At 69.8% G+C, this 57,671-nt stretch carries 14 protein-coding genes (1 of these 14 running past the window's edge); 6 read left to right on the top strand and 8 right to left on the bottom strand.

Going from position 1 to position 57,671, the window contains the following annotated elements:
- The 3 genes from HQ306_RS12560 to HQ306_RS12550 all read left to right on the top strand — a co-directional run.
- Nucleotides 1-393, top strand: partial view of an amidohydrolase gene (locus tag HQ306_RS12560; protein ID WP_222631735.1) — the 3' end only. Its footprint begins 1,113 nt before the window's first position; only the last 393 of its 1,506 coding nucleotides appear in the window; its start codon lies off the left edge, out of view; its stop codon occupies nt 391-393.
- Between the two features lie 625 nt (nt 394-1,018).
- Nucleotides 1,019-9,694, top strand: coding sequence for an amino acid adenylation domain-containing protein (locus HQ306_RS12555; protein ID WP_222631733.1), 8,676 nt, complete (start codon nt 1,019-1,021; stop codon nt 9,692-9,694).
- A 211-nt stretch (nt 9,695-9,905) separates the two neighbouring features.
- Complete coding sequence (locus HQ306_RS12550; RefSeq protein ID WP_222631731.1) at nt 9,906-36,413, top strand: non-ribosomal peptide synthase/polyketide synthase; 26,508 nt, start codon at nt 9,906-9,908, stop codon at nt 36,411-36,413.
- A 51-nt stretch (nt 36,414-36,464) separates the two neighbouring features.
- On the opposite strand, the gene HQ306_RS12545 is transcribed toward HQ306_RS12550, so the two are convergent.
- Nucleotides 36,465-37,844 (bottom strand): wax ester/triacylglycerol synthase domain-containing protein, encoded by a 1,380-nt coding sequence (locus HQ306_RS12545; protein WP_222631729.1) that lies wholly within the window; start codon nt 37,842-37,844, stop codon nt 36,465-36,467.
- A 409-nt stretch (nt 37,845-38,253) separates the two neighbouring features.
- Between HQ306_RS12545 and HQ306_RS12540 the strand changes: the two genes are divergently transcribed.
- Nucleotides 38,254-46,752, top strand: coding sequence for a non-ribosomal peptide synthetase (locus tag HQ306_RS12540; protein WP_222631722.1), 8,499 nt, complete (start codon nt 38,254-38,256; stop codon nt 46,750-46,752).
- On the opposite strand, the gene HQ306_RS12535 is transcribed toward HQ306_RS12540, so the two are convergent.
- The 7 genes from HQ306_RS12535 to HQ306_RS12505 form a co-directional block, all read right to left on the bottom strand.
- The gene (locus HQ306_RS12535; protein ID WP_222631720.1) at nt 46,749-48,191 is read right to left on the bottom strand and encodes a wax ester/triacylglycerol synthase domain-containing protein; all 1,443 of its coding nucleotides are present in this window, start codon (nt 48,189-48,191) and stop codon (nt 46,749-46,751) included. The two genes, HQ306_RS12540 and HQ306_RS12535, sit on opposite strands and share 4 nt — an antisense overlap.
- 144 nt (nt 48,192-48,335) lie before the next feature.
- Nucleotides 48,336-49,181, bottom strand: a complete 846-nt coding sequence (locus tag HQ306_RS12530) for an ABC transporter permease (RefSeq protein ID WP_222631717.1) — start codon at nt 49,179-49,181, stop codon at nt 48,336-48,338.
- Complete coding sequence (locus HQ306_RS12525; protein ID WP_037184733.1) at nt 49,178-49,978, bottom strand: ABC transporter permease; 801 nt, start codon at nt 49,976-49,978, stop codon at nt 49,178-49,180. The genes HQ306_RS12530 and HQ306_RS12525 overlap by 4 nt, the downstream gene beginning before the upstream one ends.
- Complete coding sequence (locus tag HQ306_RS12520) at nt 49,975-50,973, bottom strand: daunorubicin resistance protein DrrA family ABC transporter ATP-binding protein (protein WP_027504640.1); 999 nt, start codon at nt 50,971-50,973, stop codon at nt 49,975-49,977. Before HQ306_RS12520 ends, HQ306_RS12525 begins: the two co-directional genes overlap by 4 nt.
- A gap of 230 nt (nt 50,974-51,203) precedes the next feature.
- On the bottom strand, nt 51,204-52,169 hold the full coding sequence (locus HQ306_RS12515; protein ID WP_222631715.1) for a hypothetical protein: 966 nt from the start codon (nt 52,167-52,169) through the stop codon (nt 51,204-51,206).
- A gap of 50 nt (nt 52,170-52,219) precedes the next feature.
- Nucleotides 52,220-53,680, bottom strand: a complete 1,461-nt coding sequence (locus tag HQ306_RS12510) for a wax ester/triacylglycerol synthase domain-containing protein (protein WP_222631708.1) — start codon at nt 53,678-53,680, stop codon at nt 52,220-52,222.
- Between the two features lie 103 nt (nt 53,681-53,783).
- Nucleotides 53,784-55,232 carry a wax ester/triacylglycerol synthase domain-containing protein gene (locus HQ306_RS12505; RefSeq protein ID WP_222631706.1) on the bottom strand — a complete coding sequence of 483 codons (1,449 nt, stop codon included), beginning with the start codon at nt 55,230-55,232 and terminating at the stop codon, nt 53,784-53,786.
- 246 nt (nt 55,233-55,478) lie between these two features.
- Here HQ306_RS12505 and HQ306_RS12500 point away from each other — a divergent pair, with 246 nt between their 5' ends.
- Entirely contained in the window at nt 55,479-56,513 is a 1,035-nt protein-coding gene (locus HQ306_RS12500) for an alpha/beta hydrolase family protein (protein WP_222631704.1), read from the top strand.
- A gap of 87 nt (nt 56,514-56,600) precedes the next feature.
- Nucleotides 56,601-57,491, top strand: a complete 891-nt coding sequence (locus tag HQ306_RS12495) for a glycosyltransferase (RefSeq protein WP_051613102.1) — start codon at nt 56,601-56,603, stop codon at nt 57,489-57,491.
- Nucleotides 57,492-57,671: the final 180 nt, after the last annotated feature.

Genomic DNA, 57,671 nt, shown 5'->3' with positions numbered 1-57,671 from the left:
CAGCCTCAGCACGCGGTGACCGACCGCGACGTCGCCGACGTGCTGTGGTCCGGCCGACGATCGATCGCGTACGGCTACCACTCGCTGCACCGCCACGGCGCGCTGCTGCAGTTCGGGTCCGACGCTCCCGTCTCCCCGCCCGATCCGCGGTCGGCCGTCGCCGCCGCCGTGTTCCGCACCGACGACGAGCGACCGTCCTGGCATCCGGGCGAGGCGGTGCCGATGGACGTCGCACTGCGGGCGGCATCGGGTGGGCGCGCAGGTGTCGACGTCGGATCCGCCGCCGATCTCGTCGTGCTCGCCGAGTCCCCGTACGTCCTGTCGAACGCCGACCTGCGGTCCGTTCCGGTGATCGCCACGATCAGCGGTGGGCGCGCGACCCACGTGTCCTGAGCCTTCGCCACCGTGTCGGAGACACACGCGGTGGCCGAGCAACCCGACCAGTGTCGCTACCCGGCGGTAGTGTCGATGTGTGACAACAGTCTCGCGGTATGGGTGCATGTTCCACGCCCGGTCGACGCCGCCGGGAGCGTCGCGGGCGGCATTCGGCGCGTCGGTGGGCCACGGGCGGCGCCTGTTCGGTGGAAAGTCCGACAATCCCTCCGGAAACGGGATCGTCGACCGTTTTCGTGCCATTCCTCGTGACGGGGGTGGGGACCGTGTTCCGAGGGCGTCGTCCCTGCTCACACACCCTTTTCTCGCGTTGCGCGGCGAGCGCGTTGGGTCGTACCCGACGTGGTCGACTAGCATGGAGGGCTGCTTGCCAACGAAAGGACTGTCATCGACCACGTCGATTCATCGTCACTGATCAGCGACGTAACGAGTGGCGCCCGCATTCCGGTAAGGAATGAGGTGGAAGTGGAGCACGACGCCCACGGGCGAATCGACGGGCACAGCGCCGGGTACGGATCGCGAATCGGGGGAATCGCTGTCCTGCCACCGTTCACGACGGTGGGCTCGGTCGGCCGGGGCGCGGTGCGCGAGCACGGTGTCGCGAGAGATCACGGGGAGTAGACGAGTGGATGACGGTGCACGGTTCGACGGCGGACCGGCTGACGACGACCGCTCCGACGAGACGGTGACGAGCGAGACGCAGGTGAGCTCGGCGGGAGTGCTGCCCGAGGGCGCGTTCCCGCTGTCGGGAGCACAGCGCGGCATCTGGTTCGCGCAGCAGTTGGCCGGGGACGTGCCGATCGCGATCGCGCACTACGTCGAGCTGAACGGAAGCCTCGACCTCGACCGTCTCGAGTACGCGCTGGACCGGGCGGGCCGCGAGTTCGGATCGGGATATCTGCGTCTGGCCGAGGTGGACGGCGAGCCGTTCCAGTACGTGGACCTCAGCATGCGTGATCACATCTCCTACTTCGACCTGCGCTCCGAGTCCGACCCGGAAGCCGCGGCGATGGACTGGATGACGCGCGAGTACAGCACGCCGGTGGACATGCTCGTCGACCGTCTCGTGGTGTCCCACGTGCTGCAGTTGAGCGACGAGCGGTGGTTCTGGTACTCCCGCATCCATCACGTCGCGCTCGACGGTTTCGGCGCGATGACGATGATCCAGCGCACCGCTGCGCTGTACACGGCAGCGGTGGAGGGCAGGGAGCCCGAACCCTCCAAGGCCGTCGATCTGAACGATCTCTATGTCGACGACGCCAAGTACCGGTCGTCGGACCGCTTCGAGAAGGACGCCGCGTACTGGGCGGAGAGAGTGCGCAGCCTCCCGGATCCGCCGTCCCTCTCGGCCGTCACCGCTCCGCCGACGTCGCCCGCGCTCATCGCCGGTGGCTTCGTCTCCACCGACCTCGCCGAGCGCCTCGACCGGCGGGTCACCGATCTCGGCACCGCGTCGGCACCGTTCGTGGTCGCCGCCTTCGCCGCGTTCGTCTCCCGCATGACGGGGGCCGAGGACACGGTCCTGAGCCTGCCGGTCTCGGCGCGCACGACGGCGGCCATGCGTCGCTCGGGCGGCATGGTCTCCAACGTGGTCCCGCTGCGTCTCGCACTCCCGCCGAGCTGCACGGTCGCCGAGTCCGCGTCCCGCGCCCAGCTCGAACTCACCGGCGCCCTGCGCCGGCAGCGCTACCGCCACGAGGACATTCGTCGCGACAGCGGCGAGTCGGCGACCCAACGCGGACTGTTCGGCCCGTCGATCAACATCATGCTGTTCCACGACGAGCTGCGGCTCGGCGACCTCAACGGCTCGTACAACGTCCTGACCACGGGTCCGGTCGAGGACCTGGCGCTGAACATCTATCCCGGTGCGGACAGCCGCGAACTGCGGATCGACTTCGAGGCGAACCCGCTGCGGTACACGCAGGACCAGCTGAACGCGCATCGTGCCCGCTTCGTGCGCTTCCTCGATGCGCTGATCGATGCCGAGCCCGACGCACCGCTCGGATCGCTCGAGGTGCTGACCGACGACGAGCGGCGGCGTTTCGTCCCCGCGCTGGGCGGCGAGAGCTTCCCGCAGGTCACTTTCGGCGACATCATCGCCCGCGCCGTCGACGCCGCTCCGGACACGGTGGCCGTCACGTGCGGGTCGGAATCGGTCACGTACGAAGAGCTCGACGCGCGCTCCAACCGTCTGGCCCGGCTGCTGATCTCGCGGGGCGTCGGACCGGAGAGCGTCGTCGCGGTCGCACTCGGTCGATCGGTCGAGATGATCCACGCGACGTGGTCGATCGTGGCGTCGGGCGGCGCCTTCCTGCCCATCGACCCGGCGTATCCGCTCGAGCGCATCGTGCACATGCTCGGGGACTCGGGCGCCCGGATCGGCGTGACCACCCGACGACACGTCGCGGACCTGCCGGACACGATCGACTGGCTCGTCGTCGACGACGACGAGCTGTGCGGCGACCTCGAGGTCTGCTCGCCCGCCCGCATCACCGACGCCGAGCGATCGGCTCCGGTCCGACCGTTCACCGCTGCGTGGATGATCTACACCTCGGGATCCACCGGCTTGCCGAAGGGCGTCACCGTCGGCCACGACGGACTGTCGAACATCATCGGCGAGATGACCGTCTCGTACGGGGTGTCGACGAAGTCGGTCGTCCTCGGTGTCGCGTCGCCGAGTTTCGACGCGTCCATCTTCGAGCAGCTGATGGCGCTCTCGTCGGCGACGACTCTGGCTCTCGCTCCGTCGGGGGTGTTCGGCGGAGAGGAACTCGCGGACTACATCCGCGAGAAGAACGTCACGCACGTCGTCATCACGCCGGCCGCGTTGGGATCGTTGGACCCGGACGGTCTCGAGCAGATCGAGTCGATCATCAGCGCCGGTGAGGCACTGCCGTCCGAGGTGGCGGCACGCTGGGCTCCGCGCACCGCGCTGCGGAACGCCTACGGCCCCACCGAGACCACGATGATCGGATCGATCTCCGATCCACTGGTGCCCGGTGCTCCCGTGACCATCGGGTCGCCCATCCGAGGAACGCGACAGGTGGTGTTGGACAACAGGCTCCGGCCCGTTCCCGTGGGTGTCGTGGGTGAGCTGTATCTCGCCGGTGTGGACCTCGCCCGCGGGTACGCCAATCGCTTCGCGCTCACCGCCACGCGCTTCGTGGCCGGACCGTGGGCCGAGCCGGGCGGGCGCATGTACCGCACCGGTGACCTGGTCCGGTGGACCGAGGACGGCGACATCGTCTACGTCGGTCGCGCCGACTCGCAGGTGAAGATCCGCGGCTTCCGCATCGAACTGGGCGAGATCGACGCGGTGCTCGCCGAGCATCCCAGCGTCCGTACCGCCGTCACCGTGGCGCACCGGCAGTCGTCCGGGGCCACGGTGCTCGCGGCGTACGTCGTGCTGCGTCCGGACACGACGCTCGAGCACACCGAACTGCTACGCCATGCCGCGCAACATCTTCCGTCGCACATGATCCCTGCCGCCGTCGTGGTCCTGGACCGCCTGCCCGTCACCGTCAACGGCAAGATCGACCACCGGCGGCTGCCCGAGCCGGTGCTCGCGACGCGCGAGTTCCGCGCCCCGACCACCGTGGTCGAGGAGATCGTGGCATCCGTCTTCACGCAACTGATGGGTGTCGACCGGGTTGGACTCGACGACGACTTCTTCGCTCTCGGCGGCAACTCGCTCATCGCGACGCGCGCCGTCTCCCGTCTGGGTGCCGCACTGGGGACACAGGTCTCGGTGCGCACGTTGTTCGAGGCACCCACCGTCGAGTCGCTCGCGTCCCGACTGCAGCAGGGTGGCCACGGCGAGACCCGCACGCCGCTGGTGCCCCGCGAGCGGACCGGGCCGGTGCCGCTGTCGCTCGCGCAGCGCCGCATGTGGTTCCTCAATCAGTTCGACCCGTCGTCGGTCGCCTACAACATCCCGTTGGCCCTGCGCCTCGAGGGTGATCTGGACATCGCCGCGCTGCAGGTCGCGATCATGGACGTCGTCGACCGCCACGAGGCGCTGCGGACGTCCTACCCGGACACCGAGAACGGACCGGTCCAGGTCGTCCACGATCCCGAGGCCGTGGTGCCGGACCTGACACCCGTGCCGGTCGACGCGGGGGATCTGCACGGCGTGCTGATCTCCTTCGCGATGACCACCTTCCAGGTCACGGAGCACGTCCCGCTGGTCGGTCGCCTGTTCCAGATCAGCGAGACCGACCACGTGCTGGCCATCGTGGTGCATCACATCTCCGCCGACGGTGCATCCCTGACACCCCTCGCGCGCGACCTGATGGCGGCCTACAGCGCCCGCATCGCGTTCTACGCGCCCACGTGGACCCCACTGCCCGTGCAGTACGTCGACTACACGTTGTGGCAGCGGGAGGTGCTGGGGTCCGAGGACGATCCCACGTCGCTCATCGCGCAGCAGGAGCGCTACTGGGTCGAGACCCTGCGCGACGCACCGGATCTGCTGCCGCTCCCGATCGACCGGGCCCGTCCGTCCCGGTCGTCGCTCAGCGGCGGAGCGCACGCGTTCGAGATCGACGCCGAGCTCCACGCGAAGATGATCGACCTGGCCGGGCGCCACCGCACCACGCTCTTCATGGTGGTGCACGCGGCGCTGGCCGTGACGCTCGCCAAGATCAGCTCGACCGACGACATCGTCATCGGTACCCCGGTCGCGGGACGCGGCGACGCGGCGATCGACGACCTCGTCGGCATGTTCGTCAACACGTTGGCGCTGCGCACCACCGTGGGCAGTCGCCAGCCGTTCGACGCGCTGCTGGACCACGTCCGCGAACGCGACCTGCAGGCGTTCGCCAACAGTGACGTGCCGTTCGAGCGTCTCGTGGAGGTGCTGTCCCCGGCGCGGTCGGAGTCGCGTCACCCGATCTTCCAGGTGATGCTGGCGTTCGAGAACATGGGTCACTCGACGGTGGAACTCACCGGACTGCGCCTGTCCACGGTCGATCTCGACCTGCAGGTGGTCAAGTTCGATCTGCAGCTGACCATGACCGACCGCACCGACGACGCGGGCCGTCCGGCCGGTATGCCGGCCACGTTCTCGTACGCGTCTACACTGTTCGACGCCTCGACCATCGACGCGATCACACGCCGGTTCGTGCAGGTGCTGACCACCATCGTCGACGATCCCAGTGTGTCGGTCGCCGACATCGACGTGCTCGACGCCAGCGACCGCGTGGTCGCCGAGAGGTCGATCCAGCGCGTGTCCGAGGGCCGTCCCGTGGGCGACGACACCATCGTCTCGCGGGTGCTCGATCACGCGGCGAGTCACCCCGAGGCGAGTGCGGTGCGGTTCGGTGAGGTCTCGATCACGTACGGGGAGTTGGACTCTCGTTCGCGCGCTGCTGCAGCGAGGCTGTACGCGATGGGGGTGCGGTCCGGCGATCGGGTCGCGGTGGTGTGCGACCGATCGGTGGATCTGGTCGCCGTGCTGTTCTCCGTCATGCGGGCCGGCGCGACCTACGTGCCGATCGACCCGGAGTATCCCGGTGACCGTGTCGACTACGTCGTCGCCGACTCCCGTGCGCGCTTCGCCGTGGTCTCCGCTCGGCTCGAGGACCAGGTGCGCCGCGACGGCCTGACCGTCGTCGTGGACACCGATGTCGTGGCGCCGGAATCGGATTCGGAGGCGGGGTCCACCGCGCTGCTTCCCATGGCACGGCCGGACGACGTCGCGTACATCATCTACACCTCCGGATCCACCGGGAACCCGAAGGGTGTCGCGATCCCGCACACCAACGTGGTGACATTGCTGACGAACACCGAGCAGTACTTCGGCTTCGGACCCGACGACGTCTGGACGATGTTCCACTCCTACGCGTTCGACTTCTCGGTGTGGGAGTTGTGGGGCGCGCTCACCACGGGCGGCAGCGTCGTCGTGGTGGACCACTGGACCGCGCGCTCGCCGGGCGACTTCCTGGACATGCTCGCCGACCGGGGCGTGACGGTGCTCAACCAGACACCGTCGGCGTTCTACCAACTCGCCGAGGCCGAGCGCGATCGGGCGGGCACCGAGCTGTCCCTGCGCCACGTCGTCTTCGGCGGTGAGGCGCTGGATCTGTCGCAGCTGCAGCGCTGGTACGCGCGGCACGCGGACGACAGTCCCCGCCTCGTGAACATGTACGGCATCACCGAGACGACGGTGCACGTCACCTACCAGGAGCTGACGGCGGCATTCGCGGCCGCGGCCCAGGGCAGTGTGATCGGCGTTCCCGTCCCGGGGCTCGGCGGCATCGTGCTCGACGACGCCCTGCGGCCCGTGCCCGTCGGCGTTCCCGGTGAGCTATACGTCCTGGGTGATCAGTTGGCACAGGGCTACGTCGGTCGCCCCGACCTGAACGCCACCCGGTTCGTGGCCAACCCGTACCTGGCCGGTCAGCGGATGTACCGATCCGGTGACGTCGTGCGGTGGAACCGCGACGGTGCACTGGAGTACCTCGCACGTGCGGACGCCCAGGTCCAGATTCGCGGGTTCCGCGTGGAACTGGGCGAGATCGAGACCGTGGTGGCGTCCACGCCCGGCGTCGCGGGGGCCGCGGCGTCGGTGGTGCGGCGTCCGGCCGGCGACGTCCTGGTCGCGTTCGTGGTGCCCGAATCGGGCTCCACGGTCGACGCGGCGGCAGTCACCGAACACGTCGCCTCGCTGTTGCCGGCGTACATGGTTCCCGCGCGCATCGTCGAGCTGGACCGTCTGCCGCTGACCGTGAACGGCAAGCTCGACCGCAAGGCGCTGCCCGAGGTCACCGAGGACTCCGATCGCACGTACCGCGCACCCGAGACGCGGGTGGAGAAGGCGATCGCGGGGGTCTTCGAGGACATCCTCGACGTCACGCCCGTCGGCCTGGACGACGACTTCTTCGGGCTCGGCGGCAACTCGCTCGTCGCGACGCAGGTCGCGTCCCGCATCGGTACCGAACTGGGCGTGCACGTTCCGGTCCGCGCGGTGTTCGACGCGACCACCGTCGCCCGACTCGCGGCGGTCGTCGCCGAGCTCGGCGCGTCCGATCGACCCGCGCTCGTCGCCGGTCCCCGTCCCGACGTGATCCCGCTGGCACTCGCGCAGCAGCGCATGTGGCTGAGCAACCGGCTCGACCCGTCGTCGCCGATGTACAACCTGCCGTTGGGCATCCGACTCGAGGGCCGTCTCGATCTCGACGCCCTGCGCCGGGCCGTGCACGACCTCGTGACGCGGCACGAGATCCTCCGCACCGTCTATCCCCACACGGACGGCGTACCGCGGCAGGAGATCCTCACGGTCGACGAGGCGGGCGTCGAGCTCGCGGTCGAGGACGTTCCGTCCGCGCGCTGGATCGACGAGTTCGTCGCTCTCGCGACGAGCGGCTTCGACGTCACCACGGCGGTCCCGCTGCGGCTCGCGGTCTTCCGTGACCCTGAGGTCTCCACCGAGGCCGTGCTCGCGATCGTCGTGCACCACATCGCCGCGGACGGCGTGAGCCGCGTGGCGCTGACCCGCGACCTCGTCACCGCCTACCTCGCACGCACCGAGGGCGTCGACCCCGCGTGGGCTCCGCTCCCCGTCCAGTACGCGGACTACGCGGTGTGGCAGCGCGACGTCATCGGCTCGCCCCGCGACGCCGAGTCGGTCGCGTCCGCCCAGATCGCCTACTGGAAGCAGGCTCTCGACGGCCTGCCCCCGGAGCTGGACCTGCCGCGTGACCGGGAGCGGCCGGCGTCGCCCACCCGCGAGGGTGCGTCCGTCCACTTCGCCGTGGACGGTTTCGCGGCGGACCGGGTGGAGGCACTGGCGCGCGACCACAACGCGACGCGATTCATGGTGGTGCACGCGGCCCTGGCCGTCGTCCTCTCCCGCCTGTCCGGATCGACGGACATCGCGATCGGCACCGCTCTGGCGGGCCGCGGAGATCCGGCGCTCGACAACCTGGTCGGCATGCTCGTCAACACGGTGGCCCTGCGTCTGCGGGTCGACGAGGATGTGAGCTTCGCCGAACTGGTGGCCGCAGCCCGTCGCGTGGACGTCGACGCGTTCGCGCACTCGGAGGTGCCGTTCGAGACCGTCGTCGACGCCGTCGCGCCGCAGCGCACGGGATCGGTGCCGCCGCTCTTCCAGACCGCACTGGCGTTCCGCAACATCACGCCGGCGCGGGTGGAGCTGCCCGAGATCACCGTGTCCGAACTGGAGAATCCGTTCGAGCCCGCCAACTTCGATCTGTTGCTCACGGTCGACGACGACGGCTCGCGGAAGCCGGGCGGCGACATGACGATGATGTTCACGTACTCGACCGAGCTGTTCGACGAGGAGACGGTGGAGACCTTCGGCCGGCATCTGGCGTCGGTGCTGCGGGCCGGGGTCACCGAACCCACGCGCGTCGTCGCCGATCTGCCGCTCGCCGAGGTGGTCACCGCGGCGCCCGTGGTGGAGCCCACGACTCCCGCGGCGTACTCGGGACCCTCGGTGGTCACGTCGTTCGCGTCGGCCGTGGAATCGGATCCGGACGCCCCCGCCGTCGTGATCGGCGAGAACGAGGTCAGCTACGCCGACCTCGACGCTCGTTCCAACCGCCTGGCGCGCTGGCTCGCGGGGGCAGGAGTCGGTGCCGGGTCGACGGTCGCGGTCCGGTCCGGCGACTCCGGCCTCGACACGGACACCCTGGCCCTGTGGTGGGGGATCCTCAAGGCAGGCGCGGCGTTGGACATCGGCCGAGTCGCACCCGACGTGATCGTGCTGTCCGGCGCATCCCGCAACGGGAGTCGGGCGCCGCTGATCCTGTCGGTGGACGACGCCGCCGACGACGTGGCGCAGTTCTCCGCGCGCCCCGTCACGTACGCGGATCGGGCACGCCCGCAGAACGGAGCCGATCCGGCGCTGGTCCTGCCGACCGGGACGGGCTCGGTCGGCGTGCTCACGTTCGACGAGCTCTCCGGCATCGTGTCCGCCGAACTCGATCGACTCGCCGTGGACTACGAGTCCCGGTTGTTCGCGACGGCGGCGGTCTCGACCGTGTCGCAGGCGCTGCGGGCGCTGGTCGCCGGTGTCGCGGGCGCCGCTGTGCTGGTGCAGGACGGTGCGGCGGAGTCGCTGACGGACGTGCTGCTCGATCAGTGGGTGACGCACCTGTTCGCCACCCCGTCGGACCTGTCGGCGGTGGACGCCGGGGAGTTCGAGGATCTCGCCGTGGTGGTCACCGACGCGGGCCGGGGCGACAGCGAGTCGTGCGACGGCTTCGCCGACGGCACCGAGATCGACGTCGTGCCGTTGACCTCGACGGGTATCGGACTCGCCATGCGGAGCTCATGACGGGATCCGTCCACACCACGGTGACAGGCGCCGTTCACACCACCCGGGTGAGCGGCGTGCGCGCCGCCCTGCTCGATAGGGTGGATCAGATGGGGCGACGCCCCATGAAGCACGCGTGCGCGCATCCGCGGGGAGTGTCGCGAGTACGCAGCGGGATCGTCGGTGGGCAACCACGGGCGAGGCTCGGTATCGATTCACGAGGAGCACGACGATGACGGATGGCACTCCCGACGAGACCTCGAACGAGGACCGGTCGCGGGCGGAACGTCCGGGACGCGCGGGGACACCCCGCCGCGAGCGTCCGACCAGGGAACGCCCGCGTCGCCGGCAGCGTCCTCGCGCGGCCACCCTGCCGCAGATCCTCGCGGCCGCCGTGGAGGCGAACGCCGACGGTGTGGCTCTCGTGTTCCGCGACGAGTCCGGCGCGACCACCGAGTGGACCTACCGCGAGCTCGACGCGGCGTCGTCGAAACTGGCGCGCGAGCTGATCGCGCGCGGCATCGGCGCCGAGGACGTGGTGGCGCTGGCCGTCACGCGGTCCGCCGAGTCGATCCTGTCGATCTGGGCGGTCGCCAAGACCGGTGCGGCATACGTGCCGGTCGATCCGAAGTACCCCGCGGACCGCATCGAGTACATGCTCACCGATTCGGGGGCCACCCTCGGGATCACCACCACGGAGCACCGCGAGACCCTGCCCGAGGGAGTGGGCCCCAGCTGGCTCGTCCTGGGCGACGCCGACCTGGACGCCGCCATCGACGCACGGTCCGCCGAGCCGGTCACCTACGCCGATCGCGTACGGGTGCTCGGCCCCGCGAACACGGCCTACATGATCTACACGTCCGGATCGACGGGTCGACCCAAGGGCGTCGAGGTGACGCACGCCGGTCTCTCGAGTCTGGTGGCCGAGCAGCGTGAGCGCTTCGGTATCGACGCGTCCGCCCGCACCCTCGCCGTCGCATCCCCGAGTTTCGACGCCTCGGTCTTCGAACTGCTCATGGCCGTGGGGTCCGGAGCGACGATGGTCGTCTCGCCGCCCGACGTCTTCGGCGGCGACGATCTGACGGCTCTGCTGCGCGAGCAGCGGGTGACCCATGCCGTCATCACCCCGTCCGTGCTGGCCTCGGTCACGCCGTCGGAGTTGCCCGACCTGCGGGTCGTGGTCACCGCCGGTGAGGCGTGCCCGCCGGAACTGGTGTCCCGCTTCGTGACCGACACCCGCCGCATGTTCAACGGCTTCGGTCCGACCGAGGCCACCATCATGACCAACTGCGCGGAGCTGTTCCCGGACGCGCCCGTCTCCATCGGCGGCGCGATCCGCGACTTCCGCACGCCCGTGCTCGACGGCCGCCTGCGCGACGTCCCGGCCGGTGTCGCCGGTGAGCTGTACGCGGCCGGCCCCGGTCTGGCCCGCGGGTATCACGGTCGGCCGTCGCTCACCGCGGAGCGTTTCGTCGCGGACCCCTTCGGTGAACCCGGCTCGCGCGTGTACCGCACCGGTGACCTCGCCCGCGTGCGCAGCGGCGGCGCGGTCGACTACCTGGGCCGCTCCGACTTCCAGGTGAAGGTCCGCGGGTTCCGCATCGAACTCGGCGAGATCGACGCCGCCCTGACGGCGCACCCGGACGTCCGCTTCGCCGCGGCGGCCGGTCATCAGCTGCCCGACGGCTCGACGGTGCTCGTGGCCTACGTGCAGCCCGAGCCGGGCCACGAGATCGACGTCGACGACGTCACGGCCTTCGTCGGCCGGAGCCTCACCGCGTACATGGTGCCGTCCGAGATCATCGTCATCGACGCCGTGCCCCTCACACCCGTCGGCAAGCTCGATCGCGCGGCGCTGCCGCAGCCGACCATCGGCACGTCGACGAAGGAGTACCGGGCCCCGGAGACCCGGACCGAGATCACGGTGTCCGAGGTGCTGGCGGACCTGTTGTCGGCCGAGCGCGTGGGTCTGGACGACACCTTCTTCGAACTCGGTGGCAACTCGCTGCTCGCGACGCAGGTGGTCGCCCGGATCAATCAGGCGGCGCAGTCCCGCATCGCGGTGCGGGACGTGTTCGAGGCGACCTCCGTCGCGGATCTCGCTGCGCGGGTGGATCTCTCGCTCGGTGCCCCGGAGCGGCCGCCGCTCGTGCGTCGTGATCGCTCGGGTGACCTGCCGCTGTCCTACGCCCAGCAGCGGATGTGGCTCACCAACCAGTACGACGTGACGTCGCCCGCGTACAACCAGCCTGTCGTGCTGCGGATGACGGGTGCGCTGGATCTCGAGGCGCTCGGCCACGCGTTCGAGGATCTCATCACGCGGCACGAGACGCTGCGCACCGTCTACCCGCAGACCGACAGCGGTCCGGTGCAGCGCATCGAGCCCGCGTCGTCGGTGTCGGTGGTGCTCGATCCGGAGCGGATCGACGAGAGCTCGGTGTACGAGCGACTGACCCCGGTGGTGCTCGACGGCTTCGACGTGTCGTCCTCGGTGCCCTTCCGTGCCAAGCTCTTCCAGATCGCGGACCAGGACTACGTCCTCGCCGTGGTCATGCACCACATCGCCAGTGACGGTGGATCGCTCGCCCCGCTGGTGCGCGACCTCACCACGGCCTACGTGGCGCGCAGCGCCGGTGCGGCTCCCGAGCTGCCCGAGCTCGAGGTGCAGTACGCGGACTACGCGATGTGGCACCGCGAGCTCCTCGGCGACGAGAGCGATCCCGAGTCGTTGAGCGCCAAGCAGATCGACTTCTGGACGCGCGCCCTCGCCGGCACCCCCGAGGTCATCGAACTCCCCACCGACCGGCCGCGACCGGCGCAGCCGTCGTCCCGCGGTGCAACGGTGCCGTTCCGACTCGAGACGGACGTCGTCGAGGGTCTGAACGACCTCGCGCGACGCACCAACTCGACGCTGTTCATGGTGGTGCACGCCGCCCTGGCCGTGCTGCTCTCGCGCATGGCCGCCACCGACGACGTGTCCGTCGGCACGCAGATCGCGGGCCGCGGCGAGCAGGCGCTCGATCCGCTCGTCGGCATGTTCGGCAACACGCTGGTCCTGCGATCGCATCTGGAGCCGGGGGAGTCGTTCGAGGACTTCCTGCTCCGCACCCGCACCGCTGACCTCGATGCGCTGGGCAACTCGGACCTGCCGCTGGACCGGCTGGTCGAGATCCTGCGACCCCAGCGCTCGCTCGCCTACGCGCCGCTGTTCCAGGTACTGCTCATGCTGCAGAACTTCGAACGCACCGAGATCGAGCTGCCCGACGTCACCATCGGTCTCCTCGACTCGGACGTGCCGGTCGCGAAGCTCGACCTGACGCTGACGCTCATGGAGCAGGTGAACCCCGACGGGTCGCCCGGTCCCATCGACGGATCGCTGCTGTACGCCACGGATCTGTTCGACGAACCCACCGCACGCACCATCGCGGAACGCTACGTCGGCATCCTCGCCGCCGTCGTGGCCGATTCCGCCACCGCCGTCGGCGATCTCCCGCTGACCACCTCCGGCGAGCAGACGCAGCTCGCCGCGCTGCGCGGCATCGACGCTCCGCTGCCCGCCGAGACCCTCCTCGACGCGTTCCGCCGCGGCGCCGCACAGGATCCGAGTCGGACCGCGCTCGTGTACGAGGGGACCTCTCTCACGTATGCCGAGTTCTCCACGCGGGTGAACCGGTTGGCACGGCACCTCGTCGCACTGGGGGTCGGTCCCGACGCCCGCGTGGCCGTCGGCATGCGCCGCTCGCTCGAGATGATGATCGGCATCTACGCGGTGCTCGAGGCCGGTGGCGCCTACGTGCCGGTGGATCCGGACCACCCGCACGAGCGCACCGAGTACGTCCTGTCCAGCGCCGCACCCGTCGTCGTGCTGACCACCACGCGCGATCACCGCGACCTGCCCGAGCACCACAACGTGATCGACGTCGACACGGTCGATCTCGCCGACGTGTCCGCGGAGCCGCTGACGGACGCGGCGCGGACGGGCACGCTCGTGCCGTCCAACATCGCCTACATCATCTACACATCGGGCTCGACCGGCCGCCCCAAGGGTGTGGCGGTCTCGCACCGCTCCGTCCTGAACCAGATGCTCTGGATGCACGAGACGTACGACCTCACGGTCGGCGACACGATGCTGCAGAAGACGCCGGTGACGTTCGACGCGTCGGTGTGGGAACTCTTCCTGCCCTTGCAGCTCGGAGCCACCCTCGTCGTCGCGCGTCCGGACGGCCACCTCGACGTGCAGTACCTGCTCGACCAGGCGCGCTCGCACGGCATCGCGATCCTCGAGTTCGTACCGTCCATGCTCGAGCTCTTCATGTCCGATGCCGGTCTGGCCCTGCCGGGATCGCTGCGCTACCTGTCGGTGGGCGGCGAGGCGTTGTCCGCCGATCTGGTGCGTCGGTTCGCGGCCTCGTCGGCCGCCGAGCTCGACAACACGTACGGCCCCACCGAGGCGACGGTCACGTCCACGCTGCACCGGACCACCGACGCCGACGTCCGTACCGTGCCCATCGGTCGCCCGATCCGTAACACCGGTGCGCGCGTGCTGGACTCGCGTCTGCACGACGTTCCGGTCGGTGTCCCGGGAGAGCTCTATCTCACGGGCGCGCAGCTGGCTCGTGGGTACTTCGGTCGGCCCGACCTCACCGCCGATCGCTTCGTCGCCGATCCCCGCACGACCGGTGAGCGGATGTACCGGACCGGCGACCTCGTCTCGGTCACCGCGTCGGGTGAGCTGGAGTTCCTCGGCCGCACCGACTTCCAGGTCAAGCTCCGTGGTCTGCGCATCGAGCTCGGCGAGATCGAGTCCGCTCTCACAGCGCACCCGGACGTGGCCCGCGCCGTGGCCATCGTGCACTCCGACGAGCGCACCGGCGAAGCTCTGGTGGCGTACATCGTGCCGGAGGCCGGGCGCGCACCGGAACTGGCGAGTGTCCTCGACCTGGTCGCCGAGCGCGTCCCCGCGTACATGGTGCCGTCACACCTGACGGTGCTCGACGAGATCCCGCTCAGCCCCAGCGGCAAGCTCGACCGCCGCGCTCTGCCCGAGCCCGTGGACGTGTCCGGACCGCGGGAGTACCGGGCTCCGGAGACGGTGTCCGAGAAGGTCGTCGCGGACGTCTTCTCCGCACTGCTCGATGCCCCGCGCGTCGGCATCGACGACTCGTTCTTCGAGCTCGGCGGCAACTCGCTGGTCGGCATGCGCGCCGTCGCGCGGGTCAACGAGGCGCTGTCCAGCTCCATCGGCGTCCGCGATCTGTTCGAGAAGCCCACGGTGGCCGCGCTCGCCGCCCGGATCGACGCCGCGGCTCACACCGGCCGTACCCGGCCCGTGCTGGCGCCGAGGGAGCGCCCGGAGCGAATTCCGCTGTCGCTCGCGCAGTCCCGCATGTGGTTCGTCAACCAGTTCGACACCGAGTCGGCGGCCTACAACATCCCGCTCGTCATCACGCTGCGCGGTGCGCTCGACGTGGACGTGCTGCGCGCGGCCGTCGGCGACGTGCTCGAGCGCCACGAGTCTCTGCGTACGCTCTACCCGCAGGTGGACGGCACGCCGTACCAGGTGATCCTGCCCGCCGACCGGGTCGCCGGACAATTCGCCGTGACCGAGGTCGCCGCGGACGACGTGCAGGCGCGCGTCCTCGACATGGTGACCTCCGGCTTCGACGTCACCGCGGAGGTGCCGCTGCGCGGCGCACTGCTGCGGACGTCGGACACCGAGGCCGTGCTGGCGTTCGTCGTGCACCACGTCAGTGCCGACGGATTCTCGATGGGCCCGCTCGCCCGCGACGTCATGACCGCCTACGCGGCACGTCAGGCCGGCACGCCGGCGTGGTCCGAGAACGGCCCGCTTCGTCCGCTGACCGTGCAGTACGCCGACTTCTCCCTGTGGCAGCGCGAGATGCTGGGCTCCGAGTCCGACCCGGAATCACTGGCGTCGCAGCAGGAGTCGTACTGGGTGACGCAGCTCGACGATTTGCCGGAGGTGCTCACGCTCCCGTCGGACCGCCCGCGTCCCGCGGTGTCCACCGGGGCCGGGTCCGCGGTCCACCACACGATCGATGCCGAGATCCACACTCGCGCGGCAGACTTCGCACGCGCCCACGACGCGAGCCTCTTCATGGTCGTGCACAGTGCGCTCGCCGTCGTACTCGCCCGACTGTCGAACACCACCGACATCGCCGTCGGTGCCCCCATCGCCGGTCGCGGCGAGGAAGCGCTCGACGACCTCGTCGGCATGTTCGTCAACACGCTCGTGCTGCGCACGCAGGTCTCGCCGCACGCCACGTTCACCGAGCTGCTGGCCGAGACGAAGACCGTGGACCTCGGCGCCTTCGGCAACGCGGACATCCCCTTCGAGCGGCTCGTCGAGGTCCTCGCTCCGGAGCGCTCGACATCGCACAACCCGCTCTTCCAGGTGGCGCTGGCGTTCCAGAACCTCGAGCGCACGACGTTCGAACTCGGCGGCCTCGAGGTCGCCCGGTACGACGCCGGCATCCACTCCGCGAAGTTCGACCTGTCCATCGAGATCACGGAAACGGTGGAGGACGGCGGGCAGGCCGGAGGCCGGTCGGGTGACGTACAGGCCGCGGGCATGACGATGGAGGTGACGTTCTCGACCGACCTGTTCGATGCGGAGACCGTCACGCTGTTCTGCGAGCGCTTCGAGCGCGTGCTGGCCGCGGCGATCGAGACGCCCGACCGCGCCGTCGGCGACATCCCACTGCTCGACTCCGAGGAGGCGGCGTCGTTGGCACCCGTCACCGGGGACGACGCGGTGGCGGAGCGGACGCTCGGCGACCTCCTCGTCGATGCCGTCGCGACCAACCCCGACGGTCCGGCGCTGGTCTTCGACTCCGCGGTCCTGTTCGACGGGACGTCGGTGTCCTACCGCGAACTCGGCGAGTTCTCGGCTCGACTCGCCCGAGTGTTGATCGACCGTGGCATCGGGGCCGGATCCGCCGTGGCGCTGTCGGTCCCGCGCTCCGCGGAGTCGGTCGCGTTGATGTGGGCGGTGACCCGTACGGGTGCGGCCTTCGTCCCGATCGACCCCAACTACCCGGCCGATCGCATCGAACACATGGTGACCGACTCGGGCGTCCGTGTCGGCCTGACGCTCGGCGTGCACCGGGCGTCCCTGCCCGACGAGATCGACTGGCTCGTCGTCGATTCCGACGAGATCCGGGCACAGGTCTCGGCCGCGTCGGCGGATCCGATCACCGACGCCGACCGCCGGACGGCCGTCACGCCGGCCGACCGCGCGTACATCATCTACACCTCCGGTTCCACCGGTCTGCCCAAGGGCGTCTCGGTCTCGCACCGTGGCCTGAACCAGCTCGGAGTCTCGCAGCGCGAGCAGTACCGCGTCGAGCGTGACTCGCGGGTCATGCACTTCGCGTCGCCGAGCTTCGATGCATCACTGCTGGAGCTGCTGCTCGCGGTTCCCGCTGCCGCCGCGCTGGTCATTGTTCCCACCACCGTGTACGGCGGTGAGGAGCTGGCGCAGTTCCTGCGCCGTCACGCGGTGACGCACGCGTTCATCACCCCGGCCGCGCTGGCCTCGGTGGACCACTCGGGTCTCGAAGCGTTGCAGACCATCTCGGTCGGCGGCGAGGCGTACTCGCAGGACCTGGTCACCAGGTTCGCGCCGGGTCGCCGCATGCTCAACGTGTACGGACCGACCGAGACCACGATCGTCTCGCACATCGGCAAGCCCATGGTGCCGGGTGGCCCCATGCCGTTCGGTGGCCCGATCCGCGGCGGTCGCGCGATGGTTTTGGACGCTCGGCTCAACCCCGTCCCCGTCGGTGTTCCCGGCGACCTCTACACCGCGGGACCCGGTGTGGCGCAGCACTACCACAAGCGCCGGGCACTCTCGTCCGAGCGCTTCGTCGCCGATCCGTACGGCGAGCCCGGTGCTCGCATGTACCGCACGGGCGACGTCGTGCGCTGGTGGCGCCGCCCCGAGACGGGCGACCTCGAACTCGAGTACGTGGGTCGTGGCGACTCGCAGATCAAGATCCGCGGGTTCCGCATCGAGCCCGGCGAGATCGACGCCGTCGTGTCCTCGCACCCCGAGGTGCAGTTCGCGCTGACCGCTCCCTTCACCACCGCTGCCGGGTCCAAGGTGCTGGTCACCTACGTCACGCTGACCGCGGGATCGTTGCTGCGCGAGTCGGACGTCACCGAGTGGGCAGCGGAATCACTTCCCGCGCACATGGTCCCGTCCGCCGTGGTCGTCATGGACGAGGTGCCGCTGGGTGCCACGGGCAAGGTCGACCGACGGGCTCTGCCGACGCCCGAGTTCGGTACCGACACAGACACGTACCGCGAACCCGCCACCGAGACCGAGCGCGCCCTCGCTGCGGTCTTCGCCGACGTGCTCGGCGTCGATCGGGTCGGCGCGGACGACGACTTCTTCGCACTCGGCGGAGACAGCATCGTCTCCATTCAGCTTGTCTCCCGCGCCCGCGCGGCCGGGCTGTCGCTCAGCCCGCGCGACGTCTTCGAGCAGCGCACGGTGTCCGCACTGGCGGCCGTCGTGTCGTCGGGGGAGAACGCCGTCCGCATGCTGCCCGAGCTCGAGGGTGGCGGCGTCGGATCGCGTCCGCTGACCCCGGTGGAGCACTTCATGACCCGCCGCGGCGGTGCCTACGAGCGCTTCTCGCAGAGCGTCGTACTGGACCTGCCGACAGGTATCGACGAGGCCGGTATCACCGCGACACTGCAGGCCGTGCTGGACCGTCACGACATGTTCCGCGCGCGCCTCACCGGGTCGCTCGACGACGGCTTCGAGATCGTCACCGCGGCACCGGGTTCGGTGGACGCCGCGTCGCTGCTCACCCGGGTCGACGTCGATGCCGACGTCACGGGCGACGACCTCGAGAAGGTGGCTCGCACGGCACTCGACTCGGCGCTGGATCGCCTGTCGACGGCCGAGGGTCGTCTCGTGCAGTTCGTCTGGCTGGACCGGGGGCCGTCGACCGGCGGCCACCTCGTCGTCGCCGGCCATCACCTCGCCGTCGACGGTGTCTCGTGGCGCATCATCGTGCCGGACCTGGTCACCGCGTGGTTCGGCGTGTTCTCCGGGACCGAGCCGACTCTGCAACCGGTGGGCACGTCGATGCGTACCTGGGCGCACGCGCTCGTGGACCAGGCGCCGTCCCGTCGCTCGGAACTGCCGTTCTGGAGTTCCGTCGTGCGGTCCGAGGACGTGCTGCTCGGCGACCGCGATCTCGACCCCGCCGTCGACGTGCAGGCCACGCTCGACAAGGTGCGCGTCACCGTCCCGGCGGACGTGACGACCGCCGTCGTCACCGCTCTGCCGCAGGTGTTCCGGGGCGGCGTGAACGACGGACTGTTGTCCGCACTGGCTCTGGCCGTGGCGAAGTGGCGCCGTGAGCGCGGCACCGAGACGTCGTCGCTGCTGCTGCGCCTCGAGGGCCACGGCCGCGAGGAGGACGTGCTCGGTGACGCCGGACTCGCGGATCTGTCGCGGACCGTCGGCTGGTTCACGTCGATCTTCCCCGTGCTGCTCGACCTCACCGACGTCGACCTCGACGACGCGTTCGCCGGTGGCGCCGCGGCCGGCCGAGCTGTCAAGGCCGTCAAGGAACAGCTGCTCGCGGTGCCCGATCGCGGTATGGGCTACGGCATGCTGCGCTACCTCGACGAGACGGGACGCTCGGTTCTCGCGCGATCCGTCGGCCAGATCAGCTTCAACTACCTGGGCCGCCTGTCCGCGGGCGAGCTGCCCGAGGGTGCGGAGGGTCTGGGCTTCCTCCCGTCGTCCGACATCACCACCCTCGCGGACGTGCCTCTCGATGCCGACATGCCGGCGATCGCTGTGCTCGACATCAACGCAGTCCTCGCGGACGAGCAGCTCGGTGCCACGTTCGCCTTCCCCCGCGGCATCCTGTCGTCGGAGGACGTGTCCGTGCTCGGCACCTACTGGGTCGAGGCGCTCACGGCGCTCGCTCAGCACGTCGGGAGCGGCGATGCCGGCGGCCTCACGCCGTCCGACGTACCGCTGGTGCCGGTGTCGCAGAAGGACATCGAGGTCTTCGAGAACGAGATGTCCGATGCCGGGTCTCATCTCGAGGACGTCTGGTCCCTTGCTCCGCTGCAGGCGGGTCTGCTGTTCCACTCGTCGATGCAGCCGGCCGGCGCTCCCGACGTCTACGTCATGCAGGTCGTGATGGACCTGACCGGCGACGTCGACCGGGACCGGTTCGTCGCCGCGGCCGGTGCGCTGCTCGCGCGCTACGACGGGCTGCGGACCTCGTTCCGCACCACCGCGGACGGTCGTGCGGTGCAACTGGTTCCGAGTTCCGCCGAGGTTCCGTGGGTCGACGTCGACCTGCGCGGCCACGACGACATCGAGGGCGACCTGCGCGTCGAGCTCGAGACCGAGCGGGACCGCCGGTTCTCGATGGACAGCGCGCCGCTGGTGCGCTTCCGGATGATCCGCACCGCCGACGACGCGGTCACGCTGTCGTTCATGGCGCACCACATCGTCATCGACGGATGGTCGATGCCGCTGGTGCTCAAGGATCTCCTCACGCTGTACGCGCTGCGCGGAGATGCGTCGCTGCTTCCCGAGGTCCGGTCCTACCGTTCCTTCCTGGAGTGGCTGTCGGTCCGCGACCGCGCCGTCTCGGTCAAGGCGTGGACCACGGCTTTCGCCGGGGCGGAAGAGCCGACACTGTTGTCGGGCATCACCGACACGTCCGGGGTCTCGACCGACACGGGTCGGGTCGAGGTCGTCATGGACGAGAAGGTCACGTCCGAGCTGACCGATCTGGGGTCGCGTCTCGGTGTCACGCTCAGCACGATCGTGCAGGCGGCGTGGGGCCTCGTGCTCGCGCGCCAGCTGGGCCGCGACGACGTCGCGTTCGGTGGAACGGTCTCCGGTCGCCCCGCCGACCTCGAGGGCGTCGAGACCATGGTCGGCCTGTTCATCAACACGCTGCCCGTCCGCGTGCGCATCGACGAGTCCGACAGCATCGAGTCCTTCCTGCTCCGGTTGCAAGAGGAGCAGACGGCGTTGCTCGACCACCACTACCTGGGGCTGGCGGACATCACCACCGCTGTCGGCCCGGGCGCGGTGTTCGACTCGATCACCGTTCTCGAGTCCTACCCGGTGGACGAGGAGGGCCTGAAGGCCGCCGCGTCCATCGACGGCATGGCTGTCACCGGCGCTCAGGTGCTCGACGCGACGCACTACCCGATCAACGTGGTCACGTTCGCGGACACGCAGATCCGCATGACGCTGCGCTACCTGCGCGACCTGTTCTCCGACGAGTACGTGTCCGCACTGGGCAGTCGCCTGCAGGCCGTGTTCGCGGCGTTCGCCACGTCACCGGGTGCACCCGTCGGCCGCATCGAGACGCTGCTCGCCGACGAGCGCGCCGACCTGCTGTCCCGCCGCGGATCCGCCGACGTCGACGAGCGCACGCTCGTCCGGATCCTCGAGGACGCCGCGGATCACGCTCCCAGCAGACTCGCCGTTCGCCAGGGATCGGTGCAGTGGACGTACGAGGAGCTCGACGCTCGTGCCACGCGCCTCGCGCGCGTCCTCGTCGACGCGGGTGTCGGACCGGACGTCGTGGTGGCCGTGGCGGTTCCGCGGTCGCCCGAGTTCGTGCTCTGCGTCTGGGCGGTCGCCAAGGCGGGCGGTTACGTGGTGCCCGTCGACCCGGCACACCCTGCCGAGCGCATCGACTACATGGTGCACGACTCGACGGCGGCGCTCGGCATCACGACGGTCGCCGACCGCCCCGCCGACGTCGACGGGCTGCGGTGGCTCGTCCTCGACGACGAGCAGTTCGCGGCCGACGTCGACTACCGCTCGCCCGAGCGCCTCACCGACGGTGAGCGTCTCGGCGCCGTGCGCATGGGCAACGCGGCGTACATGATCTACACGTCCGGATCGACCGGTCGCCCCAAGGGTGTCGTCGTCCCGCACACCGGTCTCGCCAATCTGGTGGCCGCACAGACGGACTCGCTGGGTATCGACCACGCCTCGATCGTCCTGGCCGTGGCGTCGACGAGCTTCGACGCGTCGATCTTCGAGATTCTGCTGGCCGCCGGCAATGCCGTGCCGCTGGCACCGGCGCCCGCCGGTTTCTACGGCGGACCCGATCTGGCGCGCTTCGTCACCGACGAGGGTGTCACCCACATGGTGATCACGCCGTCCGCGCTGGCGACCGTCGAACCGGACGCGGTGCCGTCCGTGCGCGCCGTCATGCCCGTCGGCGAAGCTCTTCCGCCGGATCTGATGGCGGCGTGGGCGACGTCCGGCCGCACCGTCGTCAACGGGTACGGACCCGCCGAGACGACGATCATGATCAACGCGTCGGTGCCCCTCTCCGCAGGCGATCCGATCACGGTGGGCGGTCCCAGCAAGGGCACTCGCGAGTACGTGCTGGACGGCCGACTGCGGCCCGTGCCCGTCGGCGTTCCCGGTGAGCTCTACGCCGGAGGACCGGGTGTCGCGCGCGGCTACTTCGGCCGCCCGACGCTCACCTCCGAGCGCTTCGTCGCCGATCCGTACGGTCCCGCGGGGAGCCGTCTGTACCGCACCGGCGACGTGGTCCGCTGGACCGAGGCCGGCACCGTCGAGTACATCGGCCGCAGCGACTTCCAGGTCAAGATCCGGGGCCAGCGCATCGAGCTCGGCGAGATCGACGCCGCTCTCGCGGCGCACCCGGACGTGGACTTCGCCGTGACGGTCGGCCACCGATCCGTCGGTGGCGTCACCGACCTCGTGTCCTACGTCCTGCCGGCGGCGTCCCTGCTCGAGGCGGGCGCGACCCTGGACATCGCGGCCGTGCACGCCTCCGTCAAGGAGAGCCTGCCCGCGCACATGGTGCCCGCGGTGATCATGCCGCTCACCTCCGTGCCGTTGAACCCGGTCGGCAAGCTCGACCGTGCCGCGCTGCCGGAGCCCACCCTGGTGCGGCAGCAGGCCGAGTACCGCGCCCCGGAGACGCCCGAGGACCAGGCCGTCGCCGAGGTGTTCGCCGATCTTCTCGGCGTGGAGCGGGTCGGTGTCGACGACAGCTTCTTCGATCTCGGCGGCAACTCGCTCGTGGCCACCCAGGCCGTCGCGCGTATCAACGCGGCACTGGACACCCACATCGGCGTGCGCGACATCTTCGACGCGTCGACCGTGGGCGAACTCGCGGCGCGCGCACTCTCGGGTGGAGTCGGTCGTCGCCCCGCGCTCGTCGCGGGCGAGCGGCCCGATCCGGTGCCGCTGTCGCTCGCACAGCGCCGCATGTGGTTCCTCAACCAGTTCGACACCAGCTCGCCCGCGTACAACATCCCGCTGGCGGTGCGCCTCACCGGCACGCTCGACGTCGCCGCGCTGGAGGAGGCCGTCCGCGACGTCCTCGCCCGGCACGAGACGCTGCGCACGGTGTACCCCGGGTCGGAAGAGGGTCCCTACCAGGTCATCCTGGGTGTGGACGACGTTCCCCTCGACCTGGCGCCGCGACCGGTCGAGATCGCCGGTGTGCCCGGCGCGTTGTTCGAGTTCATCGCGTCCGGGTTCGACGTCACGGCCGCCGTGCCCGTGCGCGGTCTGCTGCTCGAGGTCGTCGACCCGGCCGGTGACGCGGCGGAGTACGTGCTGTCCATCGTCGTGCACCACATCTCCGCTGACGGATTCTCGCTCGGCCCGCTGGCACGCGACGTCATGGTCGCCTACTCGGCGCGCGTCGCCGGAGCGATCCCGGAGTGGGCACCCCTGCCCGTGCAGTACGCCGACTACGCGCTGTGGCAGCGCGAGGTGCTGGGATCGGAGAGCGACCCGGAGTCGTTGACCGCCCAGCAGATCGCGTACTGGAAGCAGCAGCTCGCCGGTCTGGACGATCCGATCGAGCTGCCGACCGACAGGCCGCGCCCGGCGGTTCAGTCCATGCTCGGCCACTCGGTGCAGTTCGCGCTGACCCCCGAGCAGACGGCCGGACTGCGCGCCGTCGCCGCGTCGCGTCAGGGCACGCTGTTCATGGCCGTGCACGCGGCGTGGTCCGTGCTGCTCGGTGCCCTGTCGGGCTCGCGCGACATCGCCGTCGGAACCCCGATCGCCGGACGTGGCGAGCGCGAACTCGACGACATGGTCGGCATGTTCGTCAACACGCTGGCACTGCGTCTCGACGTCGATCCGGATGCGTCGTTCGCCGATCTGGTCGCGGCCGCCCGCTCGGCCGACCTGGCCGCGTTCGGTCACGCCGACGTGCCGTTCGAGCAGCTCGTCGAGGCCGTCGACCCGCGTCGGTCGACCGCGTACCACCCGATCTTCCAGGTGGGCTTCTCGTTCCAGAACCTCGCGCCGGTGACGTTCGAGCTCCCCGACCTCACCGTCGGGGACGTCGGGCTCGAGGCCGCGGTCTCGCAGTTCGATCTGCACCTCATCGTCAGTGAGGGAGCCGAGGACGGCTCGCTGCAGTCGGTGCTCACCTTCGCCGAGGCGCTGTTCGACCGTGCCACGGCCGAGTCGTTCACCGAGCGCTTCTCCCGCGTGGTCGACGCGCTGATCGCCCGTCCGGACGCACCGGTGCACACCGCGGACGTCCTGAGCGCTGACGAGCGTCGGTCGATCCTGGTGGACACCAACGACACTCGTGTCGCGGGTGCGCCCACCTCCGTCGCGCGGATGTTCGCCGACCGGGTCGCCGAGCGTCCCGACGTCGCGGCCCTGACCGAGGGTGACGTCTCACTCACGTATGGCGAGTTCGGTTCTCGCGTCGCACGGTTGGCGCGCAGGTTGCTCGCCGACGGCGTGCAGACCGGTGATCTCGTCGCCGTGGCGATGCCGCGGTCGATCGACTCGATGGTCGCGATGTACGCGGTGGTCCAGGCCGGTGCGGCCTACCTGCCGATCGACCTCGACCACCCGGCCGAGCGTACGGAGTACGTGCTGGGTGATGCCCGCCCGTCGCTGATCCTGCTGGGTGGGCGAACTCTGTCCGCGCCCTCGGACGTCCCGACGCTCGACGTGCTCACGGCGGAGCTCTCGGACTTCTCCGACGCTCCCGTCACCGACGACGAGCGCAGCCGCCCGCTGTCGGCCGAGGACCCCGTGTACGTGATCTACACCTCGGGGTCGACCGGACGTCCCAAGGGCGTCGCGCTGCCGCATCGCGCTGTGGCGAACCAGCTCTGGTGGATCCAGAACGAGTTCGAACTCACGGCGGACGACGCGATGGTGCAGAAGACACCGTCCACGTTCGACCTGTCGGTGTGGGAGCTGTGGTGGCCGCTGACCGCGGGCGCCCGGTTGGTGATCGGCTCGCCCGAGGCGAACCGGGACCCCGCCGAACTCGCGCGACTGATGCGCGAGCAGAACGTCACCGTCGCCGACTTCGTGCCGTCGCTCCTCGGTGCGTTCGCCTCGGTGGCGACGGCCGAGGACGTCGCGTCACTGCGAGCGGTCCTGTGCATCGGCGAGGCGCTGCCGCGCGATGTGGTCACCGCGTTCGGCCGACTGTCCGACGCTCCGGTGGTGAACCTCTACGGACCGACGGAGGCTGCGGTCTCGGTCACCGTGCACCACATCGCGTCCGACGAGACGGGTCCGGTGTCCATCGGTGGACCCGAGGCGAACGTGCAGGTCTACGTTCTCGATTCGCGACTGCGGCCGGTACCCGTCGGTGTCGCGGGTGAGCTCTACCTCGCGGGCGATCAGCTGGCGCTCGGCTACTTCGGCAACACCACCCTGACGGCGGAGCGCTTCGTCGCCGATCCGTTCGGGTCCGGCAGGCTCTACCGCACCGGTGACGCGGTCCGCTGGGTCACCCGCGGTGACGCACGGGTTCTCGAGTTCGTCGCCCGCACCGACGACCAGGTCAAGGTGCGCGGTTTCCGTATCGAACTCGGCGAGGTCGAGGCCGCGCTGACCACCGCCGACGGTGTCGCCGCATCGGCCGCCACCGTCGCCCGTACCGCCGGCGGCGAGCTGCTGGTGGGCTACGTGGTGCCCGAGAAGGACGTCACCCTCGACGTCGACGCGGTGCGATCCGCTGCGGCCGAAGCGGTTCCGGGCTACATGGTTCCCGCGCGCATCGTGGTGATCGAGGAGTTGCCGCTGAGCGTCAACGGCAAGCTCGACCGTCGCCGATTGCCCTCGATCGATCTGGACGTGGCGCGGGAGTACCGCGCGCCGTCCACCCCGGTCGAGGAGATCGTCGCCGCCGCGTACGCCGCGGTGCTCGGTGTCGAGCGAGTCGGCATGGACGACAACTTCTTCGAGCTCGGTGGCAACTCGCTGTCGGCGACGCAGGTGGTGGCGCGGGTCAACGCCCGGCTGAACACCCGCATCGGCATCCGTGAGATGTTCGAGTCGGCCGACGTCGCGACGTTCGCGGCGCGCGCCGAGTCGGCGTCGACGTCGGACACCCGTGCACCGCTGGTGCCCGTCGAACGTCCTGCTCACGTGCCACTCTCGCTCGCGCAGTCGCGCATGTGGTTCCTCAACCAGTTCGACACGTCGTCGCCCGCCTACAACGTGCCGCTGGCCATCCGCCTCGAGGGTCGCCTCGATCTCGACGCACTGACGCTCGCCGTCCGGGACGTCCTCGACCGCCACGAGTCGCTGCGCACGGTCTACCCGCAGACTCCGGACGGCCCGACCCAGGTGGTTCTCCCCACTCGCGACGTGCCGCTCGACCTCGCGGTCGAGGACGTCACCGAGGAGAACATCGCCGCACGGCTGTTCACCTTCGTCTCCGGCGGCTTCGACGTCACCGCGGAGGTGCCCGTCCGCGGACTCCTGCTGCAGGTGACGGACGCGGCGGGAGACGCCCCCGCGCACGTGCTCGGCATCGTGATCCACCACGTGTCGTCGGACGGCTTCTCGCAGGGCCCGTTGGCCCGTGACGTCATGGTGGCCTACACCGCCCGCGTCCGCGGCGAGGCTCCCGGCTGGACGCCGCTCCCGGTGCAGTACGCCGACTTCGCGCTGTGGCAGCGGACCGCCCTGGGATCGCTGGACGACGACACCTCCGTCGTCTCGCGGCAGGTCGCGTACTGGCGGACCCGTCTCGCCGGCCTCGGCGACGCGCTGCCGCTGCCCACGGACCGCCCCCGCCCCGCGGTGCAGTCGTTGCAGGGCAAGTCGATCCGCTTCGAGATCTCCGCGGACATCACCGCCGCGCTCACCCGCATCGCGCAGGAGCGCCGCGCGACGCTGTTCATGGCGATGCACGCCGCCTGGTCCGTCACCCTGTCCGCACTCAGCGGGAGTCGCGACATCGCCGTCGGCACCCCGATCGCCGGTCGCGGCGAGCCGGAGCTCGACGACATGGTCGGCATGTTCGTGAACACGCTGGCACTCCGCGTCGACGTGGACCCGGACCTCACGTTCGGCGCCCTCGTGGACGCGGTTCGCGAGTTCGATCTCGCGGCCTTCGGCAACGCCGACGTGCCCTTCGAGCAGCTGGTCGAGGCACTGAACCCCGTGCGCTCCACGGCGTACCACCCGTTGTTCCAGGTGGGCTTCTCGTTCCAGAACCTCTCGCCCGTCCGGTTCGAACTCCCCGACCTCACGGTCTCCGACGCGGGCTTCGACTTCGACGTGTCGCAGTTCGACCTGCACCTCATCGTCAGCGAGGACGCCGCCGCAGGACAGATCGCGATGCTCACCTTCGCCACGTCGCTCTTCGACGAGTCCACGGCACAGGTCTTCGTCGACCGCTTCCTGCGCGTGCTCGACGCCGTCACCGCGCGGCCCGAGGACCGCATCGCCGCCGTGGACGTCCTGTCGCCCGAGGAGCGCCGCGACATCCTCGTCACGCGCAACGACACCGCGGTGGCCGGCGTGCCCGAGCTCCTCACGGACATGTTCGCCGCGCGCGTCGCGGCGGCGCCCGACACCACGGCACTGACATATCTCGACGACTCGATCACCTACGGTGAGTTCTCCGAGAGGGTGTCCCGTCTCGCCCGGTTCCTCATCGGTGAGGGCGTGCGGACCGGTGACCTCGTCGCCGTCGCGATCCCGCGCTCGATCGACGCGATGGTCGCGATGTACGGCGTCGTCGCGGCGGGTGCCGGCTATCTGCCGATCGACCTCGACCACCCTGCCGAACGCACCGAATACGTCCTCGACAGCGCGTCCCCGTCGGTCGTCGTCATCGCGGGCACCCCGCTGTCCGTCGAGACCACGATCCCGACGGTGGATCTGGCGACCGTCGACGTGTCGCTCTTCGACGGCTCGCCCATCACCGACATCGATCGCAGTCGGCCCCTGTTGCCGCAGGACCGCGCCTACGTCATCTACACGTCGGGATCGACAGGTCGTCCCAAGGGCGTGGCCCTTCCGCATCGCGCCGTCGCCAATCAGATGACGTGGATCCAGAACGAGTACCGGCTCACGGCGACCGACGCGATGGTGCAGAAGACGCCCGCGACGTTCGACCTGTCCGTGTGGGAACTGTGGTGGCCGCTGACCGCCGGCGCGCGTCTCGTGCTGGCGTCGCCCGAGGGCAACCGCGACCCGTCGTACCTCGCTCGTCTGATGCGCGAGGAACACGTCACCGTCGCCGACTTCGTGCCGTCGTTGCTCGGTGCGTTCTGCGCCGTCGCGTCGCGGGAGGACCTCGTGTCCCTGCGCGCCGTCCTGTGCATCGGCGAGGCGCTCCCGCGTGACGTCGTCCGGGCGTTCGAGGCACTGTCCGACGCGCCGCTCGACAACCTCTACGGACCGACCGAGGCCGCCGTCTCCGTGACCGCCCACCGCACGGTGCGCGGCGCGACCGGAGCCGTGCCCATCGGTACCCCCGAGGCGAACGTGCGCGTCTACGTTCTCGACGACCGGCTGCGTCCGGTCCCGGCCGGCGTCGGGGGAGAGCTCTATCTCGGCGGCGTCCAGCTCGCACTCGGCTACGTCGGTCGCCCGGATCTGACGAGCGACCGCTTCGTGGCGGATCCGTTCGGCGAGAACGGGTCTCGGCTCTACCGCACCGGTGACGCCGTGCGATGGAACGCCGACGGCGCACTGGTGTTCCTCGATCGCACGGACACCCAGGTCAAGATCCGCGGGTTCCGCATCGAGCTCGGCGAGATCGAGAGCGTGCTCGTGTCCCACGAATCGGTGGCCGCGGCCGCCGCCGCCGTGTCCTCGGGACGCGGTGGAGACACCCTCGTCGGCTACGTCGTCGCCCGTCCGGACACGACCGTGGACGTCGACGCCGTACGGGCCGCGGCAGCGGAACAGCTGCCGTCCTACATGGTTCCGCAGCGCGTCGTCGTGATCGACGAACTGCCGTTGAGCGTCAACGGCAAGCTCGACCGACGTCGTCTGCCGCAGGTCGGCGTGGACACCGCCTCGACCTACCGCGCGCCGTCGACGCCGGTGGAGGAAGTGGTGGCGGGAGCCATCGCCTCGGTGCTCGGCGTGCCGCGCGTCGGCGTGGACGACAACTTCTTCGAGCTCGGCGGCAACTCGCTGTCGGCGACGCAGGTGATCGCCCGCGTGAACGCCGCACTGAACGCCCGCGTCGGGATCCGGGAGATCTTCGAGGCGCCCACCGCGGCCGGTCTCGCCCTGCGCGCCGAGCGTGCGGTGGAGTACGGCACCCGCGTACCGCTCGCTCCCCGCGAGCGTCCGGACGAGATCCCGCTGTCGCTCGCTCAGCAGCGCATGTGGTTCCTCAACCGGTTCGACGCGTCGTCTGCGGCCTACAACATCCCGCTCGCCATCAAGCTCACCGGCGATCTCGACGTCGCGGCACTCGAGCAGGCGGTCGTGGACGTCGTCGGGCGGCACGAGGTGTTGCGCACGGTCTACCCCGAGGGCGAGAACGGCCCGCACCAGGTGGTGCTGCCGATCGACCGCACGGGGCTGTCGCTCACGGTCGACGACGTCGACGAGGCGGACGTCCGCGCGCGCCTCTACGGCTTCGTGACTCGCGGGTTCGACGTCACCACCGAGGTGCCCGTGCGAGCGGCGATCTACCGGACCGGACCGTCGGAGCAGATCCTGGCGTTCGTCATCCACCACGTGTCGTCGGACGGGTTCTCGCTCGGGCCCCTCGCCCGCGACGTCATGGTGGCGTACTCGTCCCGCATCGCCGGCAACGCTCCGGTGTGGGCGCCGCTGCCGGTGCAGTACGCGGACTACACCCTGTGGCAGCTCGAAGTGCTGGGAGACGAGTCGGATCCCGAGTCCGTGCTCGCCCGGCAGGTCGAGTTCTGGCGTACCGCACTGGCGGGCATCGAGGGACCGATCGAGCTGCCGTTCGATCGCCCGCGCCCGGAGATCCAGGCCATGGACGGCGAGTCGGTGCGCTTCACCATCTCCGCCGACCGTGCGTCCGCTCTGAACCGTGTCGCCGCGGCGTCGCGTTCGACGCTGTTCATGGCGATGCACGCTGCGTTCGCCGTGACCTTGTCGAAGCTGTCGGGATCGCGCGACATCGTGGTCGGCACCCCCATCGCCGGCCGCGGCGAGCAGGAGCTCGACCAGATGATCGGCCAGTTCGCGAACACGCTGGGCCTGCGGCTCGACGTCGACCCCGACAGCACGTTCGCCGATCTCGTCGAGCAGGCGCGCGGCCGCGATCTCGCGGCATTCGGCAACGCCGACGTCCCGTTCGAGCGTCTCGTCGAGGCGATCAACCCCGAGCGGTCGACGGCGTACCACCCGCTGTTCCAGGTCGGCTTCTCGTTCCAGAACCTCGAGCAGATCTCGCTGACCCTGCCCGGTCTCGAGATCTCCGACCTCGGCGTCGAGACCGGCGCGGCGCAGTTCGATCTGCAGTTGCTCGTGGGTGCGGAGGAAGGTGGCGACGGTGTCACCAGTGCGCTCGACTGCGCGTTGACGTTCTCGACGGCGCTGTTCGATCGCAGTACCGCAGACCAGCTCGTGGAGCGGCTGCTGCGCGTTCTCGACACGGTGACGGACGATCCGACGGTGCCGGTGCGCGCCGTCGACGTCCTGTCCGACGCCGAACAGCGCACGCTGATCGACTCGGTCAACGCCACCGACCGCGACGGTGCGCCGTCGCTGCTCTCCGCGATGTTCACGTCGCAGGTCGCGGCCACCCCGGACGCGGTCGCCGTCACGTTCGAGGGCGAGTCCCTGACGTACGCCGAACTCGGCGCCCGTGTCGCTCGCTCCGCTCGCCACCTGATGGCGTCGGGAGTGGGCACCGGCGATCTCGTCGCCGTCGCGGTTCCGCGGTCGCTCGACTCGATCGTCGCGCTGTACGCCGTCGTGCAGACCGGCGCCGCGTACCTGCCGATCGATCCGGATCACCCGGCGGACCGCACCGAGTACGTGCTCGCGGACGCCGGGCCGTCACTCGTGATCACGGGACCCGACGGGCTCGCCGTGTCGAGCGACCTCGTGCAGATCGATCTGTCCTCGGTCGACCTCTCGACGTACCCGTCCGATCCGGTCACCGATGCCGAACGCAGCCGCACACTCCTCCCAGGTGACATCGCGTACGTCATCTACACCTCCGGGTCGACCGGCAGGCCGAAGGGCGTGGCCCTGCCGCACCGTGCCGTCGCGAACCAGATCTGGTGGATGCAGTCGGAGTTCGCCCTCACGGTCGACGACGCGATGGTGCAGAAGACGCCCTCGACCTTCGATCTCTCGGTCTGGGAACTCTGGTGGCCCCTCACCACGGGCGCCCGGCTCGTCGTGGCGAACGCCGAGGGCAACCGCGATCCGGTGTATCTCGCGCGCCTCATGCGCGACGAGCGCGTCACGGTGGCCGACTTCGTGCCGTCACTGCTCGGTGCGTTCACGGCCGTCGCGACCCGCGACGACGTCGCCGCGCTGCGTGCCGTCGTCTGCATCGGCGAGGCGCTGCCGCGCGACGTGGTCACCGCGTTCGCGCGCCTGTCCGACGCGCCCGTGATCAACCTGTACGGGCCGACCGAGGCCGCGGTCTCGGCGACCGCCCACCGCATCACGGCGGCCGAGTCGGGTGTCGTGCCCATCGGCGCACCCGAGGCGAACGTGCGTGTGTACGTGCTCGACGACCGGTTGCGACCGGTGCCGCAGGGCGTCATGGGAGAGCTCTACCTGTCCGGCGTACAGCTCGCCCGCGGCTACCACCGTCGGCCGGGTCTGACGTCGGAGCGCTTCGTCGCCCACCCGTTCGGCGAGGGCCGCCTGTACCGGACCGGCGACGCCGTGCGCTGGAGCGCCGGCGCCGACGGGCCCGAACTCGAGTTCGTGGCGCGGACCGACGACCAGGTGAAGGTGCGTGGTTTCCGCATCGAGCTCGGCGAGGTCGAGTCCGCCCTCACGTCGGCCGACGGTGTGTCCGCAGCCGCGGCCGCGGTCAAGCGCATCGCCGGCGGCGACGTCCTCATCGGCTACGCCGTGCCCGAGGCCGGCAGCACGGTCGACGTCGACGCCGTCCGGGAGACCATGCGAGGACTCGTCCCCGCGTACATGGTTCCGGCGCGGATCGTCGTCATCGACGAGCTGCCGCTCAGCGTGAACGGCAAGCTCGATCGCCGACTGCTCCCCGCGGTCGACGCGTCGGTCACCCGTGAGTACCGCGCACCCTCCACTCCCGTCGAGGAAGCGGTCGCGGACGCGTTCGCCTCCGTCCTCGGGGTTCAGCGTGTCGGCGTCGACGACAACTTCTTCGAGCTCGGCGGCAACTCACTGTCGGCCACGCGGGTCATCGCGCGGATCAATGCGCGCCTCGGAACCTCCGTCGGCATTCGCGAGATGTTCGAGACCGCGGATGTCGCCGGGTTCGCCGCGAGGGTGGAATCGGCGACGTCCGACACCCGCGCGCCGCTGGTCGCCAGGGAACGGCCGGACCGCATCCCGCTGTCGCTCGCGCAGCAGCGCATGTGGTTCCTGAACCAGTTCGACACCGTCTCGCCCGCCTACAACGTGCCGCTGGCCGTGCGACTCACCGGGCCGCTCGACGTCGACGCGCTCGTGCGTGCGGTGCAGGACGTCGTCGCCCGGCACGAGAGCCTGCGCACGTACTACCCGCAGGACGAACTCGGACCGTTCCAGAAGATCGTTCCGGCGGCCGAGCTCACCCTCGACTTCGAACGGGACTCCGTGGCCGAGGACCGCGTGCGCGGGCGACTGGTGTCGTTCGTCGCCCGCGGGTTCGACGTCACCGCGGGGGTGCCGGTGCGCGGTCTCCTGCTCGAGACCGGCGCGGACAGCCACGTGCTGATGATCGTCATGCACCACATCTCGGCGGACGGTTTCTCCGTCGCTCCGCTCGCACGTGACGTGATGATCGCGTACGGATCCCGATCCGAGGGCAACGCACCCGTGTGGAGTCCGCTCGAGGTGCAGTACGCGGACTACACGTTGTGGCAGCGCGACGTTCTCGGAGCCGTGGACGATCCGGATTCCGTTCTCGCCGAACAGCTCTCGTACTGGAAGGAGTCGATGGCCGGGCTGGACGGGCCCATCGAACTGCCCTTCGACCGACCTCGTCCCGAGGTCCAGTCCATGAGCGGACACGAGATCGGGTTCTTCGTCCCGGCGCGAGTCATGGACGCGTTGCAGGAGGTGTGCCGAGGATCGCGGGCGACGCTGTTCATGGGTGTGCACGCGGCCTTCTCGGTGTTGCTCTCCAAGCTCGGCAACACCCGCGACGTCGTCGTCGGCACCCCGATCGCCGGTCGCGGCGACGAGGCGCTCGATCACCTCGTCGGCATGTTCGTGAACACGCTCGCGCTGCGACTGGACGTCGATCCCGACCTGTCGTTCGTCGATCTGGTGCGCAGTGCGTCGGCGGTCGATCTCGGCGCCTTCGCCAACGCGGACGTGCCGTTCGAGAACGTGGTCGAGGCGGTGGACCCGGAACGGTCGACCGCCTTCAACCCGCTCTTCCAGGTGGGCTTCTCGTTCCAGAACCTCGCACCGGTACAGGCGACGCTCTCCGGCCTGGAGGTCGCGGCGCTCGAACCGGGCTCCGAGATCTCGCAGTACGACCTGCATCTGGTCGTCGCCGAGGGACACGAGAACTCCGAGTACGGACGCGGTCTGGAGATGGCGTTCACCTACGCGACGTCGCTCTTCGACGAGGCGACCGTGCAGAGCTTCGCCGATCGTCTGCTGCGCGTGCTCGAGTCGGTTGCCTTCGCACCCGACACTCGGGTCCGCGACATCGAGATCATGAGCGACGACGAGCGGTCCGTCGTGGTGGTCGAGCGCAACCGCACCGAGATGGCGGGAGTGCCGCCGACGGTCACCGAGATGCTCGATCGTCAGTTCTCGGCGTCACCGGACGACACCGCGATCGTGGCGGGCGACGTCTCGCTCACGTACCGCGAGTTCGACGAGCGGGTACAGGCGCTCGCCCGCTATCTGATCGCCCACTCCGTCGGACCGGGAGACCTCGTGGCGGTCGCGATTCCGCGATCGTTCGACATGATGATCGCCTTGCACGCGATTGTGCGGTCCGGGGCGGCGTACCTGCCGATCGACCTCGAGCATCCGCCGGAGCGCACCAGGTACGTGTTGGCGAACGCGCGTCCGCGCGGCGTCCTGACGGTCTCCCCGGTGGTCCTGGATCTGGACGAGACGGGATGCTCACGCGTCGACGTGGACACGTTGGATCTGGACGAGTTCGCCCTCGGACCGATCCGCGAGGAGGAGCGCACCAGGCCCATCACGGGCGACGACCTGATGTACGTCATCTACACGTCGGGATCGACGGGCAAGCCGAAGGGCGTCGCGGTGGGTCATTCCGCCGTCGCGAACCAGCTGGCCTGGATGACGCGGGAGTACTCGCTGTCCACGGCGGACGCGGTGATCCAGAAGACGCCGGTCACGTTCGACGTGTCCGTGTGGGAGCTGTGGTGGCCGCTGACCGCGGGCGCCACGGTGGTGCTGGCCAAGCCGGGCGGGCAGAGCGATTCGCTCTACATCGCGGATCTGATCCGCACGCGGAACGTCACCGTCGCGGTGTTCGTGCCGTCCCCGTTCGTCGCCTTCCTCACGGTGGCCGAGGCCGCCGACGTGGCGTCGGTGCGTGCCGTGCTCTGCGCCGGCGAGGCGCTGCCGAGAGACAGTGTCGACGCGTTCGGCCGGATCAGCGACGCGCAGGTGGACAACCTCTACGGCCCGACCGAGGCCGCCGTCACCGTCACCCGTTTCTCGGGCGCGTACACCGGTACCTCGTCGTCGATCCCCATCGGGCGTCCGGCCGCGAACACCAGCGTCTACGTGCTCGACGGTGCCCTGCGTCCGGTCCCGGACGGTGTCGTGGGCGAGCTGTACCTGGCCGGCGACCAGCTGGCATGGGGATACTTCGGCCGGACCGAACTCACCGCGGACCGATTCGTTGCCAACCCCTTCGAGCCCGGCCGGATGTACCGCACGGGTGACGCCGTCCGGTGGACCACAGCCGGCGACATCGAGTACATCGGCCGTACCGACGATCAGGTGAAGGTCCGCGGCTTCCGCATCGAGCTCGGCGAGGTCGAGAAGGTTCTCGCCTCGTTCGACGGCGTGACCGTGGCCGCGGCCGCGGTCAAGCGCTTCGGCGGCAGCCCCGCCCTGATCGGCTATGTCGTCCCACAGGAGGGCTCGACGGTCGATCTCGCCGCGCTCGAGGAGTTCGCGGGAACCAGACTGCCGTCGTACATGGTGCCGAGCCGGATCGTCGTCATCGACGCCATCCCACTCGGAGCCAGCGGCAAGATGGATCGCAAGTCGCTGCCCAGCCCCGAGATGGCGGCCCAGCGGGAGTACCGGGCGCCCTCCACCCCGATCGAGGCCGCGTTCGCCGAGGCCTTCGCGTCGGTACTGGGCGTCGACCGGGTCGGCGTGGACGACAACTTCTTCGAGCTCGGCGGCAACTCGCTGAGTGCGACCAAGTTGCTGAGTACTGCCAGGGCGTCCGAGGCCATCGAACGCGACGTTCCGTTGCAGTGGATCTTCACCTCGCCCACGCCGGCGACGCTCGCGGCGAAGGTCGAGGCGGGATCGGTCGGGGACGACAAGGACGCGCTCGGCGTGCTCCTGCCCATCCGCACCACGGGCAGCCAGGCGCCGCTGTTCTGCTTCCATCCGATCGTCGGGTTGGCGTGGAGCTTCACCGGTCTGGCGTCGCGATTGAGCCCGGAGATCCCGATCTACGGCATCCAGACGCCGGCCCTGTCCGGGGACGACACCCTGGAGGAGTCGATCACAGCGGTCGCCGAGCGCTACCTGGCGGAGATCCGCACCGTGCAGTCGGAGGGCCCGTACCGGTTACTCGGGTGGTCGTTCGGTGGCACCGTCGCCCAGACGGTGGCGAGCATGCTGCGCGAGGCAGGGGAGACCGTCGAGCTGGTGGCGATCCTCGATTCCCGTGGCGGTCCTGCACCGACCGAGGCGAGCGGCGAGGAGACCTCACTGTCTCTGGCCGAGCTCCTCGGCGCTCTGGGCGTGAGCACCGAGGGCGTCCCGGACGTGCCCCTCGGCAGCTTCGAGGAGGCCGCTCGCATGATCGCGTCCGCACCGGCTGTCGCGGATGTCCTCGACGAACGCACGGTCGAGCTGATGCTGCGGGGTGCTGCGCACAACGGTGTGCTCATGGAACAGCACGAGTCGCCCTACTTCGACGGGACGCTGCTGTTCTTCGCGGCTGCGGCGGACGATCCGACCGGCCGCGTGTTCGCCGACAGCTGGATCCCCTACGCCGATGTCGTCGACGCGTACTCGGTGCCCGTGACGCACTGGTCGATGACCACCGACGCCGCGTGGGACGTCATCGTCCCGGTGATCCGCCGGGCCATCGGGGGCTGACGACGCCGGACCGGCGGGCGGGACGACGCGACCAGCGCCGTCCCGCCGCGGTCAGGCCCGAGTCGTGTCGACGTCCGGGTCCAGCAGATCGAGTGCGTGTCGGACGACGTCCATGTAGTGCTCGATGTCCGGCAGGGACTGTGCGTTCGCTGCGACGGACAGGGAGATCGACGTGCCGACCGACCGCGCCGAGTGCGTGAGATGCACCCCGCGCACGGCGGGAAGAACTCCGTAGCAGCCGACCACCGGCGCGCCGAGCAGCGCGAGTGGCCCGCGTCCGTAGCTCACGTTGCTGAGCATCGTGGTCACCGGCGCGGTCGCGGGATCGGTCGACGGCGCCCGCGTGAGGGCACCGATCACGGGGACCACGACGGAGGGCAACGCACCGAGAGGGTGTGGTGGGCCCGTGCGCTCGGTGGAGCGAGCCACCGATTCCTTCGCCGCCACCAGCGACTCGTGGATTCTGCGGAGGCGTTTCGCCGGATCCGGCACGTCGGTGTGCAGGTCGACCATCATCGGCGTGAGCTGGTTCGCGGTGGTCGCGTCGGTGAGCGAGCGTGTGCTCATCGGCATCGAGATCGAGAGACTGCTGGCGGGCAACTCGCCTCGTTCCTCGAGATAGGTCGAGAGGGCGAGCGAGATGATCGCGGTCAGCATGTCGTTGACCGTCGTGCCCGGGTACGCGGACTTGACGCGCCGGATGCGGTCGAGGTCGAACCAGGCCAGGTCCCACGACATGTCCGGTTCCTTGTCACCGTTGAACCGTGTCGCGGGCACTGCGGTCGGCGCGGTCGACGACGCCGGTGGGGTCCCGGCACGAGACCGCGTCGACCAGCGGACCGCCACCGCGACGAGGCGCACCAGGTCGGCCGGAACGCGAGAGAGTGCCCGCACTCGACCGGGAACCGGAACCTCGGCGGTCTCCGGTCGCGGCTCTGCCGGAGTGGGGGACAACATGCGGGAGATGAGGTCGGAGGCACTCACACCGTCGATCGCGCTGTGGTGGAACTTGGCGATCATCACCGTGCCGCCGTCGGGGACCCCGTCGACGCCGTGCAGATCCACCAGGAAGTGCAGTTGCCACGCCGGCCCGGTGGTGAAGTCGAAGAACTCACGGGAGAGGTCGACCGTCCGGCGGCGCACGATCTCGACGTCGCCGTCCTGCTGGTGCGTCACGGTGACGTGCGAGTCGATGTCCGCGTCGGGGTCGTCCACCCAGAAGGGGTAGTGGATGTCGCCGGGGTAACGGTGGAGCCGCTGCCGGAAGATCGGGTCGAGGTGCACGATCGAGCGGGCGTAGGCCACCGCATCGGCGTGCGTGCGTAGTCCGGTACCGGGGCCCGCGGCGACGTCGACCACGAAGGCGTGGATGAGGATCGCCGACGTGTGCGGCGACTCGAGATAGAGGTTGAGGGCGTCACGGGACGTCATCGGTCGCCCTCGGGTGGGGGTGGAGCGTCGTGTGGTTCGCCGGAATCGGCTCACGGGATCTCCTGTGCATGTCACGTCGGGTGGTGCCGCTTCCACGGTAGACAGCGGTGTCTCCGTCCAGGTGGTTCGTGCCTGATCCCGACAAGGTTCGGTCTGCTTTGTGTACTCTCCCGAATCGTGACGAATCAGTGATCGCGTCTCGCTTTCGCCGACCGACTCGGGTCGTACGTCGTCGGCGGACCGTGCACCGAACTCGATGGTCGGACCCGGTTGCCTTGTCGGGGTTTTGGGACTGTGAAACACTCAATAACCGGATCGAGGACCAGCAGTCGAGGGTGGCGCGGACCGGGTTGCGATCCTCATCGACGACGCAGAGTGCGGTCGTCCCCGGATTCGGAGGTCCAGATCGGTGCAGTCGTTCGACACCGCGCGCGTAGCGAACCGAAGCGTCGGTATCGCCGAGGCGACGGACGCGGAGGACGACGGCGCCCGTGAGGACGGCCCCGCGCCCGTGCTCGACGCGGTTCCCCTGACCGCGGCTCAGCGCGGGATCTGGTTCGCTCAGCAGCTCGCCGGCTCCGTGCCGGTGTCGATAGCCCACTACGTCGACCTGCGTGGACCGGTCGACGCGGCGGCTCTCGAGGCGGCGATGATCTCGGTCGGCCGGCAGTTCGGGTCCGGGTTCGTGCGCATCGTCGAAGAGGACGGAGTGCCGGCCCAGGTGGTCGACCTGTCCATCACCGACACGGTGCGTTTCCTCGATCTGCGCGAGGATGCGACTCCCGTCGAGACGGCGATCGAGTGGATGCGCGCCGAGTGCGCCGCGCCTCTCGACATGACCTCCGACCGGCTGGTCGTCACCTACCTGATCAGGGTCGAGGACGAGCGCTACTTCTGGTACTGCCGGATCCACCACATCGTGTTGGACGGCTTCGGTGCGATGACCATGATCCGCCAGGTCGCGGCGCACTACACCGCGCTCGTCGAGGGCCGCGAGCCGACGCCGACGCGGGCGGGCGACCTCCGCACGGTCTACGACGACGACGTCGCCTACCGCGAGTCGACGCGATTCGAGAACGATCGCCGCCACTGGGCCGAGAAATTCGAGACGCTCCCCACCGGAGTCTCGTTCGTCGACAGCACCGCACCGGTCTCGGTGCCGTGCCGGGCGGCGTCGGGACGCACTCCCGTCGAGGTCGCGGAATCTCTCGCGAAGGGTGTCGACTCGCTCGGCACCACCACGGTCACGCTGGCCATCGCCGCGTTCTCGGCGTTCGTCTCCCGCACCACCGGAACCACCGACGTCGTGCTGTCCCTCCCCGTGTCGGGCCGCGCGAGCGCGGTCCTGCGGCGCTCGGGCGGCATGGTCTCCAACGTCGTTCCCCTCGTCGTCCGCGTCGACGCCGCCGCCACCGTGTCCGACGTCATCGACCGCGTGCAGCGCGAACTCACCGGTGCGCTGCGCCGACAGCGCTACCGGCACGAGGACATCCGGCGCGACGCGGGTGAGATGACGAACACGCGCGGCCTCTTCGGTCCCACCGTGAACCTGATGATGTTCGACAACGAGATCGTGCTCGGCGACGTTCGTGGGTCGTACCACGTGCTCACCACCGGCCCGGTCGAGGATCTCTCGATCAACCTGTACCCGGCTCCCGGCGACGGCGACGAGCTGCAGATCGACTTCGAGTCCAACCCGAACCTCTACACCCAGCAGCGCGTCGAGGACCTGCGGTCGCGGTTCCTCGACTACCTCCGGCGCTTCTCGCACAGCGCCGCGGACGGCCGGGTCCTCGACATCGAGGTCCTCTCCCCGCACGAGCGCGCCACCCTGGTGCCCGCGCGGGGAGCATCGAGCGTTCGACCCCGGCGGTTCGTCGACGTCATCGACGACGCCGTCGCAGGGTCGCCCGACGCCATCGCGGTCGAGACGGCGCACGGCGCCCTCACCTACGCGCAGATGGACGCCTCGGCGAACCGCATCGCTCGACTGCTCGTCTCCCGCGGCGCGGGGCCGGAGACCACCGTGGCGATCGCCCTCCCACGGTCGCTGCACTCGATTCTCAGCACGTGGGCCGTGGCGCGAACGGGCGCGGCGTTCCTGCCGATCGACCCGGCGCTGCCCACCGCGCGCATCCTGCACCTCGTCTCCGACTCCGGGGCCGTCCTCGGGATCACCGACACCACCCGCGCGGGCAGCCTCCCCGATGCGCTCGACTGGCTCGCGATCGACGCCGTCGAGACCGACCGCCTGGTGTCGCAGTACTCGCCGGCGCGCGTCACGGACGCGCATCGGCTCTCGCCGATCCACCTCGAGACTCCGGCCTGGATGATCTACACCTCCGGATCGACCGGTCTCCCGAAGGGCGTCGTCGTCGGCAACGGCGGTGTCGCGAACCTGACGCGAGACATCGCTCTGCGTCTGGACGTCGAGTCGTCCTCCCGTGTCCTGGCCCTGGCCTCGCCCAGCTTCGACTCGTCGTTGTTCGAGATGCTCTCCGCCCTGAGCCGGTCGGCGACGCTGGTGGTGTCGCCGGCGGACGTCTTCGGCGGCGAGGAACTCGCGCGCTACCTGTCGGAGAAGGCGGTCACCCACGTGACCATCACCCCCGCCGCGCTGGCCTCCGTCGATCCGGACGGGCTCGATCACGTGCAGCACGTCGTCACCGCAGGCGAGGCCTGCCCACCCGATCTCGTGGCGCGGTGGGGTACCGGCCGACGCATGTACAACGCGTACGGACCCACCGAGATCACCATGATCAGCCATATGTCGCGGCCGCTGGATCCGGCCGCGCCGATCACCGTCGGCCGCCTGGTGCGCGGAGCATCGTGCCTCGTTCTCGATCCGTGGCTCCGGCCCGTGCCCGAGGGCGTCGTCGGCGAGTTGTATCTGTCGGGACCGTCCGTCGCGCGGGGCTACGTCCACGCACCCGGCGTCACGTCGGGGCGCTTCGTCGCGTCGCCGTACGAGCCGGGCGCACGGATGTACCGCACGGGCGATCTGGTGCGCTGGTCGGCCGACACCGAGATCGCGTACGTCGGCCGAGCCGACTTCCAGATCAAGATCCGCGGGATGCGCGTCGAACTCGGCGAGGTCGACGCGGTGCTGTCGATGCACGAGAGCGTCCGCGCGTCCGTGACCATCGCGCACCGACCGTCGTCCGGCTCCCTCGCGCTCGCGTCCTACGTCGTCCTGCAGGACGGCCGCACCGTCGACAGCGACGAGATCCACCGCTTCGCCGTGCAGAGTCTGCCGTCGCACATGGTGCCGTCGTCGGTGATGGTGCTCGACGCGCTCCCCATCACCGTCCAGGGCAAGATCGACCGGCGGAGTCTGCCCGAACCGGTCGTCGAGGTGCACGAGTTCCGGGCGCCGTCCATGCCGGTCGAGGAGATTGTCGCGTCGGTGTTCGGCGAGCTGCTCGGCGTCGACCGGGTCGGTCGCGACGACGACTTCTTCGCCCTCGGCGGGAACTCGTTGATCGCCACTCGCGCGGTCGCGCGACTCGGCAAGGCTCTGGACACCACGGTGACCGTGCGGACGCTGTTCGAGGCGCCGTCGGTGGCGGCCCTGGCGGCACGGGTGCAGTTCGAGTCCGGAGTCCCGCCGCGGCCACCCCTGGTCCGCCGCACGGCCGCCGACTCGGACGCTCTCGAGGACGCGCCGCCGTTGTCGTACGCGCAGCGCCGCATGTGGTTCCTCAACCGATTCGATCCGACGTCGGCCGCCTACAACATCCCGTTCGCCGTCCGGTTGGTCGGCGATCTCGACGTGCCGGCGCTGCAGGTGGCGATGCTCGACGTCATCGATCGGCACGAGTCGCTCCGCACGATGTATCCGGACACCCCGAACGGTCCCGTGCAGCTCGCACTGACGGCGGAGTCGATCGTTCCCGACCTCACCCCGGTCGACGTCCACGAGAACGCGCTTCCGTCCGCGGTGGCCGCGCTCGCCGGTCGTGCGTTCGACGTGACGGAGGAGGTCCCCGTCGCGGCGACCCTGTTCCGGACCGCGTACGACACGCACGTGCTCGCCGTCGTCGTGCACCACATCTCCGCGGACGGCGCCTCGATGGCTCCGCTCGCCCGCGATCTCATGGCGGCCTACAGCGCCCGGGTGTCGTGGTTCGCACCGACCTGGGCACCGCTTCCCGTCCAGTACGCCGACTTCTCGGTGTGGCAGCGCGACGCCCTGGGCGACGAGAACGATCCCGAGTCGGTCATCGCGCAGCAGGAGCGGTACTGGCTCACCGCGCTCGCCGACCTGCCGGACGAGCTGCCCTTCCCGGTCGACCGGTCGCGGCCCACCGAGCCGACGTATGCCGGTGCGTCGCACACCTTCTCGATCGAACCGGAGCTTCACGCGGCGCTCGTCGACGTGGCGCGCGCCCACAGCTCCACGCTGTTCATGGTCGTGCACTCGATCCTCGCGATCGTGCTCGCACGCCACTCGGGCACGGACGACGTGACGGTGGGGACACCGGTCGCCGGTCGCGGCGACGCCGCCGTCGACGACATGATCGGCATGTTCGTCAACACCCTCGCGCTGCGTACCCGCGTCGACGTCGGCACCGGATACCGCGACCTGCTCGCCCACATCCGCGAGCAGGACCTCGGTGCCTTCGCCCACGCCGACGTCCCGTTCGAGCGGCTCGTGGAGGTCATCGATCCGCCGCGCTCACGTGCGCGGCACCCCATCTTCCAGGTGCTCCTGTCGTTCCAGAATCTCGGCCAGGCGCACTTCGAGCTGACCGACCTGCGCCTCGAGACCGTCGAGTTCGATCTGGGTGTGGCCAAGTTCGACCTGCAGTTCACCCTCGTGGACTCCCTGACACCGCTCGGAGCTCCGGACGGTCTCGCCGCGACCATCGCGTACGCGACGGACCTGTTCGACCGGGAGACCATCGGGTCCCTCGCGGAACGTTTCGTGGCCGTCGCCCGCGCGGTGGCCGCGGATCCCGATGTCGTCCTCGACGAGATCGACCTGCTCGGCGGAGTGGAACGCGAGCGCATCACGGCGCCCGTGTTGCCGGAGGGGACCACGGAGGCGGTCTCGCTGACCTCGCGATTCCGTCGGCGCGCAGCCGAGAACCCCGATGCGACGGCACTCGTCGACGCCGCGGGTTCGCACACGTACGGAGACTTCGCGGCGCGCGTGAATCGCGTCGCCCGATCCCTGGTCGAGCGTGGCGTCGGCCCGGAGGTCGCCGTCGTCGTCGCTCTCCCTCGCTCGGTCGACGCACTCGTCGCGGTGTACGCCGTGCTCGAGGCCGGTGGCGCGTACGTCCCCGTGGATCCGGAGCAGCCTGCGGCCCGCATCGATCAGATCGTCGCCGCCACCGCGGCGCGCTGCGTTGTCGTGGCCGAGCCCGACGCACTCCCGGTGGCGGGCGAGAGAGCCGTGTCGTTGGCGATACTCGACGATCCGTCCGTCTCGTCCGCTCCGCTGACCGACGCCGACCGGACGGGCGCCGTGCGCGCCGGCACCACCGCCTACGTCATCTTCACGTCCGGCTCGACGGGTGTGCCGAAGGGTGTGTCCGTCCCGCACGGTGCCGTCACGCACCAGGTGGACTGGTTCGCGCGCACCTATGCGCTGACCGAGAACGACGTGGTGCTCGCCAAGACCCCGATGACCTTCGACGTCTCGGTGTGGGAGATGTTCGCGACACTGGCGGTCGGGGGCACCCTCGCCGTCGCCGATGCCGACGGTCACCGTGATCCCGAGTACCTGATGCGGGCCATCTCGCGGTACGGCGTGACGGCCGTGTCGTTCGTCCCGTCGATGTTCGCCGTCTTCACCGAGGCCGCTGACGACTACGCCTGCCGCTCACTGCGTCTGGTGTTCCTGGCAGGTGAGGCCCTCGGTCGCGCCGCGGTGGACACGTTCCGCGAGAAGTGCGACATCGACGTGCACAACCTGTACGGCCCCACCGAGTTCGCGGTTCACGCGACGGCACATCCGGTCGGGCGGGGCGAACCGCCGTCCGTGCCGATCGGGATCCCGGTCGACGGCACCGCCGCGCTCGTGCTCGACGGTCGCTTCCGGCCCGTGCCGGACGGTGTCGTGGGCGAGCTGTATCTGTGCGGCGTCCAGGCGGCGCGGGGGTATCACGGGCGTCCGGACCTGACGGCGGACCGGTTCGTCGCACTGCCCGGCCACGACGGTGCGCGCATGTACCGCACCGGTGACCTGGCCCGGTGGAACCACCACGGCCATCTCGAGTTCGCGGGGCGCGTCGACCACCAGGTCAAGCTGCGTGGACTGCGCATCGAACTCGGCGAGGTGGAGGCGGCGGTCTCCGCGTCGTCGCGCGTCGCCCGTTCGGTCGCCATCGTCCGCGACGACACGCTCGTCGCCTACGTCGTGCCCGCGCCGGGAGCGACGGTCGACACCGACCTGCTCCGAGCGGACGCGGCGCGCATCCTGCCGGCGTACATGGTGCCGGTCGTGGTCGTCCTGGACGCGCTGCCCGTCAGCGCGAGCGGCAAGCTCGATCGCTCGGCGCTGCCCGACCCGGTGGTGGACGTGCAGCGATACCGCGCACCGCGTACGCAGGAGCAACGCGTCGTGGCCGAGGTCCTCGCGGAACTCCTGGGCGTGGAGCGCGTCGGGCTCAACGACAACTTCTTCGCTCTCGGCGGGAACTCGCTGGTGGCGACCCGCGTCGCGGCCCGCATCGGAGACGAGCTGGGTGTGCGGGTGCCGTTGCGCGCCGTCTTCGACGCGGCCACGGTGGCAGACCTCGCGGACAGCCTCGACACCGTCGTCACCACCAGCCGACACCTGACGTCGACTCCCCGCCCCGAGGTCGTTCCTCTCGCTCCGGCACAGCAACGGCTCTGGCTCGCCAACCGTGTCGATCCGACGGCGGCGACCTACAACCTGCCGATGGGCCTGCGGCTCACGGGACCACTCGATGTGGATGCCCTGCGCGTCGCGGTCGACGACGTCGTCGCCCGACACGAGACGCTGCGCACCGTCTACCCCGACGTCGACGGTCACGGGCGTCAGTCCGTGCTCGCACCGGTGGGCCGGCCGCTGACCCCGATCCCGGTGACGGAGGCCGAGCTCGCGGCGCGTGTGGTGGCGGTGGCGACCACGCCGTTCGACGTGACGACGCAGGTGCCGCTGCGCGTCGAGTTGTTCCGCCTCGGCGACGAGGAGCACGTGCTCGTCGTGGTCGTGCACCACATCGCGGCCGACGGCTTCTCGATCGCACCCCTCACCGTCGACGTCGTGACGGCATTCGCGTCACGCACGGCGGGCGTGCTGCCGGCGTGGACTCCGCTCGAGGTCCAGTACGCGGACTACGCCCTGTGGCACCGCACGCTGCTGGGCGACCCGGCCGATCCCGAGTCGGTCTCGGCACGTCAGCTCGCCTACTGGCGCGAGACCTTGGCAGGGCTCCCTGGTGAGCTGTCCTTGCCGCAGGACCGTCCGCGTCCTCCGGCACCGTCCGGTGTGGGTGCCTCCGTGCGCTTCGAGATCCCGGCGCAGACGTACGAGCTGGTCCGCGATCTGGCGCGGGAGCGGCGCGCGACTCCGTTCATGGTGGTGCACGCGGCGCTGTCCGTCGCCCTGTCGCGCATCAGCGGGTCGACCGACATCTGCGTCGGCACCGCGGTGGCGGGTCGAGGCAGCGCCGAACTCGATCCTCTGGTCGGCATGCTCGTGAACACCCTGGTGCTGCGCCTGGCGGTCGACGAGGACGCGTCCGTCGTCGATCTCGTCGACGATGCGCGGGGTGTCGCCCTCTCGGCGTTCGCCCACGCGGACGTGCCGTTCGACACCGTGGTCGACACGGTGGCGCCTGCGCGGTCGTCGTCGCTGTTCCGCGTGGCTCTGGCGTACCAGAACACCGAGCGTTCGGAGATCGATCTCTCGGGTCTGCACGTCGAGCAGTTGCAGAACCCGTTCGATCCCGCCCAGTTCGATCTCACGCTGACCATCGAGGACTCTCCTCACCGCGAGCACTCGGACCCGGTGACCGGCATCGTCACCTATGCCACCGATCTGTTCGACGAGGCCACGGCGGCCACCTTCGCCACCGTCTTCTCGTCCGCGCTCGACGCGGTGGTGGCGGATCCGGGCGGTGCCGTCTCCTCGATCGCCCTGGCCTCGGGCCCGTCGACCGACGCCGACGAGCCGGTGGCCGCGGCCGTGCAGACGAGTCGGCCGCAGCCCGTCGACCTGCCCTCGATGATCACCGCGTCCGTCGAGGCGGATCCGGGAGCTCCCGCGTACGCACGGGGCGAGTTCGAGATCAGCTGGGCCGAGATGGACGCCCGGTCCAATCGCATCGCCCGGGTCCTGCTGGCCGAGGGGGGTGGGCCCGGCCGACCGGTCACCCCGCTGGTCGAGGCACCCGAGGACAGGATCGCGGCGACCTGGGCCGCGGCGAAGATCGGCGCGACGCTGACGGACGCGGACACCGCGATCCGGGTGACGTCCGACGACCGTTTCACGCAGGGCCCGGTCGGACCGCTGTCCGCCGCGGACGGCATCGTGTCCGCCGGTCCCGGCGATCCACTCGTCGCCCTGGGCGATGCCACGCTGACGCACGCAGCGCTCGCCTCGTGCATCACCGCGGACAGTCTTCAGGTGACGTACGAATCGCGGGTGGCGGTGGCCGCCGGGGCGCCGCTGGACCTCGAGGTGCTCGCCGTGGTGGTCGCTGCCGCGGCCGGAGCGACGACCGTGAGTCTCGACGCCTCCGACGATCTCGCCGACGCGCTCGCCGACGAGTGGGTCACCCATGTCGTGCTGTCCGAGTCCCAACTCGCGTCGCTCGACACGCAGGGACTGGACGACCTCGAGGTCATCGTCGTGAGCGATGCCGATCAGGCACCCGCGGCGGCGCCGCTGGACGTCACGGTGCTCACCGGGACGGCGCTGCGAGGCTAGTCGGTGTCGACGCTCGCGGGGGCCGCTGCGCGCGGCGCGGCGACGTCGTCGAGCGTGGCCGCCGCGAGCGCGTCCACGGCGTCCCGGATCATCGCGCAGTAGCGGTCCGGCTCCGCCATCATGGTCGACTCGACCGTCACGGTGAGTGCCAGACGGTCGCCGAGCGAGGTGATGTGGTGGATGAGGCCCATGCCGTCGACCGTGGGCATCGGCATGAACGCGGCCACCGCGCGGGCGCCCAGGAACCACAGGTCGTCGCTTCCGTGCGGCATGTTCGACACCACGGTGGTGGACGGCACTGTCGGACGGTCGTGAGGAGCCAGAGTGGACAGGGCGCCGATCGCCCGCAGGAGAAGGGGCGGGGCGACGTCGAAAGGGCTGACCTCGTGCCGAGACGTCAGATCCTGCACCCGCCTCTTGGCGTCGGCAGCCGAAGCGTGCACAGCGCGGAGGCGCAGGAGCGGGTCGACGACCGTGGTGTGCAGGTCGACGTCCGCGAACGTGGTCTGATTCGCCGCTGCGGTGTCGTGGGTCGCGTGGATGTCGAGCGGCATGGTCGTGCTCAAGGTGGCCGCAGGGTGTTCCCCTGCCTGGTCGAGGAACTGGGTGAGTGCCAGGGAGACCGCCGTGAGCAGCACGTCGTTCACGGTGATTCCGGGAACGGCCCGCGAGATCGTCCGGACGTGTGCGAGGTCCAGCCAGACGATCCGGACGCGGTGGTCGAGTGCGATCCGGGCGTTGAAGCGGGTCGCGGGCCGCGGTGGCCGCGGTGTCTCGGGTGCAGCCCGGCGCACGGCCGCCATCGTCCGGACGAACATCGCCGTCCGGCGGGGCATCGTGGCGGCGTCCTTCCACAGCGGCGGAATCGGGCCCGGAACCGCGGTTCCGCGGCGCTCCGCGACACGTCCGTCGTGCGAGAGGTCGGGAGACGCGAACAGGGCTCGGACCACGGCCACCAGCCCCAACCCGTCCATCGACGCGTGATGGACCTCGATCACCACCGCGGTCGCGCCCTCCGGAAGGTGCGGCACGCCGTGGATGCCCGTCAGGACGTGCAGTTCCCACCCCGACGACGCCAGCGTCATCGGAGTGGCCATGACCCGAGCGATGTGGCGCTCGACGGGGTCCCATCCCGGTCGATCGATCGGAGTGACGACGACGTGGTCGTCGAGGTCCACGTCGCCGGTCACCCAGAACGGGTCACCGAGATCGCCGGCGCGCCGTCGGAGCCGCCGGCGGAACACGGGGGAGACGTCGAGACGTCCACGCATCCACGCGCACACCGTGGCGTGGGTCGGGGATGCTCCCATCGTGCCGGCGGCGTCGAACACCATCACGTCGACGAGGTTGGCGATCACCCGCTCGCTCTCGGCGAGGACGTTGATCGCGTCCCGGGGTGATACTCGAACGCCGATGAAGGGCTGTCGGAATCGTGTCACGGCGTCGGTCCTCGCGTTCGGCCACTGCGCCGACCAGCATCCGCGGGCCGCGCCTACAGCGACTACATTGCCGGAACCGAGCGTTCTGTTACGCCCTTTTCGGGCCGATCGGGCGGCCATTGTGACCGGCCGGTCGCGGCAGCGTCAGAACGTCTCGGCGGCGCGACGGTACCCACGCACCGCAGGCCCCACGAACACCAGGAACAACCCGAACGACCAGGCCAGCGACTGCAACAGCGGGGAGGTGACCGGGCCACCGAGTGTGAGGCCCTTCATCGAATCGACCGCACAGGAGATGGGGTTGTGCTCGACGAACGGTTGCAACCACGTCGGATAGGCCCGCGTCGGGACGAAACCGGAATTGAAGAACATGAGAATGGTGAACACCATTCCGACGGCCTCGACCAGAGGGAAGGTGGTGGTCACGATCGCGGCCGAGGTGACGAACACCGCGAACCCGAGGCCGAACGCCAGCGGCACGAGCATCGCCAGCACGCCCGGAACGGGCCCCTGCTCGAACCGGAAGCCGAGCGTGAACCCGACGACGACGATGAGCAACGTCGTGGTGACGATGCGGGCGGTCTCGGCCAGGAGTCGACCCACCAGACCCGCGGCGCGGTGCACCGGCAGGGTCTGGAAGCGGGACACCAGACCGGCCGCACGCTCTCGGCGCAGACCCACCGCGCTCGCGAGCGACCCGGACATGGCGGCGACCATGGCGATCAGCGGGACGGTGCCGAAGATGCTGTTCTCTCCGGTGGCCGCCGACACGGAGTTGCCGAGCACCGTGCGGAGCATGAGAAGGAAGACCACCGGGTACACGACGGCCTGGATGATGGTGAGCGGATCGCGAGCCCAGCGACGGAGCAGGCGGCCGCAGTGCAGCACGCTCTGCGACGCCAGCCCGGCGAGGCTGCGTTCGCCCACGAGGCGTTCCGGTTCGGGGAGCGCGCGCAGATCGAAGCGGGGTTCGGACGTGGTGTCGGTCATGATCGCCTCGTGCTGGCCCAGACCGCGAGCGGTACGAGGACCACGATGAGGCCCACCGCCCAGGCGATCGCCGGCCACAGTGTCGCGGAGTTGACGCCCCCTTCGGCCATGTCACGCATGGCCTTCGAGAAGAGGGAGATGGGCTGGTTGCGGACGAACGGACGGATCCATTCGGGGAAGCCTGTCTCGGGAACGAAGCCCGACGACAACATGCCGAGGATCAGCTGGGGCAGGGTCAGTGCCTGGCTGGTGGCCTCGGGGGACCGGGACAACGATCCGATCGCGTCGCCGCCCGTGGTCAGCGCCGCGCCGACGAGGAGTGCGAACAGCATGAAGATGACGGCGTCGTCGAGTCCTGCCTGGAATCGGAACCCGATGAGGGAGCCGTAGACCAGCGCGGCTATCAGGGAGAGACTCGCGTGCACCAGGTTGGCCGTCGCTCTCGACAGCAGCGGGACCCACGGGGTGACCGGCATCGTCTGCAGTCGGGTGGTCATACCCGACTGACCCTCGATGGCAGCACGCTGCGCTGCGGAGATGGCGGTGAACGCCATGGCCTGCAGGCAGATGATCGGCATGAGGAACTGGGCGTAGTCCAGGCCCTGGAACTGCATGACGAGCCGGAGCGGCAGGTAGAAGCCGACCGTGTAGACGGCCGGGGCGACCACGGCGACCACGAGGCTGCCGGACCTGGCCATCGATCCCAGGGACCGTCCGGACAGGCTCGCCCACTGCTTGAACGCCGTGGGTTCCGGTGCTCGGTGCGAGGCACGTCCTGCGTCTCGGGTGGCCGTCACGAGGGTGCGCCCGAGCCGATGGCGGGTTCGGCCGGAGCCGCATCACCCTGCGACTGACCGGTGAGGCTCAGGAACACGTCGTCGAGGGACGGCCGGCGCAGACCGATGTCGGACAGTTCGATGCCCGCGGCGTCGAGCCTCTTCAGCGCCTCGGCCAGCGTGCCGGGGCCGTCCGGTGCGGGAATGATGATGCTGTCGCCCTGCAGGTCGGCGGCGCTGAAGGTGGGCGGAAGCAGACCGGCGAGAGCATCTGCGGCGCGGCGCAGTTCGGTGGGATCCAGCGGGCTGATGTGGCAGTAGTTGCCGCCCGTCATCGACTTCAACTCGTCGGCCGTGCCCTGCGCGATGACCCGACCGCGATCGATGACGATGATGCTGTCGCTGAGAACGTCGGCTTCCTCGAGGTACTGCGTGGTCAGCAGCGTCGTGATGCCCTGGTCTCGCAGCGACGACACGAGTGACCACACCGCCTTGCGGCTGCGCGGGTCGAGTCCGGTGGTCGGCTCGTCGAGGAACACGACCTTCGGACGCACCACGAGACCGCACGCGATGTCGATGCGTCGACGCATACCGCCGGAGTAGCCGCGGACCTGTCGATCCCCGGCCTCGATCAAGTCGAAGTCGTTGAGAAGGTTCTCGGCGCGCACACGGGCCGACTTCTTCGTCAGTCCCATGAGACGACCGAAGAGGACGAGGTTCTCCCGGCCGGTCAGGGCGTCGTCGAGAGCGGCGTACTGACCCGTCATGAGGATGGAACGCCGGACGGCCGCAGGATCCTGCGCCACGTCGTGGCCTGACACCACCGCACGTCCGCGATCCGGTCGGACCAGCGTCGCGAGCACCTTCACGGTGGTGGTCTTCCCGGCGCCGTTGGGCCCGAGAACTCCGAGGATGGAGCCGGTGGGGACGCTGAAATCGATGCCGCGCAGTGCGTCAACCGTTCCGAAGGACTTGTGAACGTCCTCTACGAGTACGGCTGTGTCGTCTGATGGCATTGGTCTCCACTGTCGTCGGGTGCGGTGTCGTCAGTGCTCGTCGCTCGAGAGCGATCATGCCCGACCGAGTCGGTCGCGGAGCGACGTGTCGAGCGTGCGGCACTGTCGAAGTCATCCCGCGAACCCCGACCGATGTTACTTCTTCCACGTGGGAGCCGTGGTGGTGGACCGAGTCCGACCACGTCCGAGGACGCGGCCGAACCCGTTTCGACTGTGTGGTGGCAGGTGAGTCAGGAGGCGACGTTCGCGCGCTCCCGTGCGTGGCGAGGGAGTGATCCCAGGCGAGAGAACTGGGCGGCGGCGGAGTGCTCCAGGCCTCGCAGCCCGTCCTCCACGTGGTGCAGAACGGTGGCGAGGTCGAGTGCAGGCACCGAAGAGGAGAGTGTCACCACGGTGGCTGCGCCGACACGGCACACGGTGGCGGTGACGGAACGCGCGTCCTCCGCGATGTGCGGTCCGAAGGACAGAAGGTCGGGCGTGTCGACCCCGGACGGCGGGACCGGCATGTCCGCGACGAGCAGAGCGGTGACGGGTGACGTCCCGGCCGGAACCGCGCGCCGCACGGCGGTGGAGACGACCGTCGACACCACGTCCGCGATCGTGGTCTGACCGAGTCCCGCGGAGATCTGCTCGAGTCGGACGGTGGGGAACTGCGCGACGAGTGAACGGGCGTCACCCCGTGGTGCCGGGTACGCCGGCGCGTCGGCACCGTCGAACGGTCGGTACGCGTGGCGTGCCACGGGCCCACCCGGACGAGCGGGACGGCCGGGAGCGAGGACGGTCTCGACGATGCGGGTGATCGTGCGCGACTCGACGGGCCCGACTGCGGAGCGGAACACGGCGACTGCCGATCCGCTCGGCACCGCATCGAAGCCCGAGACCTCGGTGAAGACGTCGAGGCACCACGGTGCGTCGGTCGACGGGTGCGCGGCGTCGAGAAGCGCGACGACGGTGCCGGCCGCGACGCCCGGCGCGTGGACGGTCACCCGCGCGTGCTCGTCGGTTCCGAGCAGACCTGCCTCTGCGGCGAGGTCGGTCAAGTGCCTCGACATGCGATCCGGCGTGGAGCTCTCGGATCCCGGACGCACGACGAACACGTGACGGCGGAGAGACGTGGGTGCATGCGTCCAGACGCCGACGGATGCGCGAGGGGTGTCCGTCGTGGTGACGGGAGTGCGGCTGTGTCGGGGCGCCATGGCGTGTCCTTCGGTGTGCGGGTTCGGGCTGCGGAACGAGTGAGAGGACGTCACGGCGAGACCGTGATCGTCGTGGGGGTGACGGCGGCCTGCGCCGCCGGAGGATCGGCGTCGCTCGGAGCGACCGCCGCCTCCAGACGGTCGAATGCGGTGCGGATGTGGCGTATGTATCGAGCGGTGTCCGGCATCGCGTCGTCCACGGACGTGACCGACACGAACATCGACGCGCCGAAGGTGGCGACGGCGTGCGCCAGAGCCACTCCGGTGACGGTGGGGAGGGGCCCGAAGACGCCCACCATGGGTGATCCGGCGATCGTGACTCCGCCCACGCCGTACGGCACGTTGGTGATCATCGTGTTGGTGGCGACCCGTGCCGGTGCGGCCGGTGACCTCATGGTCTTGCCCAGCAACGCCATCAGCGGCGCCGGCATCACGGTGAGCGGATGCGCCGGCAGCCGGGTGGCGACAGCGGTGGCGTGGTCCTTGGCCCGCGACGCCGACGCGTGCACGGCCCGCAGGCGCACCACCGGGTCGATCACATCGGTGTGCAGCGACAACGTCGCGACCGCGATCCGGTTGGCGTTGGTGCTCTCCCCCATGGCGCGCGTGCTCACCGGGATGGTGGTGCCCAACGAGTCGGTGGGCAGCTCACCGTCCTCCGCGAGATACGCGGACAGCGCGAGCGAGACGACCGTGACCATGACGTCGTTGAGAGTGACGCCTCCGGCCCTGTTCTTCAGTGCGCGGACACGGCTCATCTCGAAGAACGTCATGTCGAAGACCATCGACGGGCGTACTCGACGGTTGAAGCGCGTGGCGGGGAAGGATTCGTGCGCTGCGGTGCCGGAGTCGGACGAGGCCTTCAGTGCGCGGGCCGCCGTTCGCCGCCGCAGCGCCGCTCCCGTGAGGGTCACGATGTCGCGCGGAAGTGCGCGTGCCGCTCGGACGGGACCCGGGACGTCCACCGCAGTGTCCGGGTCCACGCGCGGTGTCGGGTTCGGGCCGAAGACGCGGTTCACCAGTTCGACGGACCCCATGCCGTCGATCGCGCTGTGGTGGCTCCGGAAGATCACCACGGTGGCGCCCTCGGCCACCCCGTCGATGCCGGTGACGTCGAGGACGAAGTGGAACTGCCACGGCGGGCGTTCACGCGGCAGCCGTGTGGTCGTGAAGTCGGTGATCATCGACACGAGCAGGTCGCGGCTCTGTCCCGCCGGCGGCGTGTGCACGTAGACGTGCTCGGTGACGTCGACCTCGGTCGGTACCCAGTGAGGGAACGCCAGGTTCGCGGGGACCGACACCAGCAGCCGGGTGAAGAGCGGGTCGAGCGCGAGGATGCCGCGCCCGAACTCGGCGGCATCGGCGACGGAGCGCACGGACGCGCCGTCGGCCAGGACGTAGCAGTGCACCACGGCGGCGGACGTGAGCGGCGACTCGAAGAAGAAATTGAGGGCGTCGCGTGCGTGCATGGCGGTACCACGTTCGGCCGTGCCCCGACGTGCCATGGTCATGTTCCGGCCCTTCAGCGATGTGATGAAGGGGAAAGCTACTCCGACCGAACGTTCTGTACAAGCTTTATGCCCGTTTTTACGCTGTAACAAAACTGTAGGCATGCTAAGCAACGGTGGCGACGGACGCGCGCTCGCTGGTGTCGGTCGCGACCGCGAGCGTGTCCACCGCCGAGGCGAGCAGTGCCGTGTAGTGGTCGACGTCCGGCATCAGGGCGCGGTGGGACACCGCGGTCAGGCACATCCGATCGCCGGCCGACACGACGACGTGCGCGAGTTGGACCCCCTCCACCACGGGGAGGGGTGCGAACACGCCCGTCACGGGCGCGCCCGCCAACTCCATCCGGTCGTTGCCGTAGGCGATGTTGGAGATCAACGTGTTCGTGCCGGTCGTCGTGGGGGCAGCGGGGCGGCGGGGCATCAGTCGAGCGATCGCCGCCAGGAGTGGGGCCGGTGCCGAGTTCATGGGATGGGAGGGGAGGCTGCGGAGCCGCGTCGCGAGGTCGGACTTGCGGTCGCGTGCTGCCGCGGAGACCGCGCGCAGACGGTCGACCGGATCTGCGACGTCCGTGAACAGATCGACCACGGCGATCGCGAGCTGGTTCGCGGTCTCGCCCGTCGTGTCGACGGTGCGCACGTTGACGGGGAACGACGCCCCGAGGCTCGTGGCCGGGAGCTCGCCGCCCAGGTAGTCCGACAGCGCGATCGACACCACTGTCATGACGACGTCGTTCACGGTCGCGCCAGGCACGGCGGACTTGATCGCGCGAACACGATCGAGGTCGAACCACGCCATCCCGAACGTCATGTCCGGAGCGAGATTTCGATTGAAACGCGTGGCCGGGTAGTGATGGGCGGTGGGTCGCTGTACAGGGTCGAGCTGCCGGACCGCACGCCATCGGCGGACACCGCGGCCGGCGAAACCGGCGAATTCGCGGGGAAGCGAACGAAGAGCAGCGAACGGGGTCGGCACGGCGATGCTCTCGCGGTCGAAGACGTCGTTGCGGTGCGCCGAGACGTCGGCGGACGGCGGGGCCAGCATTCGGTGGACGAGCGACGTGGTGCCCATCCCGTCGATGGCGCTGTGGTGCACCTTGAGGAGGAGCACGCTGCCGCCCTCGGGAACGCCCGGTACTCCGCGCAGACCTGTCACGAGGTGGATCTGCCACGCGGGGACGTCGAAGTCGAACGGCGTGCTCGAGGCGTCCATCACTCGTCGACGCAGGAAGTGGTCCGGATGCTCGTCGGCCGCGGAAGCATCGTGGACGAACACGTGCGCGCGGACGTCGACGTCGCACTCGACCCACACGGGAAAGGCGAGGTCGGCGATCGTTGTCCGCAGGCGACGCCGGAACAGAGGGTGGAGGTCGAGCACGCTTCGCGCGAAGCGCTCGACGTCCGCAAGCGTGCGGAGCGATCCGTCCGAGCGGGCGGCGTCCACGACGATGCCGTGCACGATGGTGCCCGGCGTGCGCTCGCTCTCGAAGTAGTAGTTCAGCGCGTCCCGCGGTGCCATCGGCTCACCCACCGCGGAGGTATGTCGTCGTGTCGCCATCGGAAGTACCGCCTTCGTCTCGGTCGGGGCCGGAACGCTGTCACCGGGCCGCAGCCTCGTTCGGCCGCCTGTACCCGATGATCGCCCTGTTTCAGGCCCGTGTTACCGGAATGACGAATCTTCTTGCTCGTGCATGGCCGCACGCCCGTCTGTGACGTCGCCTAGAGTGCGAGGCGATGGGGCGCATGACACTGCTGTGACGGCAGTGCACTGTCGCCGGGAGTGCAGTGCGAGAGGGATACGACGATGACGTGGACACGACGGCCGATCACCGCTCTGGTCGCCGCTGCGGTGGTCGGTGCGCTCATGACTGCCACCCCCACCGTCGCCCGAGCGGACGACGCACCGATCGCCGCGGTCGAGACCGCCTCGGGTGCGCGGGTGGAGAATGTGGAGTTCGTCGGCGGTCAGCAGTACCTCGTCACCGTGTACTCGCCGTCGATGGATCGGTCGGTTCCGCTGCAGGTGTTCCGGCCGGCCGACACCTCGGCCCCGCGCCCCACGTACTACCTGCTCAACGGGGCGAGTGGCGGCGAGGATCCGTCGAGCAACTGGCCCGATCAGGCCGATGTGTCCACTTTCTTCGCGGACAAGAACGTCAACGTGGTCGTGCCCAAGGCCGGCGCCTTCAGCTACTACACCGACTGGGTCGCGGACGACCCGGAGCTCGGCCGCAACAAGTGGGAGACCTTCCTGCTGGACGAGCTGCCCCCTCTCATGAACCGCTCGCTCGGAACGACGGGTACCCAGGCCGTCGGCGGCATCTCGATGGCGGCGAGCGCGGTCCTGATGTTGGCCGCCGATCGACCCGGCTTCTACTCGTCGGTCGCGTCCTTCAGCGGCTGTGCCGGCACGTCGGACGACCTGGGCCGCGCCTTCGTCAAGCTCGTGGTCGAGGCGCGCGGCGGGGGCGACACGGAGAACATGTGGGGACCCGACGACGGTCCGGAGTGGGCGGCCAACGACGCGTTGCTCAACGCGGACAAGCTGCGCGGCACTCCTCTCTACGTCACCACGGGAAGTGGGCTGCCCGGCTTCGACGAGACTCTCCAGAGTGCCCGCATCGCAGGGGACGTCCCCGCACTGATCAACCGGGTCGTCGTGGGCGGCGGCATCGAGTCGATCACCAACACGTGCACGCGGACGTTCGCGGAGCGACTGGCGCAACTCGGCATTCCGGCCACAGTGAAGTTCCGAGACAACGGAACGCATTCCTGGGCCTACTGGCAGGAGGACCTGCACGAATCCTGGCCCATGGTGGCGGCGTCCCTCGGAGTCTGATTCTCCGGCTGTGCGCCACGGCCGCGAGCGTGTCGAACTTTGCGGCGCGTCCCCTTATTGTCGACGGTGGAAAGGGGGTCGCCGATCATGACATTGCAGGGAACGGTCACCAGTCTCGTCATTCCTGTCCTCGACGAGGAGGACTACATCGCAGCGTGTCTCGATCACGTGTTGCCGCAGATCGACGAGTTGTCCGAGGTCATCGTCGTGGACAACGGGTCGATGGACGACACGGTGCAGATCGTGAAGGAGTACGCGGCGCGCGAGCCGAAGATTCGTCTCGTGCACGAACCGCGAAAAGGATTGTTCTTCTCCCGTAATACGGGTTTCCGGGAAGCGACATCGGACATCATCGGGCGTATCGACGCGGACACCCGAATCGGCGCCGGATGGGTGTCCGCCGTGAAGCAGACATTCCGGGACGCGGATTCCGATCTCAATCTCGGTGGTATCACGGGATTGAGCGCGCCCTACGACTCACCGTTCACCAGGTCGAAGAAATGGCTCGTCGACGCGCTCGTCCGGGCGAAGGTTCTGGGCAACGGCATGAAGATCGACAACATGCACGGCGCCAACATGGCGGTGCGGCTGGAGGCCTGGGACGCCGTCCAGGACAAGCTGACGTCCCGTTCCGACGTGCACGAGGACATCGACTTCGCGCTGTGTCTCATCGAGGCCGGCTACTCCATCGTCCAGCCCACCGAGATGTGGGCCGACATCTCGCCGCGGCGCGCGTTGACACCGCCGCTGCAGTACACGTCGTTCGTCAAGGCCGGCATCACCAGTTTCGAGATCCACGGTCGCTCCAACTGGTCGTTGCGGTGGCTCGTCGCACCGGTCACCTGGCTCTCGCATGCGGTGTTCTGGTTCCCGTACCGCGCCTACGACCCTGTTCGCCGGTCCTTCTCGCCGAGACGTCTGCTCACCGAGCGCACCTTCCGGCCGGCAGCGCTGTCGGAAGCACCTCCCGGGAGCTGACCGACAGCAGAGCACCGGATGTCACCGCGGGCAGGCCGGAGGCCGGTCGGAAGTCACCGCGGGCAGGCCGGAGGCCGGTCGGAAGTCACCGCGGGCAGGCCGGAGGCCGGTCGGAAGTCACCGCGGGCAGGCCGGAGGCCGGTCGGAAGTCACCGCGGGCAGGCCGGAGGCCGGTCGGAA

The organism is Rhodococcus sp. BP-160 (assembly GCF_019836205.1).
In the GTDB taxonomy this organism is placed as follows: domain Bacteria; phylum Actinomycetota; class Actinomycetes; order Mycobacteriales; family Mycobacteriaceae; genus Rhodococcoides.
The sequence above is the reverse complement of the archived record's forward strand: the minus strand, read 5'-3'. Positions and strand labels throughout refer to the sequence as shown.

What these genes read in the sequence shown, in the direction of transcription:
- HQ306_RS12550 (WP_222631731.1), top strand. Translation starts at nt 9,906, where the DNA reads ATGACGGATGGCACTCCCGACGAGACCTCGAACGAGGACCGGTCGCGG.
- HQ306_RS12545 (WP_222631729.1), bottom strand. Translation starts at nt 37,844, where the DNA reads ATGACGTCCCGTGACGCCCTCAACCTCTATCTCGAGTCGCCGCACACG.
- HQ306_RS12530 (WP_222631717.1), bottom strand. Translation starts at nt 49,181, where the DNA reads ATGACCGACACCACGTCCGAACCCCGCTTCGATCTGCGCGCGCTCCCC.
- HQ306_RS12520 (WP_027504640.1), bottom strand. Translation starts at nt 50,973, where the DNA reads ATGCCATCAGACGACACAGCCGTACTCGTAGAGGACGTTCACAAGTCC.
- HQ306_RS12515 (WP_222631715.1), bottom strand. Translation starts at nt 52,169, where the DNA reads ATGGCGCCCCGACACAGCCGCACTCCCGTCACCACGACGGACACCCCT.
- HQ306_RS12510 (WP_222631708.1), bottom strand. Translation starts at nt 53,680, where the DNA reads ATGACCATGGCACGTCGGGGCACGGCCGAACGTGGTACCGCCATGCAC.
- HQ306_RS12505 (WP_222631706.1), bottom strand. Translation starts at nt 55,232, where the DNA reads ATGGCGACACGACGACATACCTCCGCGGTGGGTGAGCCGATGGCACCG.
- HQ306_RS12500 (WP_222631704.1), top strand. Translation starts at nt 55,479, where the DNA reads ATGACGTGGACACGACGGCCGATCACCGCTCTGGTCGCCGCTGCGGTG.
- HQ306_RS12495 (WP_051613102.1), top strand. Translation starts at nt 56,601, where the DNA reads ATGACATTGCAGGGAACGGTCACCAGTCTCGTCATTCCTGTCCTCGAC.